Source organism: Paracoccus ravus, from assembly GCF_004522175.1.
In the GTDB taxonomy this organism is placed as follows: domain Bacteria; phylum Pseudomonadota; class Alphaproteobacteria; order Rhodobacterales; family Rhodobacteraceae; genus Paracoccus; species Paracoccus ravus.
On the sequence record NZ_SDEB01000005.1, the window covers coordinates 112,074 to 163,443 of the forward strand.

Annotated in this window: 67 protein-coding genes, 3 tRNA genes and 1 riboswitch (2 of these 71 only partly in view); of the genes, 27 read left to right on the top strand and 43 right to left on the bottom strand. The window is 63.5% G+C overall.

All coding sequences use genetic code 11. The features are described from left to right. Positions 1-166 carry the 5' portion of a DUF3892 domain-containing protein gene (locus ESZ60_RS06070; RefSeq protein ID WP_134679532.1) on the bottom strand. It extends 125 nt beyond the left edge of the window, so the window shows 166 of its 291 coding nt (coding positions 1-166); the start codon lies at positions 164-166; the stop codon falls past the left edge of the window. Positions 167-779: 613 nt separating this feature from the next. On the opposite strand from ESZ60_RS06070, the gene ESZ60_RS06080 reads away from it, so the two are divergent. The 4 genes from ESZ60_RS06080 to ESZ60_RS06095 are packed head-to-tail and all read left to right on the top strand — an operon-like array spanning position 780 to position 1,646. Then, entirely contained in the window at positions 780-968 is a 189-nt protein-coding gene (locus tag ESZ60_RS06080; protein WP_134679534.1) for a hypothetical protein, read from the top strand. After that, positions 965-1,222: a hypothetical protein gene (locus ESZ60_RS06085; protein WP_134679535.1), complete on the top strand. Its 258-nt coding sequence runs from the start codon at positions 965-967 to the stop codon at positions 1,220-1,222. Before ESZ60_RS06080 ends, ESZ60_RS06085 begins: the two co-directional genes overlap by 4 nt. Continuing rightward, positions 1,219-1,416 (top strand): hypothetical protein, encoded by a 198-nt coding sequence (locus tag ESZ60_RS06090; RefSeq protein WP_134679536.1) that lies wholly within the window; start codon positions 1,219-1,221, stop codon positions 1,414-1,416. The genes ESZ60_RS06085 and ESZ60_RS06090 overlap by 4 nt, the downstream gene beginning before the upstream one ends. Beyond that, positions 1,413-1,646 (top strand): hypothetical protein, encoded by a 234-nt coding sequence (locus tag ESZ60_RS06095; protein WP_134679537.1) that lies wholly within the window; start codon positions 1,413-1,415, stop codon positions 1,644-1,646. The genes ESZ60_RS06090 and ESZ60_RS06095 overlap by 4 nt, the downstream gene beginning before the upstream one ends. A 149-nt stretch (positions 1,647-1,795) precedes the next feature. On the opposite strand, the gene ESZ60_RS06100 is transcribed toward ESZ60_RS06095, so the two are convergent. The 10 genes from ESZ60_RS06100 to ESZ60_RS06145 form a co-directional block, all read right to left on the bottom strand. Next, positions 1,796-1,871 (bottom strand) — tRNA-Ala (locus ESZ60_RS06100). Positions 1,872-2,018: 147 nt separating this feature from the next. Continuing rightward, positions 2,019-4,850, bottom strand: coding sequence for an aminomethyl-transferring glycine dehydrogenase (gcvP, locus tag ESZ60_RS06105; RefSeq protein ID WP_134679538.1), 2,832 nt, complete (start codon positions 4,848-4,850; stop codon positions 2,019-2,021). Between the two features lie 131 nt (positions 4,851-4,981). Continuing rightward, positions 4,982-5,338, bottom strand: coding sequence for a glycine cleavage system protein GcvH (gene gcvH, locus ESZ60_RS06110; protein ID WP_134679539.1), 357 nt, complete (start codon positions 5,336-5,338; stop codon positions 4,982-4,984). A gap of 11 nt (positions 5,339-5,349) precedes the next feature. Continuing rightward, positions 5,350-6,462: a glycine cleavage system aminomethyltransferase GcvT gene (gcvT, locus tag ESZ60_RS06115; protein WP_134679540.1), complete on the bottom strand. Its 1,113-nt coding sequence runs from the start codon at positions 6,460-6,462 to the stop codon at positions 5,350-5,352. A gap of 129 nt (positions 6,463-6,591) precedes the next feature. Next, positions 6,592-6,681: riboswitch (glycine riboswitch) on the bottom strand. A gap of 58 nt (positions 6,682-6,739) precedes the next feature. Continuing rightward, positions 6,740-7,522 carry an SDR family oxidoreductase gene (locus ESZ60_RS06120; protein WP_134679541.1) on the bottom strand — a complete coding sequence of 261 codons (783 nt, stop codon included), beginning with the start codon at positions 7,520-7,522 and terminating at the stop codon, positions 6,740-6,742. Positions 7,523-7,583: 61 nt separating this feature from the next. After that, a complete protein-coding gene (locus ESZ60_RS06125; protein WP_425331308.1) occupies positions 7,584-7,922 on the bottom strand; it encodes a hypothetical protein in 339 nt (112 codons plus the stop codon). Continuing rightward, positions 7,922-8,539 carry a hypothetical protein gene (locus ESZ60_RS06130; RefSeq protein ID WP_134679543.1) on the bottom strand — a complete coding sequence of 206 codons (618 nt, stop codon included), beginning with the start codon at positions 8,537-8,539 and terminating at the stop codon, positions 7,922-7,924. The genes ESZ60_RS06125 and ESZ60_RS06130 overlap by 1 nt, the downstream gene beginning before the upstream one ends. A gap of 86 nt (positions 8,540-8,625) precedes the next feature. Next, on the bottom strand, positions 8,626-9,951 hold the full coding sequence (locus ESZ60_RS06135; protein ID WP_134679544.1) for an ATP-binding response regulator: 1,326 nt from the start codon (positions 9,949-9,951) through the stop codon (positions 8,626-8,628). A gap of 3 nt (positions 9,952-9,954) precedes the next feature. Continuing rightward, the gene (locus ESZ60_RS06140) at positions 9,955-11,124 is read right to left on the bottom strand and encodes an FIST N-terminal domain-containing protein (RefSeq protein ID WP_245155593.1); all 1,170 of its coding nucleotides are present in this window, start codon (positions 11,122-11,124) and stop codon (positions 9,955-9,957) included. An 8-nt stretch (positions 11,125-11,132) separates the two neighbouring features. Next, positions 11,133-11,843 carry a response regulator transcription factor gene (locus ESZ60_RS06145; RefSeq protein WP_134679546.1) on the bottom strand — a complete coding sequence of 237 codons (711 nt, stop codon included), beginning with the start codon at positions 11,841-11,843 and terminating at the stop codon, positions 11,133-11,135. Between the two features lie 188 nt (positions 11,844-12,031). Between ESZ60_RS06145 and ESZ60_RS06150 the strand changes: the two genes are divergently transcribed. The 3 genes from ESZ60_RS06150 to ESZ60_RS06160 all read left to right on the top strand — a co-directional run bounded on the left by ESZ60_RS06150 (position 12,032) and on the right by ESZ60_RS06160 (position 14,371). Continuing rightward, on the top strand, positions 12,032-13,015 hold the full coding sequence (locus tag ESZ60_RS06150) for an ABC transporter substrate-binding protein (RefSeq protein ID WP_134679639.1): 984 nt from the start codon (positions 12,032-12,034) through the stop codon (positions 13,013-13,015). A 62-nt stretch (positions 13,016-13,077) separates the two neighbouring features. Then, positions 13,078-13,791 carry an ABC transporter permease gene (locus ESZ60_RS06155; RefSeq protein WP_134679641.1) on the top strand — a complete coding sequence of 238 codons (714 nt, stop codon included), beginning with the start codon at positions 13,078-13,080 and terminating at the stop codon, positions 13,789-13,791. Then, on the top strand, positions 13,781-14,371 hold the full coding sequence (locus ESZ60_RS06160; RefSeq protein ID WP_134679547.1) for an ATP-binding cassette domain-containing protein: 591 nt from the start codon (positions 13,781-13,783) through the stop codon (positions 14,369-14,371). Before ESZ60_RS06155 ends, ESZ60_RS06160 begins: the two co-directional genes overlap by 11 nt. Here ESZ60_RS06160 and ESZ60_RS06165 read toward each other — a convergent pair. The 6 genes from ESZ60_RS06165 to pqqA form a co-directional block, all read right to left on the bottom strand. Next, the gene (locus ESZ60_RS06165) at positions 14,359-15,135 is read right to left on the bottom strand and encodes a quinoprotein dehydrogenase-associated SoxYZ-like carrier (protein ID WP_245155594.1); all 777 of its coding nucleotides are present in this window, start codon (positions 15,133-15,135) and stop codon (positions 14,359-14,361) included. The genes ESZ60_RS06160 and ESZ60_RS06165 overlap by 13 nt on opposite strands. Further along, on the bottom strand, positions 15,132-16,268 hold the full coding sequence (pqqE, locus tag ESZ60_RS06170; RefSeq protein ID WP_134679548.1) for a pyrroloquinoline quinone biosynthesis protein PqqE: 1,137 nt from the start codon (positions 16,266-16,268) through the stop codon (positions 15,132-15,134). The genes ESZ60_RS06165 and pqqE overlap by 4 nt, the downstream gene beginning before the upstream one ends. Positions 16,269-16,273: 5 nt before the next feature. Beyond that, entirely contained in the window at positions 16,274-16,576 is a 303-nt protein-coding gene (pqqD, locus tag ESZ60_RS06175; protein ID WP_134679549.1) for a pyrroloquinoline quinone biosynthesis peptide chaperone PqqD, read from the bottom strand. Beyond that, positions 16,573-17,352: a pyrroloquinoline-quinone synthase PqqC gene (gene pqqC / locus ESZ60_RS06180; RefSeq protein WP_134679550.1), complete on the bottom strand. Its 780-nt coding sequence runs from the start codon at positions 17,350-17,352 to the stop codon at positions 16,573-16,575. The genes pqqD and pqqC overlap by 4 nt, the downstream gene beginning before the upstream one ends. Beyond that, positions 17,349-18,239 (bottom strand): pyrroloquinoline quinone biosynthesis protein PqqB, encoded by an 891-nt coding sequence (gene pqqB / locus ESZ60_RS06185; RefSeq protein ID WP_134679642.1) that lies wholly within the window; start codon positions 18,237-18,239, stop codon positions 17,349-17,351. Before pqqB ends, pqqC begins: the two co-directional genes overlap by 4 nt. A 63-nt stretch (positions 18,240-18,302) precedes the next feature. Further along, on the bottom strand, positions 18,303-18,395 hold the full coding sequence (gene pqqA / locus ESZ60_RS06190) for a pyrroloquinoline quinone precursor peptide PqqA (RefSeq protein ID WP_134679551.1): 93 nt from the start codon (positions 18,393-18,395) through the stop codon (positions 18,303-18,305). A 191-nt stretch (positions 18,396-18,586) separates the two neighbouring features. On the opposite strand from pqqA, the gene ESZ60_RS06195 reads away from it, so the two are divergent. The 6 genes from ESZ60_RS06195 to argC all read left to right on the top strand — a co-directional run bounded on the left by ESZ60_RS06195 (position 18,587) and on the right by argC (position 24,843). Beyond that, a complete protein-coding gene (locus tag ESZ60_RS06195) occupies positions 18,587-19,645 on the top strand; it encodes a quinoprotein relay system zinc metallohydrolase 2 (RefSeq protein ID WP_134679552.1) in 1,059 nt (352 codons plus the stop codon). A gap of 137 nt (positions 19,646-19,782) precedes the next feature. Continuing rightward, the gene (locus ESZ60_RS06200; RefSeq protein WP_134679643.1) at positions 19,783-20,721 is read left to right on the top strand and encodes a GAF domain-containing protein; all 939 of its coding nucleotides are present in this window, start codon (positions 19,783-19,785) and stop codon (positions 20,719-20,721) included. Positions 20,722-20,826: 105 nt separating this feature from the next. After that, on the top strand, positions 20,827-22,353 hold the full coding sequence (gene adh / locus ESZ60_RS06205) for an aldehyde dehydrogenase (RefSeq protein WP_134679553.1): 1,527 nt from the start codon (positions 20,827-20,829) through the stop codon (positions 22,351-22,353). Positions 22,354-22,434: 81 nt separating this feature from the next. Next, positions 22,435-23,469, top strand: a complete 1,035-nt coding sequence (adhP, locus tag ESZ60_RS06210; RefSeq protein WP_134679554.1) for an alcohol dehydrogenase AdhP — start codon at positions 22,435-22,437, stop codon at positions 23,467-23,469. Further along, the gene (locus ESZ60_RS06215; RefSeq protein ID WP_134679555.1) at positions 23,466-23,819 is read left to right on the top strand and encodes a DUF779 domain-containing protein; all 354 of its coding nucleotides are present in this window, start codon (positions 23,466-23,468) and stop codon (positions 23,817-23,819) included. Before adhP ends, ESZ60_RS06215 begins: the two co-directional genes overlap by 4 nt. Before the next feature lie 112 nt (positions 23,820-23,931). Continuing rightward, positions 23,932-24,843 carry an N-acetyl-gamma-glutamyl-phosphate reductase gene (argC, locus tag ESZ60_RS06220; RefSeq protein WP_342365227.1) on the top strand — a complete coding sequence of 304 codons (912 nt, stop codon included), beginning with the start codon at positions 23,932-23,934 and terminating at the stop codon, positions 24,841-24,843. A gap of 18 nt (positions 24,844-24,861) precedes the next feature. Here the strand turns inward: argC and ESZ60_RS06225 are convergent, their stop codons facing one another. From ESZ60_RS06225 to ESZ60_RS06245, 5 genes are all read right to left on the bottom strand, one after another. Beyond that, positions 24,862-25,071 carry a Trm112 family protein gene (locus tag ESZ60_RS06225; RefSeq protein ID WP_134679556.1) on the bottom strand — a complete coding sequence of 70 codons (210 nt, stop codon included), beginning with the start codon at positions 25,069-25,071 and terminating at the stop codon, positions 24,862-24,864. Continuing rightward, a complete protein-coding gene (locus ESZ60_RS06230; RefSeq protein WP_134679557.1) occupies positions 25,068-25,706 on the bottom strand; it encodes an LON peptidase substrate-binding domain-containing protein in 639 nt (212 codons plus the stop codon). The genes ESZ60_RS06225 and ESZ60_RS06230 overlap by 4 nt, the downstream gene beginning before the upstream one ends. Before the next feature lies 1 nt (position 25,707). Beyond that, a complete protein-coding gene (gene trxA, locus ESZ60_RS06235) occupies positions 25,708-26,619 on the bottom strand; it encodes a thioredoxin (RefSeq protein ID WP_134679645.1) in 912 nt (303 codons plus the stop codon). An 81-nt stretch (positions 26,620-26,700) separates the two neighbouring features. Continuing rightward, positions 26,701-27,486: an exodeoxyribonuclease III gene (locus tag ESZ60_RS06240; RefSeq protein WP_134679558.1), complete on the bottom strand. Its 786-nt coding sequence runs from the start codon at positions 27,484-27,486 to the stop codon at positions 26,701-26,703. Between the two features lie 254 nt (positions 27,487-27,740). Further along, entirely contained in the window at positions 27,741-28,427 is a 687-nt protein-coding gene (locus ESZ60_RS06245) for a response regulator transcription factor (protein ID WP_134679559.1), read from the bottom strand. 133 nt (positions 28,428-28,560) lie between these two features. On the opposite strand from ESZ60_RS06245, the gene ribA reads away from it, so the two are divergent. Both ribA and ESZ60_RS06255 read left to right on the top strand, forming a co-directional pair. Beyond that, positions 28,561-29,622 (top strand): GTP cyclohydrolase II, encoded by a 1,062-nt coding sequence (gene ribA / locus ESZ60_RS06250; RefSeq protein WP_134679560.1) that lies wholly within the window; start codon positions 28,561-28,563, stop codon positions 29,620-29,622. Further along, complete coding sequence (locus ESZ60_RS06255) at positions 29,622-30,152, top strand: L,D-transpeptidase family protein (RefSeq protein WP_134679646.1); 531 nt, start codon at positions 29,622-29,624, stop codon at positions 30,150-30,152. The genes ribA and ESZ60_RS06255 overlap by 1 nt, the downstream gene beginning before the upstream one ends. On the opposite strand, the gene ESZ60_RS06260 is transcribed toward ESZ60_RS06255, so the two are convergent. Further along, complete coding sequence (locus ESZ60_RS06260) at positions 30,149-31,246, bottom strand: THUMP domain-containing class I SAM-dependent RNA methyltransferase (protein ID WP_167620079.1); 1,098 nt, start codon at positions 31,244-31,246, stop codon at positions 30,149-30,151. The two genes, ESZ60_RS06255 and ESZ60_RS06260, sit on opposite strands and share 4 nt — an antisense overlap. A gap of 253 nt (positions 31,247-31,499) precedes the next feature. Between ESZ60_RS06260 and ESZ60_RS06265 the strand changes: the two genes are divergently transcribed. Further along, the gene (locus tag ESZ60_RS06265) at positions 31,500-32,306 is read left to right on the top strand and encodes a VOC family protein (RefSeq protein ID WP_134679562.1); all 807 of its coding nucleotides are present in this window, start codon (positions 31,500-31,502) and stop codon (positions 32,304-32,306) included. Here the strand turns inward: ESZ60_RS06265 and ESZ60_RS06270 are convergent. Next, complete coding sequence (locus tag ESZ60_RS06270; RefSeq protein ID WP_134679563.1) at positions 32,303-33,091, bottom strand: metallophosphoesterase family protein; 789 nt, start codon at positions 33,089-33,091, stop codon at positions 32,303-32,305. The genes ESZ60_RS06265 and ESZ60_RS06270 overlap by 4 nt on opposite strands. After that, the gene (locus tag ESZ60_RS06275; protein ID WP_245155597.1) at positions 33,088-34,050 is read right to left on the bottom strand and encodes a diacylglycerol/lipid kinase family protein; all 963 of its coding nucleotides are present in this window, start codon (positions 34,048-34,050) and stop codon (positions 33,088-33,090) included. The genes ESZ60_RS06270 and ESZ60_RS06275 overlap by 4 nt, the downstream gene beginning before the upstream one ends. Before the next feature lie 223 nt (positions 34,051-34,273). On the opposite strand from ESZ60_RS06275, the gene ESZ60_RS06280 reads away from it, so the two are divergent. Next, positions 34,274-34,348, top strand: a tRNA-Gly gene (locus ESZ60_RS06280). 181 nt (positions 34,349-34,529) lie between these two features. Then, positions 34,530-34,603: transfer RNA gene (locus tag ESZ60_RS06285), tRNA-Cys, on the top strand. Positions 34,604-34,755: 152 nt separating this feature from the next. Here the strand turns inward: ESZ60_RS06285 and ESZ60_RS06290 are convergent. The 4 genes from ESZ60_RS06290 to ESZ60_RS06305 are packed head-to-tail and all read right to left on the bottom strand — an operon-like array spanning position 34,756 to position 35,625. Continuing rightward, complete coding sequence (locus tag ESZ60_RS06290) at positions 34,756-34,980, bottom strand: hypothetical protein (protein ID WP_134679564.1); 225 nt, start codon at positions 34,978-34,980, stop codon at positions 34,756-34,758. Continuing rightward, on the bottom strand, positions 34,977-35,186 hold the full coding sequence (locus ESZ60_RS06295; RefSeq protein ID WP_134679565.1) for a hypothetical protein: 210 nt from the start codon (positions 35,184-35,186) through the stop codon (positions 34,977-34,979). Before ESZ60_RS06295 ends, ESZ60_RS06290 begins: the two co-directional genes overlap by 4 nt. Beyond that, complete coding sequence (locus tag ESZ60_RS06300) at positions 35,183-35,440, bottom strand: hypothetical protein (protein ID WP_134679566.1); 258 nt, start codon at positions 35,438-35,440, stop codon at positions 35,183-35,185. The genes ESZ60_RS06295 and ESZ60_RS06300 overlap by 4 nt, the downstream gene beginning before the upstream one ends. Then, entirely contained in the window at positions 35,437-35,625 is a 189-nt protein-coding gene (locus ESZ60_RS06305) for a hypothetical protein (RefSeq protein WP_134679567.1), read from the bottom strand. The genes ESZ60_RS06300 and ESZ60_RS06305 overlap by 4 nt, the downstream gene beginning before the upstream one ends. 442 nt (positions 35,626-36,067) lie before the next feature. On the opposite strand from ESZ60_RS06305, the gene ESZ60_RS06310 reads away from it, so the two are divergent. Both ESZ60_RS06310 and ESZ60_RS06315 read left to right on the top strand, forming a co-directional pair. Beyond that, the gene (locus ESZ60_RS06310; protein ID WP_134679568.1) at positions 36,068-36,535 is read left to right on the top strand and encodes a Panacea domain-containing protein; all 468 of its coding nucleotides are present in this window, start codon (positions 36,068-36,070) and stop codon (positions 36,533-36,535) included. Next, the gene (locus ESZ60_RS06315) at positions 36,513-36,869 is read left to right on the top strand and encodes a hypothetical protein (protein ID WP_134679569.1); all 357 of its coding nucleotides are present in this window, start codon (positions 36,513-36,515) and stop codon (positions 36,867-36,869) included. The genes ESZ60_RS06310 and ESZ60_RS06315 overlap by 23 nt, the downstream gene beginning before the upstream one ends. Positions 36,870-37,149: 280 nt before the next feature. Here the strand turns inward: ESZ60_RS06315 and ESZ60_RS06320 are convergent, their stop codons facing one another. The 13 genes from ESZ60_RS06320 to ESZ60_RS06380 all read right to left on the bottom strand — a co-directional run bounded on the left by ESZ60_RS06320 (position 37,150) and on the right by ESZ60_RS06380 (position 45,847). After that, a complete protein-coding gene (locus ESZ60_RS06320; protein ID WP_134679570.1) occupies positions 37,150-38,640 on the bottom strand; it encodes a phage major capsid protein in 1,491 nt (496 codons plus the stop codon). A gap of 98 nt (positions 38,641-38,738) precedes the next feature. Next, the gene (locus tag ESZ60_RS06325; RefSeq protein ID WP_134679571.1) at positions 38,739-38,969 is read right to left on the bottom strand and encodes a hypothetical protein; all 231 of its coding nucleotides are present in this window, start codon (positions 38,967-38,969) and stop codon (positions 38,739-38,741) included. Continuing rightward, on the bottom strand, positions 38,962-39,258 hold the full coding sequence (locus tag ESZ60_RS06330; protein ID WP_134679572.1) for a hypothetical protein: 297 nt from the start codon (positions 39,256-39,258) through the stop codon (positions 38,962-38,964). The genes ESZ60_RS06325 and ESZ60_RS06330 overlap by 8 nt, the downstream gene beginning before the upstream one ends. A 99-nt stretch (positions 39,259-39,357) precedes the next feature. Next, the gene (locus ESZ60_RS06335; RefSeq protein ID WP_134679573.1) at positions 39,358-39,684 is read right to left on the bottom strand and encodes a hypothetical protein; all 327 of its coding nucleotides are present in this window, start codon (positions 39,682-39,684) and stop codon (positions 39,358-39,360) included. Further along, positions 39,659-41,194, bottom strand: coding sequence for a YfjI family protein (locus ESZ60_RS06340; RefSeq protein ID WP_134679574.1), 1,536 nt, complete (start codon positions 41,192-41,194; stop codon positions 39,659-39,661). The genes ESZ60_RS06335 and ESZ60_RS06340 overlap by 26 nt, the downstream gene beginning before the upstream one ends. Then, positions 41,191-42,078, bottom strand: coding sequence for a DUF7146 domain-containing protein (locus tag ESZ60_RS06345; protein ID WP_134679575.1), 888 nt, complete (start codon positions 42,076-42,078; stop codon positions 41,191-41,193). The genes ESZ60_RS06340 and ESZ60_RS06345 overlap by 4 nt, the downstream gene beginning before the upstream one ends. Further along, on the bottom strand, positions 42,075-42,341 hold the full coding sequence (locus tag ESZ60_RS06350; protein ID WP_134679576.1) for a hypothetical protein: 267 nt from the start codon (positions 42,339-42,341) through the stop codon (positions 42,075-42,077). The genes ESZ60_RS06345 and ESZ60_RS06350 overlap by 4 nt, the downstream gene beginning before the upstream one ends. Continuing rightward, positions 42,338-42,571 (bottom strand): hypothetical protein, encoded by a 234-nt coding sequence (locus ESZ60_RS06355; RefSeq protein WP_134679577.1) that lies wholly within the window; start codon positions 42,569-42,571, stop codon positions 42,338-42,340. The genes ESZ60_RS06350 and ESZ60_RS06355 overlap by 4 nt, the downstream gene beginning before the upstream one ends. 12 nt (positions 42,572-42,583) lie before the next feature. Further along, positions 42,584-42,757 carry a helix-turn-helix transcriptional regulator gene (locus ESZ60_RS06360; RefSeq protein ID WP_134679578.1) on the bottom strand — a complete coding sequence of 58 codons (174 nt, stop codon included), beginning with the start codon at positions 42,755-42,757 and terminating at the stop codon, positions 42,584-42,586. A gap of 79 nt (positions 42,758-42,836) precedes the next feature. Further along, on the bottom strand, positions 42,837-43,301 hold the full coding sequence (locus tag ESZ60_RS06365) for a hypothetical protein (protein WP_134679579.1): 465 nt from the start codon (positions 43,299-43,301) through the stop codon (positions 42,837-42,839). Further along, positions 43,294-44,562, bottom strand: a complete 1,269-nt coding sequence (locus tag ESZ60_RS06370) for a tyrosine-type recombinase/integrase (protein WP_167620080.1) — start codon at positions 44,560-44,562, stop codon at positions 43,294-43,296. Before ESZ60_RS06370 ends, ESZ60_RS06365 begins: the two co-directional genes overlap by 8 nt. Positions 44,563-44,727: 165 nt before the next feature. Further along, complete coding sequence (locus ESZ60_RS06375; RefSeq protein WP_209021249.1) at positions 44,728-44,997, bottom strand: hypothetical protein; 270 nt, start codon at positions 44,995-44,997, stop codon at positions 44,728-44,730. A gap of 544 nt (positions 44,998-45,541) precedes the next feature. Continuing rightward, the gene (locus ESZ60_RS06380) at positions 45,542-45,847 is read right to left on the bottom strand and encodes a pentapeptide MXKDX repeat protein (protein WP_134679580.1); all 306 of its coding nucleotides are present in this window, start codon (positions 45,845-45,847) and stop codon (positions 45,542-45,544) included. A gap of 166 nt (positions 45,848-46,013) precedes the next feature. Here ESZ60_RS06380 and ESZ60_RS06385 point away from each other — a divergent pair, with 166 nt between their 5' ends. From ESZ60_RS06385 to msrA, 4 genes are all read left to right on the top strand, one after another. Continuing rightward, positions 46,014-46,571: a sigma-70 family RNA polymerase sigma factor gene (locus tag ESZ60_RS06385; protein ID WP_209021250.1), complete on the top strand. Its 558-nt coding sequence runs from the start codon at positions 46,014-46,016 to the stop codon at positions 46,569-46,571. Beyond that, positions 46,568-47,215 carry an NrsF family protein gene (locus tag ESZ60_RS06390; RefSeq protein ID WP_134679581.1) on the top strand — a complete coding sequence of 216 codons (648 nt, stop codon included), beginning with the start codon at positions 46,568-46,570 and terminating at the stop codon, positions 47,213-47,215. The genes ESZ60_RS06385 and ESZ60_RS06390 overlap by 4 nt, the downstream gene beginning before the upstream one ends. 72 nt (positions 47,216-47,287) lie before the next feature. Then, a complete protein-coding gene (gene msrB / locus ESZ60_RS06395; RefSeq protein WP_134679582.1) occupies positions 47,288-47,770 on the top strand; it encodes a peptide-methionine (R)-S-oxide reductase MsrB in 483 nt (160 codons plus the stop codon). A 71-nt stretch (positions 47,771-47,841) separates the two neighbouring features. After that, the gene (gene msrA / locus ESZ60_RS06400) at positions 47,842-48,555 is read left to right on the top strand and encodes a peptide-methionine (S)-S-oxide reductase MsrA (protein WP_134679583.1); all 714 of its coding nucleotides are present in this window, start codon (positions 47,842-47,844) and stop codon (positions 48,553-48,555) included. Positions 48,556-48,704: 149 nt separating this feature from the next. Here the strand turns inward: msrA and ESZ60_RS06405 are convergent, their stop codons facing one another. Further along, positions 48,705-49,721 carry a LacI family DNA-binding transcriptional regulator gene (locus tag ESZ60_RS06405; protein ID WP_134679584.1) on the bottom strand — a complete coding sequence of 339 codons (1,017 nt, stop codon included), beginning with the start codon at positions 49,719-49,721 and terminating at the stop codon, positions 48,705-48,707. 109 nt (positions 49,722-49,830) lie between these two features. Here ESZ60_RS06405 and ESZ60_RS06410 point away from each other — a divergent pair, with 109 nt between their 5' ends. The 3 genes in view from ESZ60_RS06410 to ESZ60_RS06420 are tightly spaced (each overlapping or abutting the next) and all read left to right on the top strand, a layout consistent with a single transcriptional unit that may run on beyond the window. Continuing rightward, positions 49,831-50,847 (top strand): TRAP transporter substrate-binding protein, encoded by a 1,017-nt coding sequence (locus ESZ60_RS06410; RefSeq protein ID WP_134679585.1) that lies wholly within the window; start codon positions 49,831-49,833, stop codon positions 50,845-50,847. Next, positions 50,847-51,362 (top strand): TRAP transporter small permease, encoded by a 516-nt coding sequence (locus ESZ60_RS06415; protein WP_134679586.1) that lies wholly within the window; start codon positions 50,847-50,849, stop codon positions 51,360-51,362. Before ESZ60_RS06410 ends, ESZ60_RS06415 begins: the two co-directional genes overlap by 1 nt. After that, positions 51,359-51,370, top strand: the 5' end (the start) of a protein-coding gene (locus ESZ60_RS06420) for a TRAP transporter large permease (protein ID WP_134679587.1). Its footprint extends 1,266 nt past the window's final position; only the first 12 of its 1,278 coding nucleotides appear in the window; the start codon lies at positions 51,359-51,361; the stop codon falls past the right edge of the window. The genes ESZ60_RS06415 and ESZ60_RS06420 overlap by 4 nt, the downstream gene beginning before the upstream one ends.

The window sequence follows — 51,370 nt, forward strand, 5'->3', positions numbered from 1 at the left end:
CCACGTAGAAGGACCATTTCCCACTTTCGATTCCGGCGATGGCGTCGTCGATGGGGAGCTTCCATCCGGTGCCATCTCCATTTGCTCCGCCGATGTGGCTGATGCGTTCCCAAGCGCTGGTCCGGTTAGTCTTGTTGATGCATCTGATGCGATGTCTGTCTGCCATGATAAGGCACTCCATATGAGCGCCAGGCCGATCTTGACTGTCAGCGAACGATCCGTAGACTCGCACTGTGTCCCGACATTCCGCATCGGCCCGGCTATTGGGTCGCGGAGAACCGGAACTTTGCGCCGCCTCGGGTACCAACCTTGGCGGCGCGTCCGCTTCCGGACGTCGCCTAAATTCTTGAATCGATTCCGTGATGAGTCAAGATGAAACACCTCCAAGATATTGGAGGTGGCGCAATATATGCGTAGTACTTCTAAAGACACCCCAAGGTCTCGTAGGAAATGCCGATTCGTCAACGACGTGTTAGCACGCAAGCCGAAACTCGCCGGAAGTCATTCTCTTGCTCGTTCGATGAAAATTCGGATCATCTCGGGTCGCGTCGGCTGCGGCTCGATCTTCGCGCGCTCAGAGTCGAGCCAATCGAGTAGATCAGGTTGCAGGCGGACAAGAACGCCCGTCCCCAAACCAGTCGCCGGGCGACCGCGCTTATTTTTCGATATCGTTTTATCTTGCTTGCTCATGTTTATTACGATATCGTAAATTCAGGCCGAGCAAAAGCACCACCTTTCACCCGGCCCTAACCGAAACCCGTTCCTATGGGAGAACGCGAATGGCTATGCATTGCCATAACGGACCCGGCTTGCCTGTCGCAAGCCTTCACGAAATCCACGACTGCTTGACGCTTGCCCTGGACGCATCCGAGCGTCCGAAGGGCTACACGACCGCCGAGCGTGAGGCGCGCAGCTACATGCGCACAGCCCTGCGCCGCGTCGGCAAGCTGATGGAGGGTGTGGTATGAGCACCGTGTCAGTATCTGCCCTTCCCGAGGGCGTAGCTGAACGCCTTGCCACCTTTGCCGAATGGACGGGCACACAGCTTTTCCCTGCCGAGAAGGTGCTATTCGATCAAGGCGGAGAGGACGGCCACACATTCAGCGACGAGTTCTTGGCCTATGTCCAGCGCGTGGGGATGTCGCTTGATTGGGTTTATCTCGGGGATGCGATGCCGCTGGTCATGCGGGCTTACAACGCAGCACAGGAGGGCCGGGAATGACTGACCTCACTCCACAACCCCGCAGCAGACTCCTGGAAATTGTCGACCTGATGGACGCGGAGGAGCAGAGAGTATTCAGTCACACACTCTACCTCATGAACGTAGCGAAATCCAAAAGCTGGCGCAGACGCCGCCTCAATGAATATCTGCGCTGGTTTCACGAGAAAAACGGCACCGCGGAGGTCAGGGCATGATTACCACCGGCCACCTAGAAGACGTGAGCTATCAGCTAAGCAAGGCCAGCAATCTCTATGCGGCGCTACGGTTGGCAGTGGATGCGCTTGGCGTGGATGACCCTGTGCAAGTGCGTGACGCAATCATCGGCGTGACGGAAGTTCTCGGCATTCAGTTGGAGAATTCGCACGCAGCACTTGAGAAGCTGTTCAAGATCGCTCCCTTTGCCGACAAGTCCGAGGCTGCATAATGCAGATCGCCAGCGATCAGCGCGATTGCTAGGTATGATTCTGTCGCATCCCGTCGCCTTCAATCATTTTTAAGATGATGGGTAGAGTGATGGGGTGCGAATCCTGAAATCGAAAATAACGAGGAAAAACAATGCGTTGTCGTGATAATTGGTGGAGCCGAGGGGAATCGAACCCCTGGCCTCATCATTGCGAACGATGCGCTCTACCAACTGAGCTACGGCCCCACTGGCGGGCTAATTGGCTTGCCGGGAAGGGAATGTCAAGATCTTCCGGTCGACGAAGTTTCGCAGACCGGTCGAACGACCTGCTCGGTTATGGGACAGAGCCGTGCATCGCGGCGCTCCCGCGATGCACGATTTCGATGGGCGCGCTTATTCAGCGGCTTCGGCATAGTCCTCGACCGGCGGGCAGGTGCAGACGAGGTTGCGGTCGCCATAAGCGTTGTCGACGCGACCGACCGGAGGCCAGTATTTATCGACGCGGAACGCACCCGGCGGGAAGCAGCCCTGTTCGCGCGAATATTCGCGGTCCCAATCGGCGACCAGATCCTCGACCGTGTGCGGCGCGTGACGCAGGGGGGAGGCCTCGGCGCTGATACGCCCCTCGGCCACGTCGGTGATCTCGGCCCGGATCGCGAGGAAGGCGGTGATCAGACGGTCGATCTCGGCCTTGGTTTCCGACTCGGTGGGCTCGACCATCAGCGTGCCCGCGACCGGCCAGCTCATGGTCGGCGCGTGGAAGCCGTTGTCGACGAGACGCTTGGCGATGTCATCCACGGTCACGCCATGCGCTTGGAACGGCCGGGTGTCGAGGATGCATTCATGCGCCACGCGGCCACGATTGCCCATGAACAGGACCGGATAGGCACCTGCCAGACGGCTCGCGATATAGTTCGCGTTCAGGATCGCGACGCGGGTCGCCTGCGTCAGCCCTTCGCCGCCCATCATCAGGCAATAGGCCCAGCTGATCAGCAGGATCGAGGCCGAACCCCAAGGCGCTGCCGAAACCGCGCCGGTATCGCCCGTGCGCGGGTCTGAGGGCAGGAAGGGCGCGAGATGCGATTTCACGCCGATCGGGCCCATGCCCGGACCGCCGCCGCCATGCGGAATGGCGAAGGTCTTGTGCAGGTTCAGGTGGCTGACATCGCCGCCGATCTCGCCCGGTTTCACCAGACCGACCAGCGCGTTCATATTCGCGCCGTCGATATAGACCTGACCGCCATATTCATGCGTGATGTCGCAGACTTGGCGCACGGTATCCTCGAAAACGCCATGCGTGGACGGATAGGTGATCATCACCGCCGCCAGCTTGTCGCCCGCCTTGGCCGCCTTGTCGGCGAAGTCCTCAAGATCGATATCGCCGTTCGGGGCCGATTTCACCACCACGACCTTCATGCCGCACATCTGCGCGGTGGCCGGGTTAGTGCCATGCGCCGAAACCGGGATCAGGCAGATGTCACGATCCTCGCCGCGCGACTTGTGATACCCCGCGATGGTCAGAAGGCCCGCATATTCGCCCTGCGCACCCGAGTTCGGCTGCAGCGAGAAGGCATCATAGCCGGTGATCTCGCACAGTTTCTCGGTCAGGTCGTCGAAGACTTCGTGATAACCCGCCGCCTGATCTTCCGGGGCGAAGGGGTGCAGCGCACCGAATTCGGGCCAAGTGATCGGCATCATCTCGGCAGCGGCGTTCAACTTCATCGTGCAAGACCCCAGCGGAATCATTGCGCGATCCAGCGCCAGATCGCGGTCCGAGAGGCGGCGCATATAGCGCATCATCTCGGATTCGGCGCGGTTCATGTGGAAGACCGGGTGCGTCAGGTAGTCGCTGTCGCGGATCAGGGCTTCCGGGATCGCAGGTGAGGTCGCGGCCTCGGCCGGCGCGGCCAGACCAAACGCATCCAGCACCCGCGCGATGACGCTGGCATCCGTGGTTTCATCGACGGCGATACCCACGCGGTCATTGCCGACCTTGCGCAGGTTGATGCCGCGATGACGGGCGGCGGCCATGATGCCCTGCTGGCCGACGCCGACGCGCACGGTGATCGTGTCGAAGAAGGCTTCCGGCTCGACCTCGGCCCCTGCAGCGCGTAGGGCGTTGGCCAAAGTCACCGCGTTCAGGTGGACGCGCTGCGCAATCGCGCGCAGCCCGACCGGACCGTGGAAGACGGCATAGAAGCTGGCCATGACCGCCAGAAGCGCCTGCGCGGTGCAGACGTTCGAGGTGGCTTTCTCGCGGCGGATATGCTGCTCGCGGGTCTGCAGGGACAGGCGGTAAGCTTTGTTGCCCTTGGCGTCGATAGACACCCCGACAATCCGGCCCGGCATCGAACGCTTCAACTCATCGCGGCACGCCATGAAGCCCGCATGCGGACCACCGTAACCCATCGGCACGCCGAAACGCTGGGCCGAACCCACGGCAATATCGGCACCCATCGCGCCCGGCTCTTTCAGCACGCACAGCGCCAGCAGGTCGGTCGCGACAATGGCGATGGCGCCCGTGGCGTGCAGCGCCGCGCATTCCTCGGTCAGGTCGCGGACATGGCCGAACGTGCCGGGATATTGGAAGATCGCCCCGAAGACACTCGCGGGATCGCATTCCGTGCCACGGATGATCTCGATACCCAGCGGCTCGGCGCGTGTCTCGATGACCGAAATGGTCTGCGGATGCAGGTCTTCACTGACGAAGAAGGCCTTGGATTTCGATTTGGCGCTGCGCTGCGCCATTGCCATCGCCTCCGCGGCGGCAGTGGCTTCGTCCAGCAGCGAGGCATTGGCGACCGGCAGACCAGTCAGGTCCGACACCATCGTCTGATAATTCAAGAGCGCCTCAAGACGGCCTTGCGCGATCTCGGGCTGGTAGGGCGTATAGGCCGTGTACCAAGCTGGGTTTTCCAGAATATTGCGCTGGATCGCCGGAGGGGTGACGGTGCCATAATAGCCCTGCCCGATCAGGCTGGTCATCACGCGGTTACGCGAGGCGACCTCGCGCATCCGGCCCAGCAGCCCGGCCTCGGACAAAGCCGGCCAATCCAGCGGCTTTTTCTGACGAATATTCGCAGGCACGGTCTGCTCGATCAGGGTCTCGAGCGTATCCGCGCCGACGACCTTCAGCATGGCCTCCATTTCGACCGGAGATGGGCCGATATGGCGGCGGTTCGCGAAATCGTCGGGATTATAGGTGGTCGGGGTCCAGGTGGCCATCTGCGCCTTCCAGTCATGACACGCGAAACCGGGGGAGACGGCTTCTTTCGTGTGAAAATATCCTCGGGGGAGCCCGAGGGGGCAGACAGCCCCCTCGGCCTTCGCCGGGCCGCAAGGCCCGGCAGACCGGCTTAACCGATCATCTCGTTATAAGCGGCTTCGTCCATGAAACCGTCCAACTCGACCGAGGCCGGCTTGATACGGAAAAACCAAGTGCCGAGCGCATCCTCATTCACCGCGCCGGGCGTGTCGGGCAGCGCCTCGTTCACTGCGGTGATGGTGCCCGCGACCGGGGCCACGATGTCCGAGGCGGCCTTGACCGACTCGATCACGACAATCTCTTCGCCCGCTTCGACTTCGCGGCCGACTTCCGGCAATTCGATGAAGACGACATCGCCAAGTTGCTCGGTCGCATAGGCGGTGATGCCGACGATGATCTCGTCGCCATCCTGTTTCAGCCACTCGTGGTCTTCGGTGTATTTCAGCATGCCTAGGCCTCTCAGCGCTTGTAGCTCGGTTTGTGGAAAGGGATCGCGGTCAGGGTGACGGGCATGCGCTTGCCGCGCAGCTCTGCGAAAACGGTGTCGCCCTCGGCCAGTTCCGCGGGCAGGATCGCCATGGCGACGGGCCCGCCGACCGAGGGGCCGAAGCCGCCCGAGCAGACCTTGCCAATGGTTTCGCCGCCTTCGGCAGCCGCAAAAATCTCGACGCCCTCGCGGATCGGGGCGCGGCCTTCGGGGCGCAGCCCGCGACGGGTCTTGGTGGCACCCGCAGCGAGTTCCGCAAGGATCGTGTCGGCACCGGGGAAGCCGCCCTCGCGTACGCCGCCCAGACGGCGGGCCTTGGGGATCGACCAGCCAAGCGCCGCAGCACCGGGGCTGGTCTCGGTGTCCATGTCATGGCCGTAAAGCGGCATGCCGGCCTCTAGCCGCAGGCTGTCGCGGGCACCAAGGCCGATCGGGGCCACGTCCTCATCGGCCAGCAGCGCCTCGGCGAGGGCCATGGCCTGCGCTTCGGGGACCGAGATCTCGAACCCGTCTTCGCCGGTATAGCCCGAGCGGCTGATCCAGAGCACCGCGCCCTGCCAGTCGAACTCAGCCACGTCCATGAATTTCATCGCGGCGACGCCGGGGATCAGGCGGGCCAGAACGGCCTCGGCCTCGGGGCCCTGCAGCGCCAGCAGCGCGCGGCCCTCGACCGGTTCGACCGAAATTCCCTTGGCCTCAAGCTGGCGCAGATGGGCGATGTCCTGATCGACGCAAGCGGCGTTGACGACGAGGAATAGGTGGTCGCCCTTGTTGGCGATCATCAGATCGTCAAGGATGCCGCCGGTGGCGTTGGTGAACAGGCCGTAGCGCTGACGGCCCTCGGCCAGACCAGCAATATCGGCGGGAACCAGCATTTCCAGCGAAAGGGCCGCATCCGGCCCGCGCAGGATCACCTGACCCATATGGCTGACATCGAACAGCCCGGCCTTGGTGCGGGTGTGCAGATGCTCTCCCAGCACGCCCATCGGATATTGGACCGGCATCTCCCAGCCGGCAAAGGGGACCATCTTTCCTCCACGCGAGAGGTGGAGATCGTAAAGCTTCGTGCGGCGCAACTCGGCCATGGGCATCCCTCATCTTGCGGACAGACCAATCCTGTCCGTTTCGATGCCCCCTCTGTCTTTACCCCGCGGGGGGCGCCTGAGATCGTTATCCCTTCGGCGGACGGACAAGCCGCCACTCTCCAGAGTCTTCACAGGAAAACGGTTCGCTTTGCCTGAGAGTTTACCGGGGCGGTTGCTCCTTCGGCCCTGACTTTCGCCAGTGTCTCCCGATTTCCAGCTTTCGCACTAGCCGGGCGGCAGGATTCTGGCAAGAGCCAACCTGCCGCCCGTCATCGGTTTAGATCGTCACATTCAGCGCGCCGCCGTCAAGCAGGATGTTCTGCCCGACCATGAAGCGCGCCTGCTGGCTGCACATGAAGGCGCAGGTCGCGCCGAAATCCTGAGCCGTGCCATAGCTATGGGTCGGGATGGTCTGTTCGCGCCTGTGGCGGGCTTCCTCGACCGAGATGCCCTCGGCCTTGGCCACACCCGCATCCAGACTGTCGGCGCGATCGGTGGCATGGATGCCCGGCAACAGGTTGTTGATGACCACGCCCGAGGGCGCGACCTGGCGCGACATGCCGGCGACGAAACCGGTCAGGCCCGCCCGCGCGGTATTCGACAGCCCCAGCACCGAGATCGGCGAGCGCACCGATTGCGAGGTGATGTTGACGACGCGGCCCCAGCCACGTTCCATCATCCCCGGAACCAAGGCCTGCATCAGCGCGACGGCGGTCAGCATATTGGCGTCGATGGCCTTGATAAAATCGTCGCGGCTCCAATCGGTCCACATGCCGGGCGGCGGGCCACCGGCATTGTTGACCAGAATATCGGCCTGCCCGCCAAGCGCTTCCAGGACGGCGGCGCGTCCCTCATCGGTGGTGATATCGGCGGCGACGGGCGTGACCTTTACCCCATATTTCGCGGCGATCTCCTCGGCGGTGCGGTTCAGCGCCTCGGCCCCCCGCGCGTTGATGACCAGATCCACCCCGGCCTCGGCCAGCGCCTCGGCGCAGCCCCGGCCCAAGCCTTTCGATGCGGCGCAGACCAGCCCGCGCTTGCCCCTGATCCCCAGATCCATGCGAATTCCCCCTATGGTCGTTTCGCGGCCAAGGAAACGCGGGGCGCGCGCTTTGTCCAGTTCAGAAACAAAGGATTTCGGCCTCGGCCTCGGCCCGGCGATAGGTCGCGACCATGTCATTGACCTGCTGGCCCTGCCTAAACATCGCCGTCCGCTCGCCCGCGACCTGCCGCATGCGCAGCACGGTCTCGGCCTGAACGTAATCGTCATAGGGCAGGATGGTCGCGATCTGGTCGATCGCGCAGGAGCATTTTTCAAGCATGTCGCGGGTCTGGCCATTGGTCGCCATGCAGACGAAAACGTAATCCGCCCGCGCATTGGTCGGATAGTCATTGACCGCCTGCGCCCCGGCCGATCCGGCCCAAAGCGCGAGGGCGAGCGCCGCCCCTGCCCGACGCATCATTGCAGCACCATTTCGCTGACATAGGCGGGCTTGTCCCCGGCCAGAGGTCCGGTTCGTGCGGCCATGCGACGGATCGGGGCCTTGGGATCGGCAATGGTGAAATGCAGTTCCAGCGTCTCGAAGCCGAACATGCGCTCTTTGTTCTTGTCATCGGCAAAAGGCCTGAACACGGCCACGGCCGTGCCGTTCTCGTGCCGGACCTCGCCCCCCCGGAACAGCGCGTCCTTGAGCCGGTTGCGGATGTAGAAGGGACTGCCGCCGGTCAGCGCGGCCATGTCGCGCGTGGTCGTCTCGAGAAAGAAGGTCACCGTCGGATCGCCGCCCGAGACCGGGAAAGGCCCGATCTTGCGCTTGATGCGGGCGGTGTCCTCGGCCAGTTGCAGAACCGGCTTTCCATCCGAGGCATCGACCACCTGATCGAGCGTGACCGTGCCTTCGCCCAGAGGCTTGAAGCCTTCGACCTCGGGTCCGGTCTGCTCCAGGGTCCAGATCAATGCCCCGCCGGACAGATCCCATGGCCCCCGCTCGGCAAAGACAAGATCCCCTGCTTCTCCGGCATGGGCGGCAGAGGTTGCGACAAGGCCAATGACAGCCAGATAGCGCAGATATTTCATGGTTTCGACTTTCCTTCCCTCATGCCGAGCCTGCCCCCGCGGCGCGAACCGCGAAAGGCCGGGTGTCCGGCCCTGATGCTTTGGTCTTAGGCCAGCATGTGCTGCAGCATGGCTTCCAGATCCTCGGAACGGACCGGTTTTTCCATCGCGGGAACGCCCAAAGCCAGGCTGGCCCGGCCAATTTCGGGGTCTTGCCGGGCCGAGACGATCAGCGCGGGCACCGCCTGCCCCACAGCCGCGCGCAGCTCGCGGATGGCCTGCAACCCGTTCTGTCCATTGTCGAGATTGTAATCCGCGATGATCACGTCGGGCGGCTCCTCTCCCATCTGGGCGAGAGCCTCGGCAATGCCGCCTGCCGTCCGCGCGACCATGCCCATGCGGTCTTGCAGGATCACCTCATAGGCGCGGCGCATGGCCATGTCATTTTCCACGACCAGCGCGACCCGTCCCCGCAGCGAAGGTCCCGCCTTGGTCGGAGCGACCCCAAGTCTCGGGGCACCTGGCGTCACCACGGGCAAGCTGACCCGAAAGACCGTGCCGCGTCCCGGCTCGCTATCCATTGCGATCGGGTGCCCAAGCTTGGAACAGGCGCGGCGCACGATGGAGAGGCCCAGCCCCATGCCGGGCGCGCCGCCCTCGCGGCCGATCCGGTGGAACTCGTCAAAGATCCGCGCCCTGTCGGTGGCCGCAATGCCGATCCCGGTATCGAGAATTTCCAGCCAGACCCGCCCGCCACGCCGGCGCACGCCGACCAGCACGCCGCCCTGATCGGTATATTTCAACGCATTCGAGACCAGGTTCTGCGCGATGCGCCGCAGGAAGGTGGGATCGCTTTCGACAACGGCCGAGGTGGGGGCAAATCGCAGATCCAGCCCCTTGGCCTGGGCCATGGGCGCATATTCGACGGCAAGGCGGCTGAAGAGGTCGCCAAGCGGGACCGGCTTTTTCTGAAACTCGATCCGCTGGCTGTCGAGCCGCGAGATGTCGAGAACCGCATGCATCAGTTCTTCGACGGATTCGAACGCACCGCCAAGGCGCTGCGCCAATTCGGATTGCAACTCGTCCAGCGCGCTGTCCTGAAGCGCCGCAAGAAAAAGCCGGGCCGCCGATAGCGGTTGCAACAGGTCATGGCTTGCCGCGCGCAGGAAACGCGTCTTCGAGCGGTTCGCCTCTTCGGCCAAAGCCCGCGCCACGGCAAGCTCGCGGTTGCGCTCGGACAGGTCGGCCATGGCCCGTTCCAGATCACGGGTGCGGGCCTGCACTTCCTGTTCGAGCGCCATGGCGGCCTGAAACATCGACCAGGCCGAGCCGCGGCTTTCCTCGAGCCGCTCGATCCGCGCCACCAGCACATCCGAGATGCGGGTCAGCTTTTCAATGCTGCGTTCGGGGCTGTCCTCCTGGCGCAGGAACATGGGTCAGCCATTCTCCGGCGGCATCAAGGCCATGCCGACAAAGGTCTGGTTGACATGCATCCCGCTATGCTGCTCGCCATAGGTGTTGAAGCCGCCGACATGGTAGCGGGCCAGAAGCTGGGACATCTGCTCTTCCATCCCCGCCCGCTGCAGCGCCAGCCGCCGCAGGATGCAGTCAAAGCCCAACACGATCAGCGGCGGGCGGGGCAGCGCATCCATCGCCTCGGCAAAACCGCGCGTCATGTCCACCGCATGGCCAAGCGTCAGGATATTGCCCGCCTCGATCCCCGAAAGCAGATGCAGGCCGCCATCCTGGGTGATCGCGCGGATCGCCCGGACATGGTGCCTGCGCCCGGTACGTTGCAGCAGCGGATGGCGCGCGAAATCAGCCGCCGTCAGTTCCGAAAGCCGCAGCCCGGCCAGACGCGCATATTCCTGCGCCGCGGGCTCTGCATTCAATTCCCAGATGATGCGGTTCTGAGGATCGGCGGCGGTGACGACCGCGCGCCGGTCGCTGGGCTTGAAATGCGCAAAAGAGACCTCGGCCACGGCCAGATCCGTTTCCACCAGCAAAAAGACCGCAGCGCCGGGGTGGGCCGCGCCATCGACCATCTGGCAGGTGGGAAGAAAGCCTAGCCCCCCCGCGGCCGACCCCCCGATTACCGGCAGATCCGGGATCGCCGCATCCAGCGTGGCGACCAGGACATCCTCTTGCCGGGCCTGGGCATCAGCCAACAACACGCCGAAACGCGAGCGGCCTGGCCTGCGGCCAAAACCGGCATCGAGCCGGCGCAAGCTCGCCATCCAATCGGTGACAGGAACATGCGCCTGATCGCGAAGCAGGCAGGTCGCGACCCGGAAACTCGCGCCCGGAAAGCCGATCGCCACCACGCTGTCGCGGCAATAGCCGGACGGGCCGATCTCTCCGGCCGATGAGCAGCCGACCACCCGACATTCGCGGCCGAGCGCGCTGCAAAGCCTGCGGCCCAGCGAGACCAGACCTTCGCGCGGTTCGCCGAACAGCAGGACCAGCGCGGGCGCAAGCGGCTGCATCCGGTCAAGGATGCTGGCCGCAAGATCGCCCGCATCGGCGGGCAGCGACAAGGTGACCGGCGCAAGAGAGCGGGCCGCCTCGTCCGGACGCGCGGCGGATCCCGGCCAATGCTCGGTCATGACTTCGTTCATGCCGGCTCGAACAGCCTCACGCTATTGGCGAGCAATACGGCCTGGGTCCGGCGGCGCGCATTGATCTTGGACATGATGGCCGTGATATGGGTCTTGACGGTGGCCTCGGCGATTGAAAGCTCGTAGCTGATCTCTTTGTTCGCCTTGCCCTGGCAGATCAGCCGAAGGATCTTCATCTGCTGGGGTGTCAGGCTGGAAAAGCGCTTGGCCAAGGCCGCGCGGGCGGCATCCCCTTCGGCGCCTTCCTCGGGCAGATAGCCTTCCGGAGTGACATGCTCGCCCTCCCAGATGCGGCGCAGGCTGCTGACCAGCGCCTCGCGGCCCAGCGATTTCGAGATATAGCCCTGCGCCCCCGCCGCCATGGCAGCCGAGATCATCGCGTTTTCCAGATCGGCCGAGATCATCGTGATCGGCACATCCGGGAGCTGGCGGCGCAGGATGACCAGCCCTTCGGACCCCCTGGCATCCGGCAGGTTCAGGTCCAGGATCACCGCATCGGGCGCACCCTGGTTGCGGATCTGTTCGATGGCCGCCGCCAGGCTGCGCGCCGTGCGCACATTCCGGAGTCCGAAGCTGATCTTCAGTGTAAGCGCGAGCGCGTCGCACATCAGCGGGTGGTCGTCGACGATCAGGATCTCGCGCACGCGATCGGCAGAAAGTCTGATCGGCGCGGATCTGTCTTGCCCTTGCGATATGGCTGAGGCCATCGTTCTCCTCCCAAAGAAACGAATGGTTGCCGAACTGCGGCCCGGCTTCAGATGCGCTCATCTTAGGCCGCATTGGTCTTGGCGCAAGCCCGATGGCGTCGCAGGGTGAAATCTCCTAAGACTTTGGCGGGATTGGCGCGGCCCAACCGGCTGTGGCAAGCTGCCGCAAGGGAGTGAGAAAGCAGATGATGCATCTGAGCAGACGATTCGCGCTGATCGGAGGCGCGGCGGCGCTATCAGGTCTGGGCAGGGCGGCGCATGCCGCAACGGTGCCGACCATCCGGATCGGCACCTTGGAAAACGGTACCGTGAACTGGGAAATCCAGACCATCATCCGGGCGGGCTTCGACAAGGCCAATGGGTTCTCGCTGGTGCCGATGATCCTTGCCGGCAATCCAGCGACGCAAGTGGCGATGCAGGGCGGCGAGGTCGATACGATCGTCTCGGATTGGCTCTGGGTCGCGCAGCAGCGGGCACGGGGCACGGATTTCACCTTCCTGCCCTATTCCACCGCCGTGGGCGGGCTGATGGTGCGCGGCGACAGTCCGGTCAGGACGCTGGCCGATCTGAAAGGGCGCAAGATCGGCATCGCCGGCGGCCCGGTCGATAAAAGCTGGCTGATCCTGCGGGCATGGTCGCGCGAAAAGCTGGGCCAGGACCTGGCCGAGATCACCGAGCAGGTCTTTGGCGCGCCGCCCATGATCATGAATGCCGCCGAAACGGGCGAGGTCGATGCGGCGATCAACTTCTGGCATTTCCAGGCCAAGATGCAGGCGCGCGGCATGCGCGAAGTGATGTCGGTGGACGATGCGGCGCGCGATCTGGGTCTGGATCCCTCGACGCCGCTTCTGGGCTATGTGCTGCGCGAAAGCTGGATCGCGCAGAACCCTGATCTTGCCTCGGGCCTCGCCCGGGCCTCGCGCGCGGCCAAGGACCTGCTGGCCCAAGACGACGCCGCGTGGCTGGAAATCCGGCCCTTGATGAACGCGGCGGATGACGCGGAATTCGAGGCGCTCAAGGCGGGCTTCCGCGCCGGCATCCCCTCGGGCGGGTCGGTTTCCACTGCCTCGGCCGAGCAGATGTTCAAGACCATGGCCACGCTTGGCGGGGCCGAGCTGACCGGTGGCATCGAAACCCTGCCCCAGGGGCTTTTCTGGTCGCCGGAGAGCTGAGCTTGCCCCAGCCCCGTCCGCCGCGCTCGGCCGTTCTGCCGGGACTGCTCTCGATCCTCGCCATGCTGGCCTTGTGGAGCCTGGCCTCGCAACTGACCGAGCGCCCGCAGACCCTGCCCGCGCCCTGGGAGGTGCTGGGTCGGATTGGCGATCTCGCGGCCAGCGGCGAGCTGTGGTTCAACTCGGGCATGACCCTGATGCGCGTGGCGTCCAGCTTTGCGCTGGCCATGGCGGTGGGTCTGGTGATCGGCCTGGTGATGGGACGCAGCCGGCGGGTCGATGACTGGCTCAATCCCGGCCTGATCATTTTGCTGAACATCCCCGCGCTGGTCGTGATCGTGCTGTGCTATATCTGGATCGGCCTGAACGAGACGGCGGCGATCCTGGCCGTCGCGCTGAACAAGATCCCGGTCGTCGCGGTCATGATCCGCGAGGGCGCACGCGCCCTGCGCCCCGATCTGGACGAGATGGCCCGCGCCTTTCACATGACCACGTTCAATCGGCTGCGACATGTCGTGCTGCCGCAACTCGCGCCGCAGATCGCCGGTGCGGCGCGGGCCGGGATCTCGCTGATCTGGAAGATCGTGCTGGTGGTCGAATTCCTCGGCCGCTCGAACGGTGTGGGCTTCAAGATCCATCTGCTGTTTTCCAGCTTCGACGTCGAGGGCGTGCTGGCCTGGGCGCTGGCCTTTGTGGGCGTGATGCTCGCGATCGATCTCGGCATCCTGCGCCCCTGGGAGCGGCGCGCCAATCGCTGGAGGCAGGATGCGCCTTGATCTTGTCGAAAAGCGCTTTGGCGAGCGGCGGATTCTGGGTCCGATGAAACTTTCGGCCTCACGCGGAGAGCGGATCGCATTGCTTGGTCCTTCGGGGATCGGGAAATCCACCTTGCTGCGGATCCTCACCGGGCTTGATCGCGATTTTCGTGGCACGCGCGAGGGGGATGAAAGGCTGGCCCCGGTGTTTCAGGAACCCGTCTTGCTGCCTTGGCGCAATGCTCTGGCGAATATCGTCATCCCCACCGGCTGCGCCGAGGCCGAGGCGCGCCAATGGATGGAGCGCACCGGGCTTACCGGACATGAAGGAAAATTTCCGCGTCAGATGTCGCTGGGCCAGCAAAGGCGGCTGGCTTTGGCGCGGGCCTTTGCCGCCGCACCCGATATCCTGCTGATGGATGAACCCTTTGCGTCGCTCGATGCCGAAACGGCGGCGCGCATGGTGGCTCTGACCGATGCGTTGCTGACGCGCAGCGGCGCGGGGCTGGTCATCGTCACCCATGATCCCGCCGAGGCCAGGGCGCTGCGCGCCCGCAGCCTGAAGCTGGCCGGAAGCCCCGCGCAGCTTCAGAAGGACTGATCCCAGACGCGCCCTTCGGTATCCGCCGCGTGAACCGTCACCTCGCCCTGCCCCGGCTGATGGGCAAAGCGAAAGACCGGGTCCTCCGAGATCGAGATCCCGGCCGTCATGGTGAACAACTCCTGCCCGGCCTGCCGGACCTCGAGCGTCTGGATGAACTCGGCCGGGATGGTGAGCAGCGTGACCTGATCACGCTGAAGCCCCGAGAAATTGGGATGGCGGATCATCAGCGTGCCGAACTGCCGGTCGCCGTCTTCGCCCAGGCGAAAGCGCATCTGGCCCATGGTCGCCCGAACATCGGCCATGCTTTTCCCCGCAGGCGCGGCGCAGCCGCCCGATGCCTTGACATAGCGCCCCGCCATGACCTTGCGCCCATCGGCAAGCGTGGCGATGGCCCGCAGGTCGGAATAGGTATCGACCCGAACCCGGACCTCGAAATCCAGCGGCATCAGCGCCTCGCCAAAGGTGAATTCGGCGGCGACCGGCGCCGGGTTTCCATCCACCACGAGGGTCAGAGACCGGATCGCCGGGGCACCGGGCGGCTGCGTGATCCGGACCGGAACCAAGGCTGGATTATCGGCCCGCTTGGGCGCATCCAGCAGGATCACCGAGGGGTCGATCGCGGGTTCGTCCTCGGTGCCGATGATGCTGGCACGCAGGTCATCCCATATCGGCGAGGGCTCAAGCGGGTTCTCGACCTCGGCACCCCGCGCCACGGGGGACAGCATCAGCAAGGCAATCAGAAAAGCGGCGGAATGTTTCATCGCGACGTCTCCCGTTCCATGCGGCGATAGACAAGCGCCACGTCATCGCTGTCGGCATCCGCCTCGGCCATTGCGCGCAGCCGGGCGTTGTGGGGCGAAAGCGAGCAGACCGGATCAGTGGCCAGCGGGTCGCGGGCGACGGCCATGGCCTGACACCGGCAGCCGCCGAAATCGACCTCGCGCCGGGCGCAACTTGAACAGGGCTCGCGCATCCAGCCCGTGCCGCGAAAGGCGTTGAAGGCAGGCCCATCGCGCCAGATCTCGGCCAGAGGCGCCTCGCGGATCGTCTGGAATTCCAGCCCCGGAATGGTCTGGGCGGCGTGGCAGGGCAGGACCGTCCCGTCCGGCGCGACATTCAGCCCGGTCGAGCCCCAGCCCCCCATGCAGCTTTTAGGATAGGTGGCGTGGTGATCGGCCGGGACATAGTCGATCACCATGCGCCCGCGCAGCCGGGTGCGGGCCGCATTGACCACCTCGCGGGCGCGTTGCGCCTGCGCCATGGTCGGCATCAGCGGCCTTCGGTTCAGATCGGCCCAGCCGTGGAACTGGACGGTCGCGACCTCGATCCGGCGGCATTCAAGCCGCTCGGCCAGGTCGATCATCTCGGGCAGGCGATCAAGGTTCTGGCGATGCACCACCGCGTTCAGCGTGATCGGAAAACCGACCGCCCGGACCCACTCCGCCACCTGCATCTTGCGCGAAAAGCTGCCCGCATAGCCGCTGATCCAATCGGCCATGTCGCTGTCGATGCCCTGCAGCGAAAGCTGGACATGATCGACCAGCCCGTCGAGATCGCGCAGCCGGGCCTCGGTCAGCCCGATCCCCGAGGTGATCAGGTTGACATACAAGCCCGCATCACGCGCGGCGGCGGCGATCTCGCGCAGATCGCGCCGCGAGGCTGGCTCGCCCCCCGAAAGATGCACATGCAGCACCCCCATATCGGCGGCCTGTCGGAACAGATCGGCCCATTCGGCGGTCGAAAGCTCGGCACTGATCCGGGTCAGTTCGACCGGGTTCGAGCAATAGGGACAGGAAAGCGGACAACGATGGGTCAGCTCGGCCAGCATCGCCATGGGCAAGCCGGCCTGAACCGGATTTCCCAAGATGTCATGGCGCGCGGCTGCCTGATCCATGATCCTCACGCGCCCCCATCGGCTGACAGGAAAACCATGCGCCGGTCCACCAGTCCTTGCAGGAAATCCCGCACATCCGCCTCGATCTGTTCGACGGGCGCGGCATAGCGCTGGCTGAGAAGCAAGATGACATCGCCGATGCTGCGCCGCCCGTCGAGTTCCGACAGGATGGCGTCGCCAACGGCGTCAAGCTGGATCGCCCGTTCCGGGGCCAGCAGCACGCGAATGCCTCGGACCCGGTCGTCATGCAGCCGCACGCCGCGCGGCAGATGCGCCACCGAGGCGTTGCTGATCCGATGCTCGATCATACCGCCTCGGCCCTTTCCACGCCCTGAAGCGCAAGCCCTTCGCCCGGACGCCACGCGCCGGGAGGGATCCGACCCTCGACATAACCATGCCAGAGCGCATCAAGCTGCGCCCATAGCACATCCGTCTTGAAGCTCAGCGCAGCCGCGGCGGCATCCTGCTTTTCCAGCGTATCGGCATGGTCGAGAACGTAGTTCAGGCCGAATTCGACATCCTTCGGCGCCTCGCTCAGGCGCTTGCGGAAATAGGACAGGCTGGTTTCATCGGCAAAGTCATAATGCTTCAACAACCCCTCGATCCTTTCGGCATGGATCTTGGGGGCGAACATCTCGGTCAGGCTGGCGGCCACCGCATCCAGCATCGGCATGTCGCGCACGAAGCGCAGATAGGCATCGACCGCAAAGCGGGTGGCGGGCATGACCCCCGCGCCACTGGCGACGTAATTGGGATCGAGCCCCACGGCCTTTGCCAGCGCAAGCCAGCGCCGGATGCCCCCACCCTCATTGACGCCGCCATCGTGATCCTCGATGCGCGAGCGCCAGATCCGCCGCAGCTGCGGATCCTCGATCCGGGACATGAAGGCCGCGTCCTTCATCGGGATGCGGGATTGGTATTGCCAGCGGTTGATGACCCAGGCCCGGACCTCGTCGCGGCTGCATTCTCCGCCATGCAGCCTTTTGTGGAACGGGTGGCGATCGTGATAGCGCTCGGCCCCGATGCGCTTGAGCCGCTCGTGAAATTCGAGGCGCGAAAGCGGGGCATGATCGGCAAGTTTCATGGTGCGATCTCCATTCCGTCATGGCCGACATGCCAGCCCGCCGCCTGCGCCAGGGCGCGCTCGGGGCTGGCCGGATCGACGAGGGGGTTCGAATTGTTGAGATGGACATAGATCCGCCGGCCCAGCGTCACATCGGCCAAAGCGGCCATGCTGCCCTCGGGGCCCGAGACCGGAACATGGCCCATGCGCCGGCCAGTCTTGGCCCCCAATCCTGCCCGGATCATCTCGTCATCGGTCCAGAGCGTGCCGTCGAACAGCAAGGCATCCGCGCCGCTGACGCGCTGCTTGAGCCAATCGGGGACAAGCGCGCAGCCGGGAATGTAAAAGACCCTTTGCCCGCCGCTCGACAATTCGACGCCCACGGTCTGCTCGCCCATCTGGCCGGTTTCCACCTGCGCGCCTTCCAGATAGAGCGCCACCTTTCCCGGCACCGCAAAGAGCCGGGCGACAAGTCCGGGTGCAAGCTCGAAATCCTGATCCAGCTCGATCTCGCGGCGCCTGACCCAACGCCCGTCAAGCGCGGCGAGCATGGGATTGTCCGCCAGAACGCGGTGGATGGCGGATGTCGCGAAAAGATCGAAGCTCTGGGATTCGCGCAGCGTCAATAGGCCGGCGACGTGATCGATATCGCCGTTGGTTACCAGCACGGACCGGATCGGCGTATCGCGCAGATTGCGGGGGCGTAGCTCGCTTCGGCAGGCAATCTGCTGACGCAGATCCGGCGAGGCGTTGATCAAGGCCCAATCGCTGCCATTCGCGGAAATCGCGATTCCACTCTGGCTCATCGAGGGGATGCGCCCGTCGCGCGCTGCCTCGCAATTCAGGCAGCCGCAATTCCATTGCGGCAGACCCCCACCGGCTGCGGTGCCGAGAATTACAATTCTCATCATGGATTCAGATACGGCCGACCCTGCCGGGCAGGACCGGCCGATTTCAGGTCTGAATTGGGTTCAGAACAGCACCGGCTCGTCTTCGGCCGGGGCATACATGTTGATTTCCATGCCGCAGGAAACTTCCTTGAGCACGGGTTTGGTCCAGGCCATGGGTTCCTCCTCCTCTGGCGCCAGTCGACTGGCAGAATGATGCTAGGCCAGCAGGCGTTTTCGTCAACTGGACCAAAGGTCTTAGGCAGGATGACCCGAACCGGACGGGTGAAATCCCCCCGATTCTGGGCTGTGGTGCAGGCGCTGCGGGCATGTTACGGTCGCCCGCCGCGCGTTATCACGGAGGCTTGATGTTCCATCTGGTTCTTGCGACATGCTTGGTAAGCGACCCGGCGATCTGCGCGGAGCGCCTGCTGCCTGCCGCCGATGCCCAAACCGAGGACGAGTGCCGCAGCCGGGCCGAACCGATCGCCCGCGACTGGTTGGCGCGCCACGGCGATCTGCGCGGCGGCGAGGCACGCTGTGTCGAAACCGGCGAACTTCCGGCCTTGCTCACCCATGAGATCGCCAGCGGTGTTCATCTGCGCGAGGGCGCGGTGGCCCAGCTTTCGCCCCAGAACCGGGGGCAGATCGCCAATCTGGCTTTCATCGTGGGGGACACGGTGGCGGTGATCGACGCCGGCACGACGCGATCCGAAGGCGAGGCGCTCTATGCCGCGATAAGACGAATCACCGATCGGCCGGTCAGCCATCTGATCCTGACCCATATGCATCCCGACCATGTTCTGGGGGCCGAGGTCTTTGCCGAGGCCGGAGCGAGCATCGTGGGCAATGCGGGCCTGGCCGAGGCGCTGGCCCGGCGCGGCGAGGCCTGGATGATGTCCATTCCCGACCAGATCGGCCGGGAGGTCTTTCTGGGAACACGAATTGCTCCGGTCGATCAAAGTATCGAGCGCCCGACGACCATCCCGCTTGGCTCGACCCGTTTGCAGCTTAATCCGCAGCCCCGCGCCCATACGGATAATGATCTGACCGTCCATGACGAGGAATCGGGTGTCTTCTTTGCCGGTGACCTGATCATGCAGGGGCTGACGCCCTCGCTCGACGGATCGCTTTCGGGCTGGCTCGACTGGATCGCGGCCGGTCCCCCCGATCCCCAACCCAGCCTGATCGTTCCCGGCCATGGGGCAATTCAGGAGGACTGGGACGACGCGGTTGCCCCGCAGCTTACCTATCTGAGCAGTCTGCGCGACGCGACGATGCGTGCGGTCACGGCAGGCATGCCGCTGTCCCAGGCCATCGGAGCCATCGTCACCATGATGAAGCCCTGGTCCGAGGGATGGGCCGATTTCGAGGCAACCACCGCCCGCAACGCCGCTACGGCCTTTGCGCAGATGGAGTGGGAATAGACTCTGCCCGGATCACTGGCGCTTTCCCCGCGGCAAAGGACTTCTTGCCCCCAACGGCGCTCAGGCCGATAATCGCGAGATCGCGTCAGGAGAGGGAGGAGACCTTGCCCGTACGCCGACATGAGGACCGCGTGGCCATGGCCTCGCAATCTCCGGGTGCCGTGACGCGGCTCGCCGCAAGCTGGCGGCGCTCGATGATGAAGCACGGGCTGGACCCGGCGGGCGCGCCAAGCGTGCGCCAGTTGAGCGCTCGCGAACTAGCGCAGCGGCGCGAATTGCTGGATGGTTTCATCAATGTCGCCCGGCCGCAATTGGATCATCTGTTCCAGCTTGTCTGCCCGACCGGATGCAGCGTTCTTTTGACCGATTCCGCCGGGATCGTTCTGGAGCAGCGCGTTGCGCAGGCCGATGAGGGGGTGTTTCGCGGCTGGGGCCTGTGCAGCGGCGCGGATTGGTCCGAGGCCGCCGAGGGCACCAATGGCATCGGCACCTGCCTCGCCGAGGGGCGGCAGGTCACCATCCATCGCGACGAGCATTTCTATGCCCGCAATACCGCGCTGTCCTGCATGGATGCGCCGATCTGGGGGCCGGATGGGCGGCTGATCGCGGCCTTGGATGTCAGTTCGGCCCGCACCGATACCGAGCGTTGGAACGGACTTATCGCGGCGCAGGTCGCCCATAGTGCCCGCCAGATCGAGGCGGCGTTTTTCCGTGCCTCATTCCCCGGCGCGCGCATCATCACCGCCGATCCTCCCGGTGCCGACGAGGCGCTTCTGCTGATCGCCGTGGATAAGGACGATCTGGCGATTGGCGCGAACCGCGCCGCCCGCCGCGTCTTCGGGCTGGAGAAAGAGGGCAAGCTGCGGCCCCGCCCGGCCTCGGACCTGTTCGGCCGCGAGGACGAGGCAACTGGCTTCGAAAAGGCCGAGCGCGCGGCATTGATTCGGGCCTTGGCGCGCGCTGAGGGCAATGTCTCGGCCGCCGCCCGCGCGCTGGGTGTCGGGCGCGCGACGCTATATCGGCGCATGTCCCGCTTGGGGATATCCGAAAATCCGGGGCGACTGTCTCGGGGCTGAAACACATTCCGCGCTGCGGCGTAAGCCCCGCGTTGATTTGTCTGCACGCCCGTCACAGGCTTTCCTCAGCACCGGCTGGAGGAGCCGGTCCGACAGGAGGAAACCATGCCAAACGACCAGACGCATGACTTCAAGGGTGTGAATGTGATGCCCTTTGCGAAGCGTTACGACAATTATATCGGCGGCGATTGGGTCGCGCCGAAATCCGGGAAATATTTCACCAACACGACACCCATCACCGGGGCCGATATCGGCGAGATCGCCCGTTCCAGCGCCGAGGATATCGAGGCCGCGCTGGACGCCGCCCATGCCGTCAAGGATCGCTGGGGTCAGACCCCCGCTGCCGAGCGTTCGAACATCCTGCTGAAAATCGCCGACCGGATGGAGGCCAATCTCGAACTGCTCGCCACCGCCGAGACTTGGGACAATGGCAAGCCGATCCGCGAGACGATGGCCGCCGACGTGCCGCTGGCCATCGACCATTTCCGCTATTTCGCCGGTGTCCTGCGCGCGCAGGAAGGCTCGATCTCGCAGATCGACGAGACCACCATCGCCTATCACTTCCATGAGCCACTGGGCGTCGTCGGCCAGATCATCCCGTGGAACTTCCCGCTGCTGATGGCCTGCTGGAAACTGGCCCCGGCGCTCGCTGCCGGGAACTGCGTGGTGCTGAAACCCGCCGAGCAGACCCCGGCCACCATCATGGTCTGGGCCAGCCTGATCGGCGATCTGCTGCCCCCGGGCGTCTTGAACATCGTCAACGGCTTCGGTCTGGAAGCCGGCAAACCGCTGGCATCCAGCCCGCGCATCTCGAAGATCGCCTTTACCGGGGAAACCACCACCGGTCGGCTGATCATGCAATATGCGTCGGAAAACCTGATCCCGGTGACGCTGGAGCTGGGCGGCAAATCCCCCAACATCTTCTTCGAAGACGTCGCCCGCGAGGACGATGATTTCTTCGACAAGGCGCTGGAAGGCTTCGCGATGTTCGCGCTGAACCAAGGCGAGGTCTGCACCTGCCCGTCGCGCGTGCTGATCCAAGAATCGATCTATGACCGCTTCATGGAACGCGCCGTGGCCCGCACCAAGGCGATCAAGCAGGGCGACCCGCGCGATCTGTCGACCATGATCGGCGCGCAGGCTTCGAGCGAGCAAAAGGAAAAGATCCTCAGCTATCTCGATATCGGCAAGAAGGAAGGTGCCGAAGTTCTGACCGGCGGCAAGGCGGCCGATCTGGGCGGAGAGCTGTCCTCGGGCTTCTATATCGAGCCGACGATCTTCCGCGGCACCAACAAGATGCGGATCTTCCAAGAGGAAATCTTTGGCCCGGTCGTTTCGGTCACCACCTTCAAGACCGAGGCCGAGGCGCTCGAGATCGCCAATGACACGCTTTACGGCCTCGGCGCGGGCGTGTGGTCGCGCGATGCGAATACCTGCTTCCGCATGGGCCGCGGCATCAAGGCGGGCCGGGTCTGGACGAACTGCTACCATGCCTATCCGGCCCATGCGGCCTTTGGCGGCTACAAGCAATCGGGCATCGGGCGCGAAACCCATAAGATGATGCTCGATCACTACCAGCAGACCAAAAACATGCTGGTCAGCTACTCGCCCAAAAAGCTGGGCTTCTTCTAAGCCCAAGACCGGGGCGCGCCGCGTCGCGCGCCCCCTTCCACGCGAATTCCCTTTCTGAATCGACAACCACGAGGTTCCTTGATGGCGAAGACGATGAAAGCCGCGGTCGTCCGCGAATTCGGCAAGCCCCTGACAATTGACGAAGTGCCGATCCCCGAACCGGGGCCGGGCATGATTCAGGTCGCGATCCAGGCCTCGGGCGTGTGCCATACCGATCTTCATGCCGCCTCGGGCGACTGGCCGGTGAAGCCGAACCCGCCCTTCATCCCGGGGCATGAGGGCGTGGGCTTCGTCTCGGGCGTCGGCGCCGGGGTGAAGCATGTCAAGGAGGGCGACCGCGTCGGCGTGCCCTGGCTCTACACCGCCTGCGGCCATTGTCGCCATTGCCTCGGCGGCTGGGAGACGCTTTGCACCGAGCAGCAGAATACCGGCTATTCGGTGAATGGAGGCTTTGCCGAATTCGTCGTGGCTGATCCGAACTATGTCGGCCATCTGCCCAAAGAGATCGACTTTCTGGAAATCGCCCCGGTGCTTTGCGCGGGCGTCACCGTGTACAAGGGGCTGAAGGTCACCGATACCAAACCCGGCGACTGGGTGGCGATCTCGGGCGTCGGCGGACTGGGTCATATGGCCGTGCAATATGCCAAGGCAATGGGGCTGAATGTCGCCGCCGTGGATATTCACGACGACAAGCTGGCCTTTGCCCGAAAGCTGGGCGCGACGGTGACCGTGAACGCCGCGACCGACAACGACCCCGCCGCGACAATCAAGCGCGAGACGGGTGGCGGCGCGCAGGGCGTCTTGGTCACCGCCGTCAGCCCCAAGGCCTTCGAGCAGGCCATCGGCATGGCCGCGCGCGGGGGGACGATCTCGCTGAACGGGCTGCCTCCGGGGACCTTTCCGCTCGATATCTTCGGCATGGTTCTGGACGGGATCACGGTGCGCGGCTCGATCGTCGGAACGCGGCTCGATCTGCAGGAATCGCTGGATTTCGCCGCGCAAGGCAAGGTGAAGGCCACCGTGCACAGCGCCAAGCTCGAGGAGATCAACGGGATCTTCGACCGCATGCGCAAGGACCAGATCGAGGGCCGCATGGTCCTTGATCTGACGGCATGACGATAGACCCGGCCCCGGCACTGGACCAAGTCGAGGCCACCTCCGCCGCGCTGGAGCTGCTGGCGGCGATCGTCGCAGATCACGGCCCGGTCCTGTTTCACCAGTCGGGCGGCTGCTGCGACGGCTCGTCGCCGATGTGCTATCCGCAGGGCGAATTCCGGCTCGGCGCGCGCGACGTGAAGCTGGGCGAGATCGGAGGCATGCCCTTCTACATCTCGGCCAGCCAATACGAGGCCTGGAAACATACCCGCCTGACCATCGACGCCGTTCCCGGGCGGGGCGGCATGTTCAGCCTCGACAATGGCCGCGAGAAGCGGTTCCTGGTCAGGTCAGATCTCTGCGAGATCTGACCCGAGGGCGCGGGCGCGAAGCCTCCCCTTTCCTGGCGCGCCCGCGCATCATCATTCGATGTTTACGCGATTGGCGCGCCTGCGCTAAAAGGGCCCCCGCAGACAGGAGGCCATGATGGCGCACAAGGTTTTCATCGACGGTGAAGCTGGCACGACCGGGTTGCAAATCCGCGACCGGTTGATCGGGCGCGACGAGATCGAACTGATCCAGATCGATCCTGCCCGCCGCAAGGATGCCGATGCCCGCCGCGAGGCCTTTGCCAGCGCCGATGTGGCAATCCTGTGCCTGCCCGATGCTGCCGCCAAAGAAGCCGTCGCGCTGGCCGCTGACCTGCCGGTGCGGTTCATCGACGCCTCGACCGCGCATCGCGTCGATCCGGACTGGGTTTTTGGCTTTGCCGAACTGACCCCGGATGCCCGCTCCGCGATTGCCGGGGCAAAGCTCGTGAGTAACCCCGGCTGCTATTCGACCGGCGCGATTTCGCTGCTGGCGCCGCTGGTCAAGGCCGGGCTGGTCACCCCGGACGAGGCTTTGTCGATCAACGCCGTTTCGGGCTATACCGGCGGCGGCAAAGAGATGATCGCCGAATATGAGCGCGGCGAGGCTCCGGCCCATTTCGTCTATGCGCTTGCCCAAAAGCACAAGCATCTGCCCGAGATCATGAAGTATGTGGGCCTGACCGCACGCCCGATCTTTGCCCCCTCGGTCGGGAATTTCGCGCAGGGCATGGCGGTGCAGATCCCGCTGCATCTGAATGCGACACGCAACCTTGCAAACCTGCGCGAGGCCTTGGCGGCGCATTATGCGGGCAGCCAGTTCATCTCGGTCACGGATGCGCCTGCGCGTATCGTGCCGACGGCGATGAACGGCACGAACCGTTTAGAGATCTCGGTTCATGGCGATGCCGAGAATGGCTGCGCGGTGCTGGTCGCGGTCTTGGACAATCTTGGAAAAGGTGCTTCGGGCGCGGCGGTCCAGAACCTCAACATCATGCTGGGCGCGGATGAGGGCGCGGGGCTTTAAGCCCCGCTTCCAGGCTGGTCAGTCCGCTTTGATCTGGCGCGCCTCGTCGATCAGCATGATCGGGATGCCATCATGGATCGGGAAGGCCAGCCCGGCGGCTTCCGAGATCAATTCCTGCCGCTGCGCGTCATAGCGCAGGGTCGTATGGGTCACCGGGCAGACCAGTGCCTCGAGCATGTGGCGATCAAAGCCGCGTTCGGCGGTTGGTGCTGGGCTTTTCTCGGTCATTGGATCCTCTCTTCGTCATCTCCGCCCCGAAGGGCGAATTCCAGAAGCCCGTCCAGCAATTCGCGACGATCCGCAAGGGTCGGGCTTTCCAGCAAGGCCTGTTTTTCCTCGGGGGTAAAGGGCAAGAGCATGGAAAGCGAGTTCACAAGCGTCTCTTCATCCACCACCCCGGCGGCATTCCAATCCGATGAAATCCCGCGCAATTCGGCATAGCGGCGAAGCCGCGCCATAAGAGCAAGTCGGTCGAAGCCTTCGATACATTCGGCCTGCTTGTTCAGATCGGCATCGAAGCCCACCCAATCGACCTCGGCGCTGCGATAGGGTCGGAACCCCTCTTCGATCCGGCCCAATCTGAAGCGCGAGAGTGCCTTGAGCGAGATCATCATGCGGTTATCGTCGAGTTCCGAGAATGCGACGATCCGCCCTGCGCAGCCAATCTGCGACAGCCTCTGCGAGCCGACCTGCGCAGGCTGGATCATCCCGATCAGCCGCGAGGGCGTGCGCAGCGCATCCTCGACCATTTGCAGGTAGCGCGGCTCGAATATCTGCAAGGGCAGACGGGTGCGAGGCAGAAGAACTGCCCCGCTCAGCGGGAAAAGCGGGATGCTTCCCGGCAGATCCGGGCTTTTTGCCATCTCAGAGGAAGATCAGCGACGACAGCCGACGACGACCTTTTTGGGCGATGGGATCGGTGGGCTTCAGTGCATCGAAAATGGTGATGAGCTGGGCTTTCGCTGCACCCTCGTTCCATTCGCGATCACGGCGGAAGCTTTCCAGAAGCTGATCGATCGCGGCTTCGACCTCGCCGTCGGCATGTAGCGCGGTCGCGTAATCGAAACGTGCCTGCTGATCGGCCGGATCGGCCTCGACCGAACGGCGTAGATCGTCGAGCGGCCCCGCCGAGCTCGCCTGACGCGCCAGTTGCAGCTGCGCACGCGCGGCCTCGACCGGGGCGGCCTTGGCGGCGGGGGCGGGAACATTGGCCAGATCGGCCTCGGCCGCGTCCAGATCGCCCATCGCCAGACGGGAGCGGATCAACCCGCCCCAAGCCACGGCATTTTCCGGCTCTTCGCCGATAATCGCGGCAAAGGTTTCGGCGGCATCCTCAAATGCACCCTCGGCCAGCATGGCCTCGGCCGCTTCCAGCGCATCGGCAAGGCCGCCGTCATCGCCACCCATCGCCGCGAGCTTGTCGACGAATTGCTTGATCTGGCTTTGCGGGACGGCCCCTTGGAACCCGTCGACCGGCTGGCCCTGGAAGAAGGCATAGACGGTCGGGATCGACTGCACGCGCATCTGTGCTGCGATCATCTGGTTCTCGTCGACATTGACCTTGGCCATGACGACGCGGCCTTTGTGGCGGGCAACTTCGGCCTCCATCTGCGGGCCGAGCGTCTTGCAAGGGCCGCACCACGGCGCCCAGAAATCAACGATGACCGGGACCTGCATGGATTTCTCGACCACTTCGGCCATGAAATTGGCCTCGGTCACGTCGATGATGAAGTCTTCGGTCTTGGGCGCGGGCTGAGCGGCGCCGTCAAAAAGCATGGCCATGGTCTTCCCCAGGAGTTCGGGTTTTATGCGTCACCGCGCAATATGGTGCGTCCGTGCCGGATCGGAAAGGGCGGATTAGAGATCGAAGCTGGCCAGCACCGGAACATGGTCGCTGGGCTGGTCCCAACCGCGCACCGGGCGCAGGATTCGGCTGGCGTGCCCGGCATTCGAAATATCGGGCGTGGCCCAGATATGATCCAGACGGCGGCCCTTGTCCGCCGCGTCCCAATCCCGGGCGCGGTAGCTCCACCAAGAATAGAGCAGCCCCTGTGGGATGTCCTGCCGTGTAATGTCCACCCACTTGCCCGCATCCTGCGCCGCGCCCAGATGCTCGACCTCGATCGGGGTATGGCTCACGATCTTCAGAAGCTGCTTGTGGGACCAGACATCGTCCTCGCGGGGGGCGATGTTCAGATCGCCCACCATGATGGATTTCGCCGGATTGTCGGCATGAAACGCGTCGCGCATCTCGGTCAGGAAGTCGAGCTTCTGGCCGAACTTCACATTCTGCTCGCGGTCCGGAATATCGCCGCCTGCGGGAACGTAGAAATTATGGATCGTGACCCCGTTTTCCAGCTTGGCGGCCACGTGCCGGGCATGACCCAGCCCGGCATAGTCGCGGTCCCCGGCATCCTCGAGCGGCAGCTTCGAGAGAATGGCGACGCCGTTATACCCCTTTTGGCCACGGGCCACGAGGTAGCGATACCCAAGCGCGGCGAAGGCCTCGACCGGGAATTTCTCGATCGGGGTCTTGATCTCTTGCAGACACAGGATGTCGGGCGCCTCTTCGGTCAGAAGTCGCGAGACCAGCGCCTCGCGCAGGCGAACCGAGTTGATGTTCCAGGTGGCGAGGGTGAACATGGCGGGGCCTCCTTGTGGTGAGGCGCGACCCTAGGGCCATGGCCCCGGCTTGTCCACCGGCGCGAGGCTTCGGGGGCAAGGCCCCCGCGCCCCGGTCGGCCCTCGATGGGCCGACCGGGGCGGGCCTGCCGCCCGCTCCCGCTACAACGCAAAGACCCGGCCACATGGGACCGGGTCATGCATGTGGCCGCATCCACCGGACCACTGGGCTTCGCAGGAAAAACCCGCCAGCCTCGCGGGGGTTCCCGTCCCTGTCACACCACCAGCCGGTATCCGCCGGATTCCGTCACCAGCAGCCGGGCGCTCGACGGATCGGGCTCGATCTTCTGACGCAGGCGGTAGATATGGGTCTCCAGCGTATGGGTGGTCACCCCCGCATTATAGCCCCAGACTTCGTGCAGCAGCACGTCGCGCGCCACCACGCCGTCCTGCGCGCGATAGAGGAACTTGAGGATGTTGGTTTCCTTTTCGGTCAACCGGATCTTGCGATCCTTCTGGTCGATCAGCATCTTCATCGCCGGCTTGAACGTATATGGCCCAAGCTGGAAGATCGCGTCCTCGGATTGCTCATGCGTGCGCAACTGGGCACGCAGCCGTGCCAGCAGAACCGGGAACTTGAACGGCTTGGTGATATAGTCATTCGCACCGCTGTCGAGACCAAGGATCGTATCGGCATCGGTGTCGTGCCCCGTCAGCATCACGACCGGGCATTTCACGCCCTGCTTGCGCAGCCGCTTGCAAAGCTCGCGCCCATCCGTATCGGGCAGGCCCACATCCAGAACAACCAGATCGAAGATCGCCCCCTTGGTGCGTTCGACCGCCTCATGTCCCGAACCTGCTTCGAAGACCTCGAAATCTTCGGTCGCGACCAATTGCTCGGCCAGCGCCTCGCGCAGGTCCTCTTCGTCATCGACCAGCAGGATCTTTTTCAGTCCGGCCATTCTTGCCTCCATGTGCTTTATGGCGGAAACGTGAGGGGACCGGGGGCGGGCGTCCAGCGCATTGCAGCAATTCTCACATGGAGTTGTCGGAAATCGTCCCTATGTTTCAGTTTGTTTCAATGCGGCCGTCCCGATGACCCTGATCCCGACCCTGACCGAGACCGTTTCCCGCGCCCGCGCGGACCTGCGAATGGGGCTTCCCGTCGCGATCGGCAGTGCGCTCGTCGCCGCCGTCGAGACGCTTTCGGCCCCGCGTCTGGACCTGTTGCGACGCCTTGGTCCGGCACATCTGGCGATCACGAGTTGGCGCGCCGAAACACTCAAGGCCCGCGTCTATGACAATGACCTGGCACGGATCGCGCTGCCGGGGGATGCCGATCTGCGCTGGTTGCGCGGCATGGCGGATCCTTCGGGCGACCTGATGATGCCGATGAAGGGCCCCTGCCATAGCCTTCGCGGCGGCGATGTCTCGGTCGAGCGCGCGGCGATCGCGCTGGTCAAATCCGCGCAGCTTCTGCCCGCGGCTCTGGTCGTCCCGGTCGAGAATGCCCCGGAAGGCCTGACCCGCCTCGCCCCCGGCCCGACATTGGAGCAGCTTGCCACCGAGGCGGCGATGGCTCCTGTGGCCGCCGCGCGCCTGCCCTTGCTCGCGGCCGAAAACGCCAAGCTGCATATCTTTCGTCCCGATGACGGGGCGGCCGAGCATTACGCGGTCGAGATCGGCCAGCCGTCGCGCGATGCGCCCGTCCTGGCGCGGCTGCATTCGGCCTGTTTCACCGGAGACGTCCTCGGCAGCCTGAAATGCGACTGCGGGCCGCAGCTTCATGCCGCGCTGGCCGCCATGGGGCAGGCAGGCGAGGGCGTGCTGCTTTACCTCAATCAAGAGGGGCGCGGCATTGGGCTGGCGAACAAGATGCGCGCCTATGCCCTGCAAAACCAAGGGTTCGACACCGTCGAGGCCAATCACCGGCTGGGCTTCGAGGATGACGAGCGCGATTTCCGGATCGGCGCGGGCATCCTGCGCCAGATGGGCTTCGGCAATGTCCGCCTGATGACCAACAACCCGCGCAAGGTCGCCATGCTCGAAAACCATGGCATCGGCGTGACTGAACGCGTGCCGCTGATCACGGCGCGCAATCGCCACAATACGGACTACCTCGACGTCAAGGCCGAAAAATCGGGGCATCTGCTGTGATGCGGCTCACGGGGATGGGGCTGGCGGTCCGGGGCAGAACGCTGCCCTGCTCGGTCGGGCGCGGCGGCCTCAGCGCGGCCAAGCGCGAGGGCGACGGGGCAACGCCCTTGGGCACGCATCGCATAGTGGGGTTACTTTACCGCCCCGACCGCGTCGCGCGGCCGGCGCGATGGGCACAGCCGATCCTGCCCGGAGATCTTTGGTGCGACGCCTCGGGCAATGACGAATACAACCAGTTCGTGCGCGCCCCCTTTGCGCCCAGCCACGAGGCGCTGCGTCGGCCCGACCCGCTTTACGATATCGTGCTGCTGACCGACTGGAACTGGCCCCATGCCGAGGCCGGCAAGGGCTCGGCGATCTTTCTGCACCAATGGCGCCGCCCCGGCTGCCCGACCGCCGGCTGCATCGCAATGGCGCGACGCGACCTGATCTGGCTGGCCTCGGTGGTGGTGCCGGGCGAGACCCTTGAGATTCCCGCCCTGCCCCGCTGGCCGCAGCGCGTCGTCTCGCGCCGTCACGGCAAGGATTAAAGCGGCCCAGTCAGGAAAAGCCGGATCTTGAGTCCGCCATGCGCGACATAGGGCCCCGGCTCGCGAAAGGGCAGTCCCGTGGCCCGGGCAAGCTGCGCGTCGCTGGTGACGATGGCCACGCGCCAGCCTTTGAATCGCTCGCGCAGGATCTCGCCCATGGCGGCATGCAATCCGAAAAGCGGGCCCTTGTTGCCGATCCTTGCACCATAGGGCGGGTTGATGATGACCAGTCCCGGGGGACCCTCGGGGCGCTCCAGATCGCCGATCGCGAGATTGTCAAACCGGGTCCACGTCGCGACGCCTGCACGCGCGGCGTTCTCGCCGCTCATGCGGATCGCGCCGGGATCGCGGTCACTGCCGAAAAAACGCACTGCATCGAGGGTCGTCCCGGCGGCCTTTGCCGCGCGCAGCTTTTCCCATGCCGCAGCATCGAAGCCTGCGAAATGTTCAAAGGCGAAACCGCGCAGTCGGCCGGGAGCAAGCCCGGCCGCGATCTCGGCCGCCTCGATGACGAAAGTCCCCGATCCGCACATCGGGTCCAGCACCGGCTCGCGCCCGTCAAAGCCGCATTGGCGCAGGAACATGGCGGCCATGGTCTCGCGCATGGGGGCCTTGCCCACGGCCTGCTTATGCCCGCGCTTGTGCAGCGACTCGCCCGAACTGTCGAGGCTGATGGTGCAGAGATCGTCCTCGATCCGGATCTTGATCGTGACCGGGGCGTCATCGGCGATGGTCGCGCCAAGGCTTTCGCGCAAGGCGGCCTCGATGCGCTGGGTGATCGCACCGGCATGATAGATGCGGGACTTGCGGCTGGTGGCCTCGACTCGGACCGGCACATCTGCACGCAGGAAATCGGCCCAGGGAAAGCGGCGCGCGCGCTTGTCGAGCTGCGCTGGATGCATCGCGCGGAAGCTGCCGATCCGCACCAGCACCCGGGTCGCGCCCCGGATCATCAGGTTGGCGCGCCAGACCTCGGGCCAGCCGCCGGCAAAGGTCACCCCGCCCGGCGTGATCTGGGCGTCGAAGCCCAGGGCGCGGGCCTCATCCAGCAAAGGCTGCTCCAACCCCGGCGTCGCGACGAGGAATATCTCCATCCGCGACGGATCGGCGGCCAGAGGCGCGGCTTCGGGCTTTTGGTCAGGCGCTGCGGGCGCCAGCCGACGGGGCGGTCTGGATTTGGGCGTCATGTCATCTTGGCTGAAAGGGTCCCGTATCATGCTTGAAATGCATCGGGATGGCAATTGGCGCCGATTATCGCCGAATCGGGGACAGTGTCGCCCTGATCCCTGCCATTTCTCGCCGCAATGGCAGGTCCTAGATAGGACATAACGCAAAAAGGAGAGTTCCATGGCGAGCAGTGACGGCCCCATCCAGATCGGTCGCGTGGCCTTGAGGGTCAAGGACCTGCACAAGGTCAGCGCGTTCTACCAGCGGATCATCGGCCTTGCATATCTGCGGGGCGACGGAGAGCAGCATATCCTGGGCGTTGGAGATCTTGCGCTGCTCGATCTGCGCAGCGACCGCGCGGCGCGGCATCACTCGAATGAGGCGGGCCTGTTCCACACGGCCTTCCTTCTGCCAGACCGCGTCGCATTGGGCAGCTGGCTGCGCTTTGCCGCCGCGAACCGGGTTTCACTTGATGGCGCATCGGACCATCTGGTCAGCGAAGCGCTCTATCTGCACGATCCCGAGGGCAATGGGATCGAGATCTATGCGGATCGCCCCCGCGACGACTGGCGGCATCATGGCGGCGAGGTGGTGATGGATACCCGCCCCCTCGACCTTGCCGCCCTGCAAAGGATCGGGAGCGACGATTGGCAGGCCGCTCCGAATGGCACCGTCATCGGGCATGTCCATCTGCAAGTCGGAAACATCGCGAAAGCCGAGGATTTCTACACGAGCCGCCTTGGCATGGATCGGACATCGCATCGCCCTGGCGCGAGCTTCTTTGGAAGCGGCGGATATCACCACCATCTGGCGGGAAATATCTGGAACAGCCGGGCCGCGGGACAGCGCCGCCCCGATACCGCGGGCTTGGCCGAGATCGTCCTTCAGGCCGATGCGACACGGTTGGACCAGCTTGGCGCGGGCAGCCTTGCCGATCCCTGGGGCACCGAGTTCCGCATCGAAGCCAAGGCCCGGACCCGGCGCTAGCCGGGCTGCCACAGCCCGCCCTCGCGCCGAAAGCGGATGATCTGGGGCGGGCGGAAGCCCCGCTCGTTCATCGGTGAGACATGGCGATGGATCGCCAATTCGTCGCCGGCGAAATCGAGGACCGCAAACTCGTTCTGCAAATCATCCTCGCGCGCGCAAAGCGCAGTGCCGCCCTGGATTTGCAAGAGGCTGCGCCCCGAAGGCGCAAGAAACGCGCCCGCCGACCAAATATGCAGATGGCCCGAAAGGACCAGATCGACGCCCGAGCGCTCGAAGAGGGCAAGCGCGTCCGACGCGCCGCGCATCAGCGCCTTGTCCACCTCGGGGCGCTGCTGCATCGGATGATGCAGCGCGACGATATTGATGCAATCCGGTTGGACCGCCTCGACGGCGCGGCGCATCTGGGCCGGGGTCAGGATGCCGCGCTGCCAGGACATCGGATCGACGCTGTTCAGCCCCTGCACGCGGACCGCGCCGACATGGCCGATCGGCTCAAGCTCGTCCGCGATGCTGCGGCGATAGCGCAGATAAGGCTGCATCATCCGGTCGGTCAGCCGGTAAAGCGGTATGTCGTGATTGCCGGGAACCGCGATCAGCGGGGCCTCGATCCGACGCAGAAAGGCGCGGGCGCGGGCAAATTGCGACGATCGGCCACGATGGGTCAGGTCTCCGGTGACCACCACAAGATTGGCCTCGGCCCCATTGACCAGATCCAGCAGCGGCTCGATGAGCTCGCGCCGTTCAAAGCCGAAATGCAGGTCTGACAGATGGATGATCCGCGTCATTCCCGATCAGGACCCCCGTCTGCTGCCGGAACCAGCACGCGCAGCGCGCCCGCCCGGACGCGAATCCTAAACGGCGAATCCATCCAGCATTTCTCGCCATCATGAGCGATATATTCATGGCGCGGGAGCGCCTCGATTTCCATTTCCTCGGCGCTCACCAGATCGAAATCCTGATATCGCGCGGAGTTGCCCAGAGCCAGCCGCAGGGCCGAGCGCACCAAAGGCCAGGGGTAGCGCGCGCGCGCCACCAGCACCGCCAGCCGCCCTGCCCGCACATCCGCCGCCCCGTCGAGGCCAAAGTTTTCCAGCTGATAGGCGCTGCGGGCGACAAAGGCGAGCGCGGTGGTGAAATGATGCTCCTTCCCTTCGGCGCGAAGCGTCAGACGGATCGGATGGCGCAGGTTCCACATCGCAACGACCGCCGACCAATAGGCCGCCAGCCTGCTGCGCCCCCAACGTCGATAGATATCCTCGCGCCGCTTGAGAATTTCGGGATAGGCGCCAAAGCTGACATTGTTCAGAAACAGCATGCCATTGATCTCACCGGTATCGATCCGGCGCAGCGCAGGGCGGTCAAGGACCGCAAGCGCCTCATCAACGGACTGGCCGATACCAAGGTCGCGCGAGAAGTAGTTGAACGTCCCACCAGGAACCACCGCCATGACCGCGTCCGTCCCGGCCAGCACGCTGGCAATGGCGGCCTGCGTCCCATCGCCGCCAATCGCAACCACAAGATCGCTTCCAGCCGCCAAAGCTTCGCCAGCCGCCGCCGGCAGATCGGCCCCGCGGGCGACGCGACGGATCTCGAAGGCCGCCACGCGCGCTTCCAGCCGGTCGCGGATTCGCATGGCGATCGCGTCGCCATCCTGACGTCCTGATCCGGGATTGACGATGACAGCGACCCTCGCCTGGGCCAGATCGTAGCTGAATTGCTCTTCCATGCCGTCCCCGTCCGTCAACCAGTTTCCTGAACCCGCGGCTGGAGCCCAGGTTCCGACTACCTTGGACGCGCCCCACACCTTCGGCCGTTTTATATATAAAAAACAATAACTTGAAAAATTAGTTAAGATTTTTCCGAAAAATCGGCTTTTTCCACTTGCGCCCATCGGCACAGTCCCATAAATCACCGCTCACCGAAGGGGACGACGGCAAACGAAGCCGAAACAGCCGACGGAATGGAGTGCGGGCGTAGCTCAGGGGTAGAGCATAACCTTGCCAAGGTTAGGGTCGTGAGTTCGAATCTCATCGCCCGCTCCAAATACTCTCCGGATGGAGAAAACAGAAAAGCGGCCTTCGGGCCGCTTTTCTGTTTTCTGCGTCGCGCGAGATCAGCAAAGAGACATGCCTGCTTGGAACGGACCGAATTGCGCATTCTCTTGCAGCAACTTGTCTTGCGCTGACCCTGCGAAGTCGCTAAACACTGCGGGGCTACGGCAACGGCGGGTTGGCGGAGAGGTTACGCAGCGGATTGCAAATCCGTGAAGACCGGTTCGATTCCGGTACCCGCCTCCAAATCTCCACACAGGTCATTGTTTTTCCTTAATATTAAGTGCGGCTTGATTCGCACCCCATCACTGTACCCATCATCTCTAGAATGATTGGACGCGACGGGATGCGCCGGAATCAGACTTGCCCGCCATCGGAGAGATAGCGAGCGATCTGCGTCACAGGGCCTTCTCTACGCCTTGCAACGACAATTCCAGGTCATGCAACTTCTGCACCTCTTGGACGCGCTCCCCGACAACGCGGATAAGATTGATGATGCCCGAACACATTGTAGTATCGTATCCGGCCAGATGGTCGGTCGCCACTTCGTCAAGGACGCACAGCAGCGCCCCGATGGTGTGAAGCTCGGCCTCGGTGTCGCAATGGGCGGTGAAATAGCTCATGCCACGGCCCCTTTCGGGAGGTTAACGATGTCCAAGCTCTCGTTAAGGCCACTGCTGAGGCTGAATGCCTTTTCGGCCAGATCAACCAAGAGGGCGCGAGCGTCCTCCTCTTCGCGAGTGGACAGGGCGCGCATGGCGCGGGCGATGGCTTCCAGTGCCGCTGCATCGCCCTGCATCTTTTCCAGATAGGTTTCGAGCGCGCTCATTCCCGGACCTCCTGTGCTGCGTTGTAAGCCCGCATCACAAGCGGCATCGCATCCCCGAGATAAACCCAATCAAGCGACATCCCCACGCGCTGGACATAGGTCAAGAACTCGTCGCTGAACGTGTGGCCGTCCTCTCCGCCTTGATCGAAAAGCACCTTCTCGGCGGGGAAAAGCGGTGTGCCCGTCCATTCAGCAAAGGCGGCAAGGCGTTCGGCCACGCCCTCGGGAAGGGCAGATACTGACACGGTACTCATGCCACTCCCTCCATCAGCTTGCCGACGCGGCGCAGCGCTGTGCGCATGTAGCTGCGCGCCTCACGCTCGGCGGTCGTGTAGCCCTTCGGACGCTCGGATGCGTCCAGGGCAAGCGTCAAGCAGTCGTGGATTTCGTGAAGGCTTGCGACAGGCAAGCCGGGTCCGTTATGGCAATGGGTAGCCATTCGCGTTCTCCCTTAAAGAACGGGTTTCGGTTAGGGCGGGAAGGTGTTCCAGCACCTTGCCCGCCTGCATACTTTTTGACATTATAAACTATAATCGGTCAAGGACTTTTTAATGTCAAAAAGTGAAGGTAAGCGTATGGGGCGTCCACGTGTGGATTCGGAGGCGATCACCGTTCGAGTTCGCAGGGACGTCCTAGACTGGCTCGACGCAGAACGCGCGAAGCTAGAGCCGCAGCCGACGCGGCCGGAGATGATCCGGCTGTTCCTTGAGGAACGGCGCGGCCGCAACGGCTCACAAGTCACGCCACGATTTCCTCATCGTGAATCATAGTCATGTGATCGCAAAGAAGTCGCATTCTGCCTAAAATTCACTTGCATTAACGCTGCACTTGACAACGTGTGCTATACTAACGCCGACGCTAAATCAGGGCCGGAGGACGCAATGTACGACGCTATCACGATTGCCGACGACATCCTGAAGCTTGCCAAGGCAAAAGGTAAAACGCTGACGCCGATGCAGCTGATGAAGCTCACTTACATTGCTCACGGCTGGGCCCTTGCCATCCTGAAGCGCGACCTGTTCCGCAATCGCATTGAGGCGTGGCAGTACGGACCCGTCATACCAGACCTTTATCACGCCACGAAATCATATGGCGGAAAGTCCATCCCATTCAGCGCGGTAGGTGACCCAGACACGCCGTCGACCGATCCTGAAACTCGTTCGTTCCTACAGGACGTATTCGAGAAGTATGGACATATGGACGGCATAACACTCTCATACCTCACCCATCAAAGCGGGACGCCATGGGACCAAGTATACGTTCCCAATGTCCGGCGAATTGAGATCCCAGACGAGTTGATAAAGAAGCATTACAGCGAGTTACTGCTTGCAAGACAAGAAGCCGCCTGAGATCCCCACTCCCGATTTCAGCGAGCCGCCGCCTTGGGCGGATCGTTCGACTGCCGAAAGTGAGCAGAAGAACTGGGGCAAGCTGGACGAAATTCGCCAGAGAAACGACCACTGGTGGCTAACGACATACGGCTGCATTGTCGTGGTTATCACAGTGGTCTTTTCTACGCTGTTCACGCTGAGCCTAGTGGCTTGGGCTTGGCATTACCTTGCCCCCTCATGTTGGGGATGGTTGAGCGCCGATCAACTTGGGAAAGTTCAGGGAACGCTCTTTAGCGGGGGCATGGGTGCCATAGTCACTGCTATAGCCAAGAAGCAGATTGACAAAGGCTGAATGTGGCATCTCGTGCATTGCGGAATCACTGCGCACCTTTGATTTCATACGACCCCAGAAAACCTAGCAAATGCCGAGCTTTGTCTCTGGTCCGCACCTGCCAAATTCAAACGGCAGGAAAAAATCTCCGAATGGGTAGGACGCGGGTTGCCAGAGCAAAGCGGCTCCTGACCTTTCGGCACCCCTACCCCCTACTGAATCCCGACCTCAGTGAAAATGAAGGGGGGACGCGGGTACGCAGGCGGAATGGGGGGCGAGATGCTCCCGCCCCCTGGGCAGCTTAGGAGCCGTCCGTGACGTTGAACACGGTGAAGGCAGATTCGTGTTCGGCAGCGATGTCGGCCCGCAGGTGTGCAACAAACGCATATTGATGCACATCGGCGTAGCGTTCGCGCAGCACCTCGATCCGCAGGCCAGCCCGCAGGCCGATCAGCAGCTTCGACCAGTCACCCGCGAAGACAGGGGCCTCATCGGTTCCCGTCCCCAAGTTCAGGGGCAAGGCGGTCGTTGCCAGCATCGGCACGTTCGCAATCGCGGGCGGGATATTCAGCGGCTGTCCCGTGGTATCCGTAAGTCCCGACAGCAGGCCCTCGTCACGCGACGACATGATGTAGGCCGTGACATCCGAGTTCGCCCCGCGAAGGGCAGTCCGCGCGGCCAGCAGCTTGCCATAGGTCAGCGCGCCAGCCGTTACGGTAGTGGAGGTCTTGCCCACGAAGTTGATAACGCCACGGGGTTGCGGCGCGGTGCCGGTTCCCAGAAGCGCCACGCGATCAAGCTCAGCCGCCATTGCCGACGCGATGATATTCGGCAGGGCAGTGCCCAGATTGACCGAGTCCTCCAGAAGCTCGCGGCTGACCTTGACCATGACGGCCAACATGCGGGGCACAAGCTGGACCTGCGAAAAGGTCGGTTCGCTTTCGGCAATGGCCGCGTTTTCCAGACGCCACGCCGGAACCGGATCAGTCGCCACCTTCGCAATGGTGTGATGATCTGACGAAAGCGGCATGGTCACAGCCCCCGCACGGAACACCACCGACGCGGCCCGCAGGCGATCAATCAGGCGGGCTTCCAGAATGGTCGGCACAGTGTAGCCACCAGCGCTGTCGCTGCCCTCGGCCAGCGCCCGCCGCTCGATGTCGTTCTGTGCCCCCGTCACCATCGCGCGGAAGAACGCGCCTTCGGTCAGACCGCGCAGAGTGTCGCCGCCTTGAAAACGGTTGGTACGAACGTGTTCAACCATGCTTTGCCCCGACCGCAGTAGTGGCACTTGCGGATTTTCGTTCAGATCACTTTCCATGTAGTCGCTGGAGCCGATAGGCCCTTGCTCCACGTCCGATTGTTTCGGTGCGCGGCTGAATGGATTGCGCCCATCGGCACGTGCACCACGGTCACCGATCTGGCTGCGAATGTCCTTTTCCTGCTCCATCACCTCGTAGCAGTGAAGCAGCACGTCATGGCATTCTTCGATGCATCGCGCTTCGCTTTCGGGCATGGAATCCGTGATCTTGTCCGCCAGATCGCGAGCGGCCCGCAGCGTATCGGCCTGAACGCTGTTGAGCGTCTTCCAGTCGAAGGTGTGGGCGGAAAAGTCCTTGTCGCGCTTGAGGCCAAGCCTACCGGCAATGGCGGTTGCGTGACGGCGAACGGCAATCAAGTGGCTGTCAGTGAAGTCTAGCATGATGATTTCTCCAAGCGGTGCGGCAGGTACGCGAAAGCACCGCAGTCGGTTGATGTTTCCGATTGCTATGCCCGAGCGCATCACCGCCATCAGCGGCCCGCAAGGAAGACATCCGGGAAGCAGCGGCCATCAGCCAGAAGCGCAGGATGTATTCGGAACATAGCAGATTCAGAGGATTGCGGCAAGAATCAGGCCGAACCGGCGTGCCCTGTGGTTACGAGGTGCTTGCGGGCCAGATACGTGAGCGCGCGGGACAGGCCTTCTACGCCCTCGACCTCTACGTGAAGTTCGATAGCAGCGGTGAGCATTGCCGCCGCGAAGATTCGGACGTCGCCTTGGTCCTCGGCGAGATCCTCGACGCCATCGGCGACCAAGCGGCGAGCGCGCTCGACATCCGGGTGACGGGTCATGTCAGACATTGGCGCGTCCTCCCTTCATGGCCTGCCGCATCGTGTAGCCATAGGCTGACATAGCCCTGCGCGTGACGTCCGCATGGGCGTTCCAAACGCGCATATGTTTTCCCCCGCCCTCTTGAGTGACCGGGGACGCGACAAATTGCCGCCCATCAGCCGCCACGATCAGGCGACACCCCTTCATTGGACGCGCACGACCAATTAGGTCGAACGTAGCGAGCAATCTTTCTCCGCTGCTGCCCGGAAGCGCGAAGTGAACCTTCAGATTTCGGACGAAGTAGGTAGAAGCCGTCACGGCAATCTCCTTTGCGTTTTTTCTGAATTGCGGATGCGTATGGGGGGTGGTGGGGCGCGGGTGGTCGGGCAATCGGCCCAGATTTGTCGATACCCCCGGTCATGCCCACGCCCTCGCGTCGAATGGATCGTCGATGGCGGCGTAGTCCTCGAACGCGACGATCACGGCAGCGGCGATGCTGGGCGGCAGGCGGGAATCCGGCACGAACTGACAAACTGACAGAACTGACGGAACCTCGTCGGCGACACTTTCTCCATCGCGCTTACTCGGATCTTCGGTCGAACTGACGGACTGACAGTACTGACGAAACCCACGGTATTCTTGCGCCGGTGGGTGCTCATTCGCGTTATGGTTGGGTTTTGTCAGTTCCGTCAGTTTGTCAGTATGAACGGGAAGGCCCTTAGCCGCGCGTAGCCATTTGCTCATTCTTGCCCTCCATAACGGCAGGGTTGACCACGAAAAGACGCTTGGGGGCACCGCCCTTGGGGCCAGACGGCACCTCGACGGGCTGGATCAGGTCCGCAGTCTCAAGGACTTTGATCGCCGGATTGATTGCCTCCATGTCCTGCAGGTGCGCGCGCTGTTTGCGGCGCACATCCCGTGCAGTGAAGTGTTCCCAACCTTCCTCTTGGATCAGCGCGACAAGGGCGCGCGCAGACCGCTGGGCGGGGCTTCCCGAATGTTCGGCATAGGCACGGCGTGCCATCGGCAGCAGGTAGCTTTCAACCAGATGAGCCGCCCGACCGAAGTGATTAATCGACACTTCGACCGGCTCCACGGCCTCTTGGCTGGCCCACTCCATCATGCCCAAAACAAGCGAGAGCCGGACGGCGACGCCAGGCAGCTTCCCGATGAAAGAAAGCAGCAATCCTTCGGCATCAGCCTCCCATTCCCGCACCGCCTTGCGGAAGTGGTCCAGCAACTCGCGGGCATCCTCCGAGAAGGGCACGAACCACGGACGGATATGCCCACTTTCATCGGCAGGCATCTGCAGCGATAGCAGGCGCTGCAGGGCACCATCAAGAAAGGCGTCGTCTTGCTGAGCATCAGGGCGTTTGACCGGCGCGGGATGCGGCCAAGCCGGCATCAGGCGAGCAAGAAGGCCATCGTCGTCGGTCTTGATTAGCAGCGAGCGCAGACGGTCGGGCTGGATGCCTCCGAGAACGCCGATTGTCAGGCGATCGATATAGACCGGATCGCGACCCATACGCTCGACGGAATAAGAACGTCCGCCATAGGCTTCCAACCAAAAGGGCCGGTCAGATCCACCACCGGAATAGCGACTCATGCCCTGCAACCAACCCGCCAATTCGTCGCGGGCAAGCAACGTGCCCCGCGGTTGACTCGACATAATGACGGCCAGCTTCTCGACCGTCGCATCAGCCAGAGCCAGCCGGGGCATCGCAGGTTCGTCGCCGGGGTTCGCGCTGGCAGGGCGTGCGGGCGGCTCGTCGCCCGCCTTGATCGCAGCCTTGACCGCCTCCTTCCATGCCGACTCGGCCAGCTTGGCGACCTCTGCCTTGGCGCGCCAGTCGTCGAGGTCGCCTTGCACTTTCTCGCGCATGGCCCGCTCCGCCTTTTTCAGGGGAACCAGCACCGCATCGAGTCCAGGGCTTTTACCTGCCGACGGATTGCCGATGATGACGAACCACGGCACTGGCGGTTCCGCCCATCCTGCCCAAGGCGATGCCCAACGCGTGTTGCCGACCAGCGAGCCGCAAACTGACAAAACTGCCGCAACCACATAGTCAGCCGGTGCGCCCTTGCAGTCTGCAGCGGAACTGATCCAGTCGGCCCATTGGGGCGAGAAAACTTCACCCAAGTGCAGCGTCGGCGGTTCGGGAAGATCGGAGCGAAGTAACCGCAGATCTGCGTCGGGCCATTCGGGATTGAACGCGATTTCGTCTTTGTGGATTTTCTGCACGATCACGTTCATGCCGCGCCCCTTTTCGACTTGAGAACATCGGCCCAATCTTGGCCGTTCGGCGCGGGCAGCAGCGACACCTGCCACCCTTTCGCCTTGGCTTTCATGGCGAGCGCCTTGCCCGCGTGGGTGCCTGCGTCATCGCCATCGGTGGCGACCGTCAGCCGACCGGGAATTTCGGGCAGCAGCAGACCGGACATGCCCGACGTGCTGAGTGCCGCCCAGATCGTCGCCGGGCGCGCCAGCAGGCCAGAGGCGAGCGCCAGCCCGGTTTCTATGCCCTCGCATACAACCAGCGGCCCATCTGCCTTAGCGACCTCGACGTGACCGCCAGCGGTCGTGCCCAGCATCATCTTTTTCGGCTCGACCTGTGCCTTCGCCGAGCCGTGCGGGGTTAGGTAGGTGCGATGAACGGCGGGCAAACCCAATCCCTCGACCAGCGCCACCATTGCGGGCAGGCGTTGTGCAGTCGGCCCATGCCAGCACGCGGAATGGAAGCGCAGGGTCACCGGCAGGGGGGCAGTGATGCCCCGGCACTCGCGAAGATATACGTCGGCGGGCGTTCCGCTGATCAGCCCGGCCTCATTCCAGCAGCGCAGCGCCTGATCGGCCCGCTTCTGGGCTTCCCGACGTTCAACCTCGCGGATCGCGGCCAACTCGGCCTGCGAAGGCGGGGAGAAGCTGCCCTTGCCTTCGACCAGCCCCAGACCGCGTAGGGCGACCATGATGTCCTCGAAGCGGCAGCCAGTATGGCAATGAAGCAGAAGGCGACCGTCGCGACCGTCGCTCACCGAAAGCGCTGGGGTCTTGGTGTTGGTGTGGGCGGGGCAGAAGCACAGCCCGCCATCGCGACCGGGGCGACCGCGCAGGGCGGTGACAATCTCACGGGCGTTCATTCGCTCGCCTCCTCGCCGGTTTCCGAGAATTCGGCCAGCCATTCCAAGAAGGTCGCTATCTGATCCAGGTTGTCGCGCAATTTGGCCGCTTCGGGATGCGCGATCTGGACGTGCCAGAATGCACCATTTTTGGGATCGGGGTCTTCGTCGGCCCAGAGTGTGTGCAGATAGTCCAGGCGAGCGGAGTGGCCTGTCAGTGCTTTTGCTGCCTTCAGGCAATGCTCTGCCACGTCCATGGGAATTCGGAACGTGTCGGCGGTCATGCGCTGCCCTCCCCGTAGATCAGTCCCGCAATCATCGCAGCTTGCTCGGCGTTCAGGCTGTGGCGGTTAACGAGGTGCAGCACGCGCAGGGCAGCGATGCCGACCGGCGTGAAGGGGGCGGTTGCGGCATCGTCTTGCACGGGGTAGAGTCGATGCGAGAAGCCAGCCGCTTCGATATTTGCCCCGTTCGCCGTGCCATCGGCGGCGGGGCGTTCCATTTTCAAGTTCATGCTGTGATCCTCTCAGGCCGCGCGACGTGCAGCTTCCCAGACGTCCAATTCGGACGCCTTCCAGCGGGTGCAGCCGGGCGAAAGGGAAATGGGCTTCGGGAAGGTCGGGTCAGCTTTGACCCAGCGCCAAACGGTCGGACGGGTCACGCCATACCGCTCGGCAACCTGCTTATCTGATACAAACATCCTGCATCCTCTTGTTTCGGGATGCCTCTCAATTTGACCAGATTTTTCAGCTACGCACGACTATTGCGGTTCGAGCAATTCAGCCTTTACCCGGACTGAACGGTTCCGCATCAGGATGACCAAGTTCACGAAGGCGCATCTCCATGTGCCGCTCGCTATCCTCGAACTCAGGATTTTCCTTTAGCCACTCACGGTGCTTCTGTAGCGCCGCGAAACAAACGGTACGGCCCACGCCAAACACGGACTGTGCGTGCGTTACGACCGCCTCGACCGGCTCTTTCCAAACATCGATGTGCCTCCAGAGGAAGTGCTCTAGGTCGGTATTTCGCGACCCACGTTTCGGTGCGCCCTTCTTGGACCGCTTGACCACGAACTTGATGCCGAATGGCGTCTTGCAGTCGGGATCAATGTGATCAGCCAGCAGCTTTATGAATGCCGGGTCATCGCATCCGCTTCTGATAAGCGCCGCAATGTCGCGCATGGCGTCGTCGCTCTCAAGGAATCGCAAGTCGCAAAAAGACGCCCAGGGCATACCCTCACGCATCACACACCCCCAAGTACGCGGCCCAATCGGCCATCATCTGCCTGCGCTTTTCCATCATGTCGCCCCGACGATAGGCCCGCTCGACTGCGGAACCGACCGTATGCGCCAGCGCGATTTCGGCCATGTCGCGGTGATAGTCCGTGCGCTCGGCTGCCCAATCGCGAAACGTCGAGCGCAGGCCGTGCGGGACGGCAGGACGGCTCGAACGTGAGTCCAGCCAGCCCTTACGACCGGCCCTCACCTCATGTGCGTGCATTCGGCGCATGACGGCGCTGATCGTCATATCCGAAAGCTGACCGTTTCGCGGCGCGGCGAAGATGTAGGGACTGCCTGCCTGACGCGGCAAAGCTTCGATGATCGCCAGCGCTTGCTCGGTTAGGGGGACGCGGTGCTCCTTTTCCGCCTTCATCCGTTCGGCACTGATCGTCCAGACCTTCGATTTCATATCGATCTCGTCCCAGGTCGCGCCGCGAACCTCTCCTGACCGGCTCGCGCAGAGCGTAAGGAACTCGAGCGCCCTCGCCGAAATACCTTCGCGCCGACGCAATGCCGCGAACCAACCAGCCGCATCATCGAGGGCTATAGCTGGCCAGTTCCCCTTGTCGGCGATCTTTCCGGGTTTGGGCAGCAGCGCATCGAGGTTGCCACGCCAACGGGCCGGGTTATCCCCTGATCGGTGGCCCGCGACTGTCGCCCAAGAGATAATCGCCTCGATCCTGGCGCGCACGCGGGACGCGGTATCGGTCTTCTCGTGCCAGATCGGTTCGAGGGTGCGAAGCATGTCCTGTACTGTCAGATCGCCCACGAGCATGTCGCCCAGATGGGGAACGGCATATCGGTCGATGCTGGACCGCCAGCGAATGCGATCCTTGTCCGTGCCTAGTTCGACCAGCTTCGCATCCGCGTATTTCTCGAAGGCATCCTTGAACGTCATGCCCCGCCTCTGAGCGGCTGCCAGAGCGGCCCTAGCGGCCTTCCGTTCCTCGATTGGGTCGATGCCCCGCCAGACCTGATCCTTGGCCTCACGCGCCCTCTCACGAGCCTGACCAACGCCCACGTCGGGATAACTGCCCAGACCCAAATCGCGACGCTTGCCACCGATAGTCGTTCGCAAGATCCAGCTACGCGCCCCGGTCGGCGTGATTTGCAGGTAAAGGCCTGTCACGCCCCCGACCGCGAACATGGCGTTGCTGCGGCCTTCGCCAGGATGCGAGAGCCGCTTAACTTCGATGGGGGCGAGTTCGGGAACCATCTTCGGCATTTTGCACTCACGTCCTACCCATCGAAAACTGTAGTGGATGGGTGATATTGGGTGCAACAGAATGTTACGAGCAACCAGCCTAAGTCGCTGATTATCCAGAGAAGATATTACAGATTGCGTCGCACTGTTTCGCGACAATGGTGGCGGTACCCGCCTCCAAAATTTTCAAGCACTTATCCATGATGGTGCCTGCCGGGGTAACACTCGGGGTATCAGACTGCTGTTCTGATCTCGTTCTGTTGACTGGGGCTTATCCCTTGCTTGATGTGCCCGCATGATCTGACGAGCCTCGCCCGCATATTTCGCAATCATCTCTTGGGTGGCATGCCCGGAATAGGCGGCGATTCGATCGTCGTCCCCGCGATAGCGAAGTGCTCGCAAGTCATAAGCTTCCAGGCCGAGGCGCTTGCGCTCCTTAAGCATCAGATCGGCCATGTAGCGATAGCTGATTGGGTTGCTGCCTCGCTTGATTGGGATCGCCCCGATTTACTCGCGCATGCGAGCAGGTTCTCTTGAGCACCTGAACCCGAAATATCACACTGTGGCCGATGTTCACCTGTCTGCGACAGCGTCAAAACGAATGGGCGGAAGCCCGGCAACAGCGACAGCGCGCGTGGGAACTATGCGACCGAGATGCCCCGCGACAACGAGTCGAGATGACATTCGGAGCAGGCCGCCCCCTTCAAGGATCCCGCTAGCGCGTCTCGGGGCCTCCGCCGGCTGCGGGTCGAACTATCTCACACCACCCTCACGGCGACCCGCAATGATGATCCGCCAGAGTGGTTTTCCGGTGTCGATCAATTAGGGCCCGGCACCGCCGCGGATTGAAAATGTCCGCGGCGCAAATGCCCGAGCGTGTCATTCAGACGCAAAAGCGGATAGGTCGAAACGCCCGCGACGATGTGTCGGCGAATATCGCTCTCCTCAGTGGCGGCCATCGATCCTGGTCCCCGCAGCGATGGCGCAGGGACCAGCCAGTTCAGTTCGACTTCTTCATCTCTCCGTCTGGTTCCATCGCATCGGATTTCATCTTGTCCGCGGCCATGTCGCCCTTGGCCATGTCGCCCTTGGCCATGTCACCCTTGGCCAGGTCACCCTTGGCCATGCCATCCGCATCCTTGCAATCGGCCGCCATTTGGCCGTCAGTCATGCAGTCCTGCTTGTCCATGCTGTCGGTCTTCATCTGGTCCGCGGGCATCGTCGCCGGGGCCGCGTCCTGGGCATGGGCCATGCCCAGCGAGGCAATGATCAGCGAAGCAAATGCAGTGGTTCTGGCAAGCATCATGATCTCCTTTGATGAGCCGTTGCGGGTCCGTTCCCGCAACTTGCACCCGGTTCTTCGCGGCGGAGCGGTAAGCTGTTACAGGGGTTCACGCCGATGTGAAAACGTCCGATGCGCGCCTTGCTGTGGCGGATGTAACCTTTTCCCCAGACGGGCCGAAGAAACCGGGGTGAGATTGCACAGACCGACCGAAGCTGAACTGCATGCGCTTATGGTGGCCTCGCTTGCCGGCGATGCGGCTGCCTATAGATGCCTGCTCGAATCCCTGACCCGGATCCTGCAGGGCTATTTCCGCATAAGGCTCTTTGAGGATCTCGCGACCCATGCCGACGATCTGGTGCAGGAAACCCTGCTGGCGCTGCATCTGCGCCGCATGACCTTCGATCCGGCCTTTCCGCTGATGGCATGGGTGCAGGCCATCGCCCGCCACAAGCTGATCGATTTCCTGCGCCGGTCGCGTCGGCAAGGGAAGATCCCCTTGGACGACCAGATCGACGTCCTGGCCGACCCCGTCGACAGCGTGGCAGCGGTCGAACACCGGCACGATCTCGATACCTTGCTTTCGCATTTGCCTGCCCGCAGCCGCGATGTCATCGGCAAGGTCAAGATCGAGGGCAAATCCGTGGCCGAGACCGCGAACGAGACCAATCTGTCGGTCGCATCGGTCAAGGTGATCATTCATCGCGGCATTGCCGCATTGCGCAACCAGTTCGGAGGCAAGACATGACCGGCGGGCATAAGGATCTGATCGACCGTCTGGTCTCGGAATTGCAGCCGGTTTCGCCGCGCGCGGTCGAACGCGGTCTGTTGACAAGCCTCGGCATCGGGCTGATGGGCGCGGCGGCACTCATGCTCTTTGTCCTCGGGCCGCGACAGGACTGGGCAGCAATGATCGGGAGCGTCGCGTTCCAGGCCAAACTAGTCTATGCCGCGGTGCTGACCCTGACGGCGCTGGCGGCCCTCCGGCGGCTGGCGCGGCCTGTGGCGCGGGCACCCCTCGCGCGCCGTGTCCTGCCGATCATCTTGGGGCTGACCGGCGTCATCGCGATTGCGGCCCTGATCCATGCCCCACCCGAGGATCGGCGCGGGCTGCTCATGGGGAGCACGGCGCTGGTCTGTCCTTTCCTGATCGCCCTGCTCGCGGCGCCGATTTTGGCCATGCTGCTCGCTGCCCTTCGGCGCCTCGCGCCCACGCGCCCGACCCAAGCCGGAGCCGCGGCGGGCCTTCTGGCCGGGGCAGGTGCCGCCTTCGTCTATTCCTTCCATTGCCCCGAGAGCGGCCTTCCCTTCGTTGCCCTGTGGTATAATGCGGGCATCCTGCTGTGCTCGGCCGTCGGAGCCGCGCTGGGTCGGCATATGTTGCGCTGGTAAAGGGGCCGATTTCATCATCCGAGGTAACCTTTGGCCGCGCGCAAACGAAGACAGCTTCAGAGAGGAGAAACCATGCTCAGCAGAAGACAGATGCTTCTTGCCGGATCCGCGCTTTCTCTTGCCGGAATTGCGTTCCGGGCCTCCCGCGCCGAGGCCGCAAGTTTCGCCGTGACGCGTCGCGAGGAAGAGTGGCGGGCGATCCTGACACCGGGTCAATTCGATGTCCTGCGCAATCACGGCACCGAATATCCCGGCTCCAGCCCCTTGCTGAAGGAACTCCGCGACGGGGTCTTTGCCTGCGCGGGTTGCGGGCAGGATCTGTTCTCGTCCGAGACCAAATATGACAGCGGCACGGGCTGGCCCAGCTTCTGGGCCCCACTCAAGGGAGCGGTCATCACATCGCAGGACAATTCGCTGGGGATGGCCCGCATAGAGGTGCTCTGCGCCCGCTGCGGCGGGCATCTGGGCCATGTCTTCAAGGACGGGCCCCAGCCGACGGGTCTGCGCTATTGCATGAACGGGATTGCGATGACCTTTCGACCGACAGCTTCCTGAAGAACCTGCTCGACAAGGGACAGCCGACCAGATGTTGCGATGCAAGTTTCCAGACCCTGGAGGAGAAGTCCATGAACGCATCCTTGGCTGATTTCATCCGGCCCCTACGCCTCGTGGCGTTTGCCGTTGCCCTGACGATGGGCGTGCAGATGACACAGGCACAGGAGGGGCTGAAGATCCCCCCGCCCAAGCAAGACATCGCTGAAACGGGCCGCAGTCAGACCGCCGTTTTCGCGGGCGGCTGCTTCTGGGGCATGCAGGGGGTGTTCCAACATGTCAGCGGCGTGAGTAACGCCGTCTCGGGCTATGCCGGAGGCGAGGCAAATACGGCGAACTACCGGATGGTCGGCGGCAGCGGCACCGGCCATGCCGAAGCCGTGCGCATCACCTACGACCCCTCCAGGATCAGCTATGGCAAGCTGCTGCGGATCTTCTTTTCCGCCGCCCATGACCCGACGCAGTTGAACCGTCAGGGCCCTGATATCGGTACCCAATACCGCACGGCGATCTTTCCGCAAAACAAGGAACAGGCTGCCGTGGCCCGGGCCTATATCGCCCAGCTGAACGCGGCCCGCGTTTTCCGAGCGCCTATTGCCACCACCATCGAGCAGGGCAAGAATTTCTACCCGGCCGAAGCGTATCATCAGGACTATCTCGCCAATAATCCGACGCAGCCCTACATTCGCATCAACGACCTGCCAAAGATCGAGCACTTGAGGACCCTGTTCCCGGATGTCTGGCGCAAGGACCCAGTCCTCGTGGCCGAGGCAGGCGCGGGCGGTTGATCGTTCGACATGGAGACCGGCGATCAAAGCGCGATGCGGTGAAGGCGTGGGGACGCCCGCAGCTTCGCGCGCCGAAGTGACGGCAAGATCTCACCGCAATGGGCCGGCCCTGAACCCGACAGCAGAGCCAAGCTGGCTCTACAGCAGCGCTATGCAGCGGGAAGGTTCGTCGGAAACACGATCTGCATCGGCAGCGGAGGAGGAGCGCGGTCCGAATACAACTGATCGAGCAGAACTTCGAACAGCGTTTGCGAGCGTTGGGTGAAAACCGCCATCATGACTCCCTCTTGCAGCAGCGCGCGCGTATCGGGCCCCAATCCGTGGCCGATCAGACGAACTTGTCCGGCCCGACCGGTGCGGCGCAAGGCCATCGCGATCCCCTGGGATGAGCCCCCGACATTGTAGATGCCGCGCAGATCCGGATAACGCTCGAGCAGCGACAGCGTCATCCGCATGTTGATGAGCGGGTCGTCCTGTCCCTCGATCATGCCGGCAAAGCTCAGCTGCGGATGGTCGCGCTGGATCAGTTCCTGAAAGCCCAGCTCGCGTTCGACATGGGCGCGGTAATGGCGGGTCGCGGCGATGACGGCCAACTCACCGCCGGACGCAGGCGCCGTCGCGGCCAGCAGAAAGGCGGCCGTTCGCCCGGCCGCAAGATTGTCGATGCCGATAAAAGCCCGTCTGGTCGAGCCGGTAATGTCGCTGATCAGCGTCACTACCTGCTTTCCCTGCGCGGTCAGGCTGTCGACCTCATCGCGCACATCGGGGTGATCGACCCCGAAGAACGCGATGGCGTCGGATTTTCGACCCAGCCTGCGCAGGCTGAGCGCCGTGGTTGCGGGATTCATCGACTCCATCAGGAAGCTATGGATCCGCGCGCCGCGATCACGCACCTGCGACCATCGCCGCAATTCTTCGTTCATTTGCCGGATAAAGGGATTGGCGGTGCCTGGCAGCAGGACGGCCAGGCGCAACCGATCACGGCGCAGCAGCTTTTCAAGCTGGGCCTCGGACAGGTAGCGGCATTCGGCGGCGGCGCGCAGCACGCGCTCGGCGGTCGCGGGTCGCACATTGGGACGGGCGTGCAGTACCCGGTCCACGGTGGCCTCCGAGACCCCGGCCGCGCGGGCGATGTCGCGGATCCCCACACGGTTCTGCTGATCCATCAAAACCCATCAAGAAGTGAGCGTTGACGCCATGTCACCCATCCATCACCCTCCCGTCAATGACGCAAGGGAGGAGCCTTGCCTCAGGGGATGATTCAGGGAGGAGACCATGACGAAACCGTTCGGCCTTTCGCGCCGGAGCCTGCTGGCTGCCGGTGGCGCGGCGCTTCTGGCGACACCGTTCCTTGGCAAGGCCGCGCGCGCGGCGACTGTGCTGCGCTATGGCCATATGCATACGCCGAATTCCATCGCGGGGGCTCAGGCCGAATGGTTCGCCAAGGCCGTGGCTGAAAAGACCGGCGGCGAACTTGCCATCGAGATTTTCCCGAACTCGCAACTGGGCAAGCTGCAGGAACTGGCCGAGGCGGTCTCGACCGGGTCCATCGCCTTTTCGCATAACACGGCGGGCGCGATCGGCTCGCTGCACGCGCCTTTCGCGGCCTTCGACACCCCCTATCTGTATCGCGACGTGGATCACCTGATGCAGGTGATGGATGCGAAAAGCCCCGTCATGGCCGAACTCAATCAGGGCCTGATCGAGGCTTCGGGCACGCGCGCGCTTTACGCCTTTTACTTCGGCACCCGCAACCTGACCGCCGACCGCGAGGTCAAGAGCCCTGCCGACCTGTCCGGCGTCAAGATCCGCTCGATCCCCTTCCCGATCTACATGGCGACCGTAGAGGGCCTGGGCGCTGTCCCGGTTCCGGTCGATTGGTCCGAGGTTCCGACCGCGCTTGCGACCGGCGTCGTCAATGGGCAGGAAAACCCGATGAACGTGCTGGTTTCGGCCAAGCTCTACGAGGTGCAAAGCCATCTCATGCTGACCGGCCATATCGCCGCCGCGCAGGTGGTGATGATGAATGACGATGTCTGGAACGGCTTCTCGGATGCCCAGAAAGAGGCCGTCTCGGCCGCGGCCGAGGAAACCCGCGCCCGCGCCTCCGAGGAAATGCTCAAGGCCGAAGCGACCGACCTGCAGGCGCTGCGCGACAAGGGCATGAAGGTCATCGACGAGGCCGCAGGTCTGGATCTGGCCGCATTCCGCGACAGCGTGAAGACCCGCGTCTCGAAGGAATTCGACGCGCAATGGGGCGAGCTTTACGGCAAGATCGCCGCGGTCGCCTGATGCCGGAAGCCTCGGCAGCATATCTCGCAGCGCCCGCCCCTCCGCGGGCGCTGGACCTCTTGACGCGGGGGCTTCTGGGCATTTCGACCGGGCTCATGCTGCTGATCATCGCCCTGATCGTGGCGCAGGTGGCGGCCCGCAATATCTGGAATATCGGCTTGCCCCGTGCCGAGGAAATCTCGCGCTTTTCGGGCGTGCTGGCGGTTTATTTCACCGCCCCGCTGCTGGCGCTGCGCGGCCAGCATGTCGCGGTCGATGTCTTCACGAGCGCCCTGCCGCGACTGCCGAAGCTCGTCTGTTTCATTCTGGCGGAACTGTCGATCCTCGCCTTTTCGGCGCTCACGCTCTGGGGCGGCTGGCTTTATCTGAAGCGCGCGTGGAAGTTCAAGACGCCCGCGCTTGGCATCCAGAACATCTGGCTCTTCGGTCCGGTGATGCTGTGTTTCCTCCTGCTGATCGTGATTGCGCTTTGGCGGATCAGCGCCGTGCTGCGGGCTGAAAGGGCCATGAAATGACCCTGACA

What these genes read in the sequence shown, in the direction of transcription:
- ESZ60_RS06080 (WP_134679534.1), top strand. Translation starts at nt 780, where the DNA reads ATGGCTATGCATTGCCATAACGGACCCGGCTTGCCTGTCGCAAGCCTT.
- ESZ60_RS06085 (WP_134679535.1), top strand. Translation starts at nt 965, where the DNA reads ATGAGCACCGTGTCAGTATCTGCCCTTCCCGAGGGCGTAGCTGAACGC.
- ESZ60_RS06090 (WP_134679536.1), top strand. Translation starts at nt 1,219, where the DNA reads ATGACTGACCTCACTCCACAACCCCGCAGCAGACTCCTGGAAATTGTC.
- ESZ60_RS06095 (WP_134679537.1), top strand. Translation starts at nt 1,413, where the DNA reads ATGATTACCACCGGCCACCTAGAAGACGTGAGCTATCAGCTAAGCAAG.
- gcvP (WP_134679538.1), bottom strand. Translation starts at nt 4,850, where the DNA reads ATGGCCACCTGGACCCCGACCACCTATAATCCCGACGATTTCGCGAAC.
- gcvH (WP_134679539.1), bottom strand. Translation starts at nt 5,338, where the DNA reads ATGCTGAAATACACCGAAGACCACGAGTGGCTGAAACAGGATGGCGAC.
- gcvT (WP_134679540.1), bottom strand. Translation starts at nt 6,462, where the DNA reads ATGGCCGAGTTGCGCCGCACGAAGCTTTACGATCTCCACCTCTCGCGT.
- ESZ60_RS06120 (WP_134679541.1), bottom strand. Translation starts at nt 7,522, where the DNA reads ATGGATCTGGGGATCAGGGGCAAGCGCGGGCTGGTCTGCGCCGCATCG.
- ESZ60_RS06125 (WP_425331308.1), bottom strand. Translation starts at nt 7,922, where the DNA reads ATGCGTCGGGCAGGGGCGGCGCTCGCCCTCGCGCTTTGGGCCGGATCG.
- ESZ60_RS06130 (WP_134679543.1), bottom strand. Translation starts at nt 8,539, where the DNA reads ATGAAATATCTGCGCTATCTGGCTGTCATTGGCCTTGTCGCAACCTCT.
- ESZ60_RS06135 (WP_134679544.1), bottom strand. Translation starts at nt 9,951, where the DNA reads ATGTTCCTGCGCCAGGAGGACAGCCCCGAACGCAGCATTGAAAAGCTG.
- ESZ60_RS06140 (WP_245155593.1), bottom strand. Translation starts at nt 11,124, where the DNA reads ATGACCGAGCATTGGCCGGGATCCGCCGCGCGTCCGGACGAGGCGGCC.
- ESZ60_RS06145 (WP_134679546.1), bottom strand. Translation starts at nt 11,843, where the DNA reads ATGGCCTCAGCCATATCGCAAGGGCAAGACAGATCCGCGCCGATCAGA.
- ESZ60_RS06150 (WP_134679639.1), top strand. Translation starts at nt 12,032, where the DNA reads ATGCATCTGAGCAGACGATTCGCGCTGATCGGAGGCGCGGCGGCGCTA.
- ESZ60_RS06155 (WP_134679641.1), top strand. Translation starts at nt 13,078, where the DNA reads ATGCTGGCCTTGTGGAGCCTGGCCTCGCAACTGACCGAGCGCCCGCAG.
- ESZ60_RS06160 (WP_134679547.1), top strand. Translation starts at nt 13,781, where the DNA reads ATGCGCCTTGATCTTGTCGAAAAGCGCTTTGGCGAGCGGCGGATTCTG.
- ESZ60_RS06165 (WP_245155594.1), bottom strand. Translation starts at nt 15,135, where the DNA reads ATGAAACATTCCGCCGCTTTTCTGATTGCCTTGCTGATGCTGTCCCCC.
- pqqE (WP_134679548.1), bottom strand. Translation starts at nt 16,268, where the DNA reads ATGGATCAGGCAGCCGCGCGCCATGACATCTTGGGAAATCCGGTTCAG.
- pqqD (WP_134679549.1), bottom strand. Translation starts at nt 16,576, where the DNA reads ATGATCGAGCATCGGATCAGCAACGCCTCGGTGGCGCATCTGCCGCGC.
- pqqC (WP_134679550.1), bottom strand. Translation starts at nt 17,352, where the DNA reads ATGAAACTTGCCGATCATGCCCCGCTTTCGCGCCTCGAATTTCACGAG.
- pqqB (WP_134679642.1), bottom strand. Translation starts at nt 18,239, where the DNA reads ATGAGAATTGTAATTCTCGGCACCGCAGCCGGTGGGGGTCTGCCGCAA.
- pqqA (WP_134679551.1), bottom strand. Translation starts at nt 18,395, where the DNA reads ATGGCCTGGACCAAACCCGTGCTCAAGGAAGTTTCCTGCGGCATGGAA.
- ESZ60_RS06195 (WP_134679552.1), top strand. Translation starts at nt 18,587, where the DNA reads ATGTTCCATCTGGTTCTTGCGACATGCTTGGTAAGCGACCCGGCGATC.
- ESZ60_RS06200 (WP_134679643.1), top strand. Translation starts at nt 19,783, where the DNA reads ATGGCCTCGCAATCTCCGGGTGCCGTGACGCGGCTCGCCGCAAGCTGG.
- adh (WP_134679553.1), top strand. Translation starts at nt 20,827, where the DNA reads ATGCCAAACGACCAGACGCATGACTTCAAGGGTGTGAATGTGATGCCC.
- adhP (WP_134679554.1), top strand. Translation starts at nt 22,435, where the DNA reads ATGGCGAAGACGATGAAAGCCGCGGTCGTCCGCGAATTCGGCAAGCCC.
- ESZ60_RS06215 (WP_134679555.1), top strand. Translation starts at nt 23,466, where the DNA reads ATGACGATAGACCCGGCCCCGGCACTGGACCAAGTCGAGGCCACCTCC.
- argC (WP_342365227.1), top strand. Translation starts at nt 23,932, where the DNA reads ATGATGGCGCACAAGGTTTTCATCGACGGTGAAGCTGGCACGACCGGG.
- ESZ60_RS06225 (WP_134679556.1), bottom strand. Translation starts at nt 25,071, where the DNA reads ATGACCGAGAAAAGCCCAGCACCAACCGCCGAACGCGGCTTTGATCGC.
- ESZ60_RS06230 (WP_134679557.1), bottom strand. Translation starts at nt 25,706, where the DNA reads ATGGCAAAAAGCCCGGATCTGCCGGGAAGCATCCCGCTTTTCCCGCTG.
- trxA (WP_134679645.1), bottom strand. Translation starts at nt 26,619, where the DNA reads ATGCTTTTTGACGGCGCCGCTCAGCCCGCGCCCAAGACCGAAGACTTC.
- ESZ60_RS06240 (WP_134679558.1), bottom strand. Translation starts at nt 27,486, where the DNA reads ATGTTCACCCTCGCCACCTGGAACATCAACTCGGTTCGCCTGCGCGAG.
- ESZ60_RS06245 (WP_134679559.1), bottom strand. Translation starts at nt 28,427, where the DNA reads ATGGCCGGACTGAAAAAGATCCTGCTGGTCGATGACGAAGAGGACCTG.
- ribA (WP_134679560.1), top strand. Translation starts at nt 28,561, where the DNA reads ATGACCCTGATCCCGACCCTGACCGAGACCGTTTCCCGCGCCCGCGCG.
- ESZ60_RS06255 (WP_134679646.1), top strand. Translation starts at nt 29,622, where the DNA reads ATGCGGCTCACGGGGATGGGGCTGGCGGTCCGGGGCAGAACGCTGCCC.
- ESZ60_RS06260 (WP_167620079.1), bottom strand. Translation starts at nt 31,246, where the DNA reads ATGGAGATATTCCTCGTCGCGACGCCGGGGTTGGAGCAGCCTTTGCTG.
- ESZ60_RS06265 (WP_134679562.1), top strand. Translation starts at nt 31,500, where the DNA reads ATGGCGAGCAGTGACGGCCCCATCCAGATCGGTCGCGTGGCCTTGAGG.
- ESZ60_RS06270 (WP_134679563.1), bottom strand. Translation starts at nt 33,091, where the DNA reads ATGACGCGGATCATCCATCTGTCAGACCTGCATTTCGGCTTTGAACGG.
- ESZ60_RS06290 (WP_134679564.1), bottom strand. Translation starts at nt 34,980, where the DNA reads ATGAGCTATTTCACCGCCCATTGCGACACCGAGGCCGAGCTTCACACC.
- ESZ60_RS06295 (WP_134679565.1), bottom strand. Translation starts at nt 35,186, where the DNA reads ATGAGCGCGCTCGAAACCTATCTGGAAAAGATGCAGGGCGATGCAGCG.
- ESZ60_RS06300 (WP_134679566.1), bottom strand. Translation starts at nt 35,440, where the DNA reads ATGAGTACCGTGTCAGTATCTGCCCTTCCCGAGGGCGTGGCCGAACGC.
- ESZ60_RS06305 (WP_134679567.1), bottom strand. Translation starts at nt 35,625, where the DNA reads ATGGCTACCCATTGCCATAACGGACCCGGCTTGCCTGTCGCAAGCCTT.
- ESZ60_RS06310 (WP_134679568.1), top strand. Translation starts at nt 36,068, where the DNA reads ATGTACGACGCTATCACGATTGCCGACGACATCCTGAAGCTTGCCAAG.
- ESZ60_RS06320 (WP_134679570.1), bottom strand. Translation starts at nt 38,640, where the DNA reads ATGGCGGTGATGCGCTCGGGCATAGCAATCGGAAACATCAACCGACTG.
- ESZ60_RS06325 (WP_134679571.1), bottom strand. Translation starts at nt 38,969, where the DNA reads ATGTCTGACATGACCCGTCACCCGGATGTCGAGCGCGCTCGCCGCTTG.
- ESZ60_RS06335 (WP_134679573.1), bottom strand. Translation starts at nt 39,684, where the DNA reads ATGAGCAAATGGCTACGCGCGGCTAAGGGCCTTCCCGTTCATACTGAC.
- ESZ60_RS06340 (WP_134679574.1), bottom strand. Translation starts at nt 41,194, where the DNA reads ATGAACGTGATCGTGCAGAAAATCCACAAAGACGAAATCGCGTTCAAT.
- ESZ60_RS06345 (WP_134679575.1), bottom strand. Translation starts at nt 42,078, where the DNA reads ATGAACGCCCGTGAGATTGTCACCGCCCTGCGCGGTCGCCCCGGTCGC.
- ESZ60_RS06350 (WP_134679576.1), bottom strand. Translation starts at nt 42,341, where the DNA reads ATGACCGCCGACACGTTCCGAATTCCCATGGACGTGGCAGAGCATTGC.
- ESZ60_RS06355 (WP_134679577.1), bottom strand. Translation starts at nt 42,571, where the DNA reads ATGAACTTGAAAATGGAACGCCCCGCCGCCGATGGCACGGCGAACGGG.
- ESZ60_RS06360 (WP_134679578.1), bottom strand. Translation starts at nt 42,757, where the DNA reads ATGTTTGTATCAGATAAGCAGGTTGCCGAGCGGTATGGCGTGACCCGT.
- ESZ60_RS06365 (WP_134679579.1), bottom strand. Translation starts at nt 43,301, where the DNA reads ATGCGTGAGGGTATGCCCTGGGCGTCTTTTTGCGACTTGCGATTCCTT.
- ESZ60_RS06370 (WP_167620080.1), bottom strand. Translation starts at nt 44,562, where the DNA reads ATGCCGAAGATGGTTCCCGAACTCGCCCCCATCGAAGTTAAGCGGCTC.
- ESZ60_RS06375 (WP_209021249.1), bottom strand. Translation starts at nt 44,997, where the DNA reads ATGGCCGATCTGATGCTTAAGGAGCGCAAGCGCCTCGGCCTGGAAGCT.
- ESZ60_RS06380 (WP_134679580.1), bottom strand. Translation starts at nt 45,847, where the DNA reads ATGATGCTTGCCAGAACCACTGCATTTGCTTCGCTGATCATTGCCTCG.
- ESZ60_RS06390 (WP_134679581.1), top strand. Translation starts at nt 46,568, where the DNA reads ATGACCGGCGGGCATAAGGATCTGATCGACCGTCTGGTCTCGGAATTG.
- msrB (WP_134679582.1), top strand. Translation starts at nt 47,288, where the DNA reads ATGCTCAGCAGAAGACAGATGCTTCTTGCCGGATCCGCGCTTTCTCTT.
- msrA (WP_134679583.1), top strand. Translation starts at nt 47,842, where the DNA reads ATGAACGCATCCTTGGCTGATTTCATCCGGCCCCTACGCCTCGTGGCG.
- ESZ60_RS06405 (WP_134679584.1), bottom strand. Translation starts at nt 49,721, where the DNA reads ATGGATCAGCAGAACCGTGTGGGGATCCGCGACATCGCCCGCGCGGCC.
- ESZ60_RS06410 (WP_134679585.1), top strand. Translation starts at nt 49,831, where the DNA reads ATGACGAAACCGTTCGGCCTTTCGCGCCGGAGCCTGCTGGCTGCCGGT.
- ESZ60_RS06415 (WP_134679586.1), top strand. Translation starts at nt 50,847, where the DNA reads ATGCCGGAAGCCTCGGCAGCATATCTCGCAGCGCCCGCCCCTCCGCGG.